We start from the raw sequence: 57,671 nt of genomic DNA, 5'->3' as shown, positions 1-57,671 counted from the left end.
TCGTTTCCCCAGTAAGTTGGATTGAAGCAGTGAGTGCATATGTAGATGAATTGGTTTTGCCCAGAAAAATAGCCCAATGAACTGGCTACCATATTGCTGCAGAAGCCGCATTGGTATTTTTTAGAGGTGATCTGCATCACGTTCATCCAATGCATCATCGAGTCCCTTCTTAGTTTTTTTCATGCTAGCCATGTGACACACCACTGTCCACCGGATAGTTTGCGCTCAAGTTATCATCTTGCGCAAAACCTCCTCTGCAGGATGCATCTCCCCGTTTGCATAAGCACAAAAAAGCAGATTCTTTGCCCCTGCTGGAATGCCCTGTTATCCATTTAAAACAGGTGCTTAGGTGGCTACAGCCCCAAGCATGGGGTGCTAGGGGTCGAGTGTTCGAATCACTCCGTCCCGACCATATTTTTCAGTGACTTAGCCGAACTCCAGCCAGTTCGGCTTTTTTACGCATAGGGACTTTTGCGGGGGATCATCCCAACTTCCTCCTCAAGATCGTCACCGCCCCACGCTTGGATCCAGCCAATGCACTGAAAGCTTCAGGCCATCAAGGTCCTGGATGAGTTGCGTCTGCTGATTCTGAAAATTCTTTTTAAACCCACACAGGTTCATTGAGCATAGGCAGATCTGAAGTACGATCAGCGCATACGCTTCAGCGTAAGCCCCAAATGGCCCAGGGCATAGTGCTCACTATGCAACAGAAGGCCCCCGCCATTCTTCTCGCTGGCCGTGGAACCCAATCCAGATAACTCCTTCAATCTCCTGCTAAAAAAGACTGAAGTATCCGGGCTGATATTCGGATTTTTTGAGAAGGGCCCTCAACTGCCGACACCCAATGTGTGTAGTGCAGGGAGTTGGCGAAGGCCTCCAGGCCGACTGTGTGTCTACTGGTGGAGCATCGCTTCCACTTGAGCGACGCTGATACGCGGAATCACACTCGCCGGAATCTTCGAAATATCGGATAAGTTGTAAACCATGAAGTCATCCCCCATGACCTTTTTGGACATCAACTCGAACGACGGCAGTATGCGGGTGTAATAGTGTTGGTCGAGCCCGCAGGGGGAGTTTGTGGAGTTTTTCGTTTCGTAAAACCTCCCCGACTTTTCGTCCAGGTCGACGCCCACCAGGAAAACCTTGGAGAACCCGACGTGGAATGCCAGCTGGATGGCCAGGTAGGCCACGGTTCGGGCGTCAAAAAAGCCCTGGCTCATGTCCTTGCTGAACCCGATGGACCGTTTCCGAAAGGCGATCAAGGAGTGATCAGTAACCAGCTCTTTTGATCTTCCGAGCGCCACATCGATCCACGACGGTTTTGGAGCCTTGGACAGCGGGTAGAGCTGCCCGGTTGGACGAGCATGGGAGGATTGCGCGTGGTCTTCCCATAGCGCGACCCTTTGGCTGACAGCCATGGCGTAATTGAATAAATCCGGCTGCTGTTTGGAAAAGCTTCTGTCCGTGCAAGCGTAAAAACTCGGCTTGATATCGGTGTTCATAAACATCGAAATGGCGCCATTCATGGTGATCATGGGCACGTGCGCAAACTTTTCGAGGGGGAATGATTTGGCTGACAGGCCGGAAGCGATAATAAAAACCGCGCCTGATTCGACATTCCGACAGGCAGCAAAATCGTGCAGGTGCATCGGGCTTGCGCTTGAACGCCATGGCGCTGACACGGGTGCAAACAAAGCCAGCTTTTTGTCGGCAACAGGCTTGGCCTCGACGAAGGGCATCTGTTTCATCCGATCTATCCGCGTAGTGAAAGGAAAATCCACACATCAGCCGACCAAGGCTTGACAGCAGAGTTCCCTTATAAAAAACAATACATAAACGCGGCTTCGCCAGACGTCCGGTATTTGTGTAGGGCCTTTCCCAGAAGGGGGAAACGCATCAACACGCCGCAACCTTTAAAACGTCTGCCCCATGGAGAACTGAAACACCTGCTTGTCCGCGTTCTCCGGCGTGCGAATCGGGTATGCCAAATTCACACTCAGCGGCCCCAGCGGGCTGTACCACGTCACCCCAACCCCCACCGAACTGGCCATCTGGCCCAGGTCCACGCTGCCGCAGCCTTGGGTGGTACTGAGGTAGCACTTGTCCGAATACACCGTGCCCACGTCCCAGAACAACGAGGTTCGCACGGATTTGTTGTCTTTGATGAACGGCACCGGGAATAAGTACTCCGCGCCGCCTGTTATCAGGATATTGCCGCCCAGCGATTCGGTGTCCCGGTCCGAGTAGTACGCCTGCCCGGCACTGGCGTAGGCACCGGTTGCCGGGGTGTTGCGCGGGCCGAGGGTGCCGCTTTCAAAGCCGCGCACCGTGCCTTCGCCGCCGGCGGTGTAGGTTTCATAGAAGGGCAGCCCGTCCGTGGAGCCGTAGCCGCTGCCGTAGCCGAGCTTGGTGTGAAAGCGCAGTGATGTGTTGTTGCTGACAGGCAGGAACGTCTGCCCCGTGTAGTCGATTTTGTAGAAACTCAGGTCGCTGCCGGGCACCGTCACCATCAGGTTGAGGTTTTGCGAATGCCCGCGAGTCGCCAGCACGCCTTTGTTCAAGGTCGATTCCGACCAGCCGAGGTTGGCCTTGAAGTTGGTGAATTCCTTGCCTTCGCGCTCGATAAAGTCGTAGATCTCGTCGGCGCTGTAGGTGCCCGGTTCGATACTGTCGTGTTGCGCCGTCAGGCCAAAGCTCAAACGCGAGGTTTCATTGATCGGGTAACCGAGGGTGGCGCCCAGGCCAAAACTATTGATGGCGTAATAGGACACCCCGTCATCGTAGTACTTGTTGTAGTCGGTCTTGCTGTAGAACGCGTTGTAACCCAGGCTCACCCCGTCGGTGGTGAAGTAGGGATCGGTGAAACCGATGTTGTACTTGCTCTGGTAGGACGAGCGGGTCAGCCCCAGGCTGGCGTAGTTGCCGGTGCCGAGGAAGTTGTTCTGGGTGATCGAGCCGCCGAGGATCAGCCCCGAACTCTGGGCAAAGCCGACACTGGCGGTAATCGAACCGGACGCCTGTTCTTCCACGGCGTAGTTCACATCCAGTTGGTCGTCGAGGCCGGCCACCGCAGGCGTCTCGACGTTCACCTCTTTGAAGAACCCCAGGCGCTCCAGGCGCACCTTGGACTGGTCGATCAGGTACGTCGATGCCCAGCCACCTTCCATCTGGCGCATTTCCCGCCGCAGCACCTTGTCGTCGGTCTTGGTATTGCCACGGAAGTTGATACGGTTGACGTAGGCCCGCTTACCGGGGTCGACGGAGAACGTGACGTCAACCGTGTGGTCTTCATCGTGGGCCTGCGGCACGCCGTTGACGTTGGCGAACGTGTAGCCTTCGTTGCCCAGGCGACGGGTAATCAGCTCCGAGGTGGTGGTCATCAGTTTGCGTGAGAACACCTGGCCCTTCTGCACCAGCAGCAAGGACTGGACCTGGTCCTGCGGGACTTTCAGCTCACCACTGAGCTTCACCTCGCGTACCGTGTATTTCTGGCCTTCGTGGATGTTCACGGTGATGTAGACGTGCTTTTTGTCCGGGGTCATCGAGACCTGGGTCGAGGTGATATCCATGTTGATATAGCCACGGTCCAGGTAATAGGAGCGCAAGCGTTCAAGGTCGCCCGACAGCTTCTCCCGTGCGTATTTGTCGTCGTTCTTGAAAAACGACAGCCAGTTGCTGGTCTTGAGGGTGAACTGGTCGATCAGGGCGTCGTCGGCGAACACCGTGTTGCCCACCACGTTGATGTGCTGGATCGACGCCACTTCACCTTCGTCGATCTTGATTTTCAAGCCCACGCGGTTACGCGGCTGAGCCACCACCTGCGCGTCGACCGACGCCGAGTACCGGCCCTGGGCAACGTACTGGCGCTGCAACTCGTTGCGTATCCCTTCCAGGGTGGCGCGCTGGAAAATCTCGCCCTCGGCAAGGCCCGATTGCTTCATGCCTTTCATCAGGTCATCGGTGGCAATCGCCTTGTTGCCCTCGAATTCGATACTGGCAACCGAAGGACGCTCGACTACATTGATGATCAACACATCGCCTTCGCGGCTCAGTTGGATGTCCTGGAAGTAACCGGTCTTGAACAGCGCGCGGGTTGAGTCCACCAGGCGCCGGTCATCCGCTTCGTCGCCGACGTTCAGGGGTAATGCCCCGAACACGCTGCCCGCAGAGACCCGTTGCAGGCCGTTGATTCGAATATCCGAGATTTTGAAGCCTTGGGCGAGTGCCAGTGAGGTATTGAGCAGCAGCGCAACCGAGCAGAGCAGGCGCGAAAAATTCATCAAGATCTTTTCCAGAACACATCGACAAGCAGCGCCGGCACGCATGGACAACTCGCCGCGCGGCCGGACTGGTGAACATCCAGCATACGAGCGAGGGGCGTTTGGTGCGGTTAACCGAATGTCAAGTTAGGTAAAGTTTGGTCTGGGATGCCAATGCCGGGTCGATAATGCGCAACCCCCCACTGACGAGCCCGAGATGATCCGCGTACTGTTGGTCGACGACGACCAGGAACTGACTGACATGCTGAGCCAATACCTCGCGCGCGAAGGCTTTGAGGCCACGGCCGTGCACACGGGGGAGGAGGGCGAGGAGGAGGCGCTGTCGGGGCGCTACAGCATTGTGGTGCTGGACGTCATGCTGCCCCAGCGCTCGGGCATCGAGGTACTCCGGCGCATCCGCGTCGTCAGCCAGGTACCCGTAGTGCTGCTCACCGCCCGTGGCGACAACATCGACCGCATCACCGGCCTGGAACTCGGCGCCGATGATTACGTGCCCAAGCCCAGCTCCCCCGGCGAACTGGTCGCGCGCCTGCGCGCCATCATGCGCAGGGTGCAGCCGGTGGGCCAGCCGACCACCGAAGTGATCACGACCGGCGCGCTGGTGTTGTGGCCCGGCAGGCGCCAGGCCCTGTGGAACGGCCTCGAGCTGGGCGTGACCAGCACCGAGTTCAGCCTGCTGGAAGAGCTGGCCCGCAGTGCCGGCCAGGTAGTGAGTAAAAAGGATCTGTCACTCAATGCCCTCGGTTGCCCGCTGACCCGCTACGACCGGCGCATCGACGTGCATATCAGCAGCATCCGGCAAAAACTCGGGCCGCGCCCGGACGCCAAGGCCTGGATCCAGAGCGTGCGCGGCCTCGGCTATTTGTTGATTGCCGAATGACCAAGCCCAGCCTGCTGTTCTGGAAACTGTTCCTGGCCTTCTGGTTGGCGACCACCTTGACCTTCCTGGTGGGCGTCGGCGTGCTTGAACTGGGCCGTTTCCAGCCGAATGACCCGCATGTGGAAGCCATGCTGGCGGCCGAAGACAAGCTGCTGCAAACGTTCGGTGTCGAGGCGGGCGGCCAGCTCCTGGCGGTGTGGGAGCGCCCGGCGGATGAGGCCATCGGCGTCTACAACAGTGCCGGTCAATTGCTGGTAGGTGGGCCCGTGACGCAGCCGGTCTATGAGCGAGCGGTCGTCAGCAAGGAAGGCCTGACGCTGTCGATCAGGTCGACCCACGCGCCCGGTAACCCGCCGGGCCGGCCCTGGCACCAGATTCCGCTGATCATCGGCACGTTGATGAGTGCGCTGTTCAGCGGCTACATGGCCTATTACCTGGCCTGGCCCCTGGCGTACCTGAAGCGCGCCATGAGCGACGCGGCCCAGGGACGCTTCGAAACCCGGGTCAAGCCGGCCATGGGCAAGCGTCGCGACGAGATCGTCGACCTGGCGGAAGACTGCGACCGCATGGCCAACCAGTTGAAGGTGCTGGTGGAGGCCCAGCAACAGCTGCTGCACGACATCTCCCATGAACTGCGCTCCCCGCTGACGCGCATGCAGGCGGCCATCGGCCTGTTGCGCCAGGACGCCGCCCGCCTGGAAATGCTCGAACGCATCGAGCGCGAATCCGAGCGCATGGACACCCTGATCGAGGCGTTGCTGACCCTGGCGCGCCTGCAAGGCCGTCCGGAAAGTATCGAGCGCGAGCCCGTGGATATTGTCGAATTGCTGGCGATGATCGTTGAAGATGCGCAGTTTGAGGCCGGCATCAAAGGCTGTCGCGTGCACCTGCAGGTGTGCCCGCCGTTTATCGCCTGCGTCAGCGGTGAGTTGTTGTATCGCTGCTTCGAGAACGTGATTCGCAATGCCGTGCGCTACACCCGACCGGACACCACCGTGTGCGTGTCGGCGCAGGTCAACCACGATGCGAACCGCCTCACGGTACAGATCACCGACCAAGGGCCGGGCGTCGACAATGACCGGCTGCACAGCATTTTCCAGCCGTTCGAGCGTGGGGTGGGCGATGCCAGCGTGGGGTTTGGCCTGGGGCTGGCCATTGCTGCGAGGGCCGTCCAGATGCACGGCGGCCACATCCTCGCGCGCAACGAGCCAGGCGGTGGGCTGGCAGTGGAGATCACCCTGCACAGCGCGCGATCTTTACACGACATTACACTGGCTTGACCGCCCTGTACGTCGCGCCTGATTAGACTTGTCACCCTTGATTGAGTGGAGGTGGCGATGTTTCAGGTGCATAAAAAGGGCTTTGTGCCCGGCAGGAAAATGGTCGACGGCCTGGTCCCTTACGACTTCTTTTGCGAAGACAGCCCGGCGATCAATCTGTTTGTGTTTACCGGCGCCGCTACGCCGGGCGCCACCGTCGAAGAACAGACCCTATGGGGCTTCACGCGGTTGGAACGTTTCGAGGCGATGAGCCACGCGCTGGTGAGCAACCAGCGGCACGCCGGCTGGTTTCAAAGCGTCAATGTGCTCACCGGACCCAACCAGAACGGCACGCAAAGCGTGAAGTTCCAGCGCGTGCTGAAAATCATCAAGCACGCCAGTCCGGCCCGCAAGGCCGACTACGAGATCCTCACCGACGAAGGCGACACCTATTTCACCCGCCGGGCGGTCGGCGAAAACAGCGCGCAAACCGTCATCTATTCGGTCGAGCCATAACGCCAGCGGTGGGCTGGATTCGCCTCAAGCAAAAAGCATCTCGCCCACGGTCCGCTTGTTACTTCCGCCCACCAATGGGGCGTCTTCTGCGCCATTGGGTAGCAAATTCCCACGCGACTTTTCAACGCCAGCCCCAGCTTTTTCCCTTCTATCCGATCTGAATCAATCACTTGGCTCCTGTCCCAAGCCGTTGGCACGCATCCTGCTTTTTTGTATTCGTGGATAATTGGATACAAAAATTCAAAAGGTGCTGCCGATGCAATTCGCTCCCGCTTACGTTGACCGCCAGCCCCTCACCGCCGAGGAGGAGGCCTACAACTTTCTGCTCGATGCCATTTGCGGCGGCCGCTACCGCAAGGGTGACCGGCTGATCGCCGAAGACATCGCCAGCGAGATCGGCATGAGCCGCATGCCGGTGCGCGAGGCCTTTCGCCGCCTGGACGCCCAGGGCCTGGTGACCCTGCGGCCCAACCGTGGCGCAGTCGTCAGCGGTTTGGATATTGATGAACTGCACGAAGTGTTTGAGATGCGCAGCGCCCTTGAAGGCCTGGCGGTACGCGTTGCCGTCGGGCGGATCGGCGAGCGTCAACTGGCGGCCCTGGAGCGCATGCTCGATGAGATGGACGACTACCGTGACGAAGGCGCCGCGTGGGTCAGTCGGCACCGCGCGTTCCATGAATACCTGTGCAGCCTCAGCGGCCGCCCGCGCCTGATGAAGCAGATTTCGGCGCTGTACTCGCTGGTCGAGGCACCTATGCGCTTGTGGCTGCAGCACGGCGAAAAACCCCTCAGCGCCCGCCAGGAACACGCAGTGATCCTTGATGCGATCCGCGCCGGCGATGCCGCCCGCGCCGAAGCCGTGGTGCGCGAACACATCGAAGGCACCGTGCCGGCACTGATCCAGTTCCTGCAAACCGAACAATAAGAAACACCCGCTGTGTTTTGACTTTAGTCCTGCCCCGTTATTCAACGAACTGGAGTGTCTGGTCATGCATAAATGCCGCGCCTTGCTGGTGGCTGTCTCCTTCGGTCTCTGCGCACAAGGGGCCTTTGCTGCGCCTCAAGTGCCGGATCGTCTGCAAAAAGTCGACAAACTTGTCTATTGCTCGGGGATGGATTCCCCGCCCCTGGTGTCCTTCGACGAAGCCCAGAAACCCCGCGGGCTCACCGTTGACCTGGGCCTGGAAATCGCCAAGCGCCTGGGCGGCAAGCAAGTGCAATGGCGGGTGATTCCGTTCTCTGGGCTGGTGCCGGCGTTGCTCGCCCAGCAGTGCGACATGATCGTCGACCAGTTGTTCGACAAACCCGAGCGGCGCCAGGTGATCGACATCGTCAACTACATGTATTCCAGCCAGTCGGTGGTGGTGCCCAAGGGCAACCCCAAGGGCATCAAGGCGCTGGATGACCTGTCCGCGCACAAGGTCGCGGTGCTCAACGGCTCCACCATCAAGACCCTGCTCGATGCCCACAATGAAAGCCTGGCCAAGGCCGGCAAGCCCCCGATGAAACTGGTGGTCTACAACACCGACACCGATGCCTTCCAGGCCCTGCGTATCAGCCAGGTCGACGCCTACGGCACCACCGTGGAAACCGCCGGTTACTACGCAGCAATGGCCCCGGACCTGTTCCAGGAAGGCGTGCCGGCGTTCAGCCGCATCCTCACCGGCCTGGGCATACGCAAGGACGCCCCGCAACTGACCGCCGCCGTGCAACAGGTGATCAGCGATATGCGCAGCGATGGCAGCTATGTGCAGTTGCTGGACAAATGGCATGTCAGCAGCGACACACTCGACTGAGGCGTACCTGCGATGAATTTCAATTGGGATGTGTTCTGGCAGTACCTGCTGCAGCCCAGCGGGGTCTACCTCACGGGGCTGTGGCTGACGTGCCTGATCAGTGTGCTGGCGATGCTGTTGGGCTGCGCGCTGGGGCTGGCGGCGGCGTTGTTGCGCTTGTCGAAGAACCCGCTGTTGCATCTGCCGGTGCGTTTTTACGTGTGGCTGATGCGCGGCACGCCGCTGCTGGTACAGATCGTGTTTCTGTACACGGCACTGGCGGCGGGCGGGATTTTCCGCTTCGAAGATATTGAACTGTTCGGCCTGATCGTCCCCGGCAATATCCAGGCGGCGATCATTGCCCTGGGCCTCAACGAAGGTGCCTATATGGCCGAGATCATCCGTGCCGGCATCGGCGCGGTGGACAAGGGCCAATATGAAGCCGGGCGCTCCCTGGGCATGGGCTTCGCCAAGTTGATGCGGCGCATCGTGCTGCCCCAGGCGTTCCGGGTGATCGTGCCGCCGCTGGGCAATGAGTTCAACGTGATGCTCAAGAACACCACCCTGGTCAGCGTGATCGGTGTGCAGGAGCTGCTGCTCAGCACCCAGATGATCACCTCGGCGACCTTCCGCGTGTTTGAGCTGTACCTGGTGGTCGCCCTGTATTTCCTGACGCTGACCACCCTCTGGGGCTTTTTCCAGCGCTGGCTCGAAGCCCGTTTCAGCCAGTCCGACCGGCCTTCCGCGCCACCACCGGCAGCCAGCCGCATGTTCGGGCGCAGCACCCTGAAACTGCTGAGGGGACGATAACCATGGCGCACCAAAGTGAAGAGCTGATCATTGAGGCACTGGATATTCAGAAGTCGTTCGGCGAGTTGCAGATCCTCAAGGGTATCTCGCTGCAAGTACGGCGCGGCGAAGTGGTGGTGCTGATCGGCGCCTCGGGCTCGGGCAAGACCACCTTTATCCGCTGCATCAACCTGCTGGAAGACATCCAGGGCGGGCGCATCCGCGTCAACGGCCGCGCCATGGGCTATCGCGAGCGCAGCGACGGCAGCCTGGTGCGCGATTCGGAGCGCAACATCGCCCGCCAGCGCCGCGACATTGGCATGGTGTTCCAGCGCTTCAACCTGTTCCCCCATATGACGGCGCTGGAAAACATCATTGAAGCGCCGATCCAGGTCCTCGGCACACCACGTGCCGAAGCGCTGGAACAGGCCCGTGGCCTGCTGGCGCGGGTCGGCCTGGCGGACAAGGCCAGCCATTACCCGTCGATGCTCTCCGGCGGCCAGCAGCAACGGGTCGCCATCGCCCGCGCCCTGGCGATGAAACCCCAGGCCATGCTGTTCGACGAACCCACCAGCGCCCTCGACCCGGAAACCGTCGGCGAGGTCTTGCAGGTGATGAAGGAGCTGGCCGAGGAGGGCATGACCATGGTGGTGGTCACCCATGAAATGGGCTTTGCCCGGGAAGTGGCGGACCGCGTGGTGGTACTTGATCAGGGCGAACTCATCGAACAAGGGCCGCCGGAACAGATCTTCAGCCACCCCAGCCATCCCCGTACCCGGGCGTTTCTCAGCCGTGTGTTATGACTTTTTTTGAAGAGCCTTTGCCATGTTGAAATTTTCTGCCCACGAGTACCCCTATCCGTCGCAGCGCCAGAGCGTATTTGCCCGTCGTGGCATGGTAGCCGCGTCCCAGCCCCTGGCCGCCCAGGCCGGTATCGAGATCATGCAAAAGGGCGGCAACGCCATCGACGCGGCCATCGCCACGGCGGCCGCGCTCACGGTGGTGGAGCCCACCGGCTGCGGCCTGGGCGGCGATGCGTTTGCCCTGGTGTGGTGCAAGGGCCAGTTGCATGGCCTGAACGGCAATGGCCACGCGCCGGGCGCCTTGAGTGTCGAGGCGGTCAAGGCTGCCGGGCACGATCGGATGCCGCTGTACGGCTGGACCCCGGTGACCGTGCCCGGCTGCCCATCGGCCTGGGCGGAGCTGTCGCAACGCTTCGGCAAGCTGGCGTTTGACGAGCTGCTGCAACCGGCCATCCGCCTGGCCCGCGAGGGTTTCCCGCTGTCACCGGTGGTTGCCCACCAATGGCAGATCTCCTTGAACGAATTCAGCCCGCACCGCGATGAAGTGCTGCAAGCCTGGTTCGACACGTTCCTCATCGATGGGCGCGCACCCCAAGCGGGCGAGATCTTCCGCAACCCGGCCCAGGCGCGCACCCTGGAAGAACTGGCCGCCAGCCGTTGCGAAAGCCTGTATCGCGGTGCCCTGGCCGCACGCCTGGACGCCCACTCACGGGCCACCGGGGGTTACCTGCGCGCCAGTGATCTCAAGGACTACCGCGCACAGTGGGTGGACCCGATCCACATCAATTATCGCGGTGTCGACGTCTGGGAAATCCCGCCGAGCGGCCAGGGCCTGGTGGCGCTGATGGCGCTGAACATCCTCGAAGGCTTCACCTTCGATCACCGCGACAGCCAACAGACCTGGCACCGCCAGCTCGAGGCCATGAAGCTCGCCTACAGCGACGGCCTGCACTACATCACCGACCCGCTGCACATGCGCGTGGCAGTGGCCGACCTGCTCAGCGACGACTACAGCGCGCGCCGTCGCAGCCAGATCGGCGAGCAGGCACAGGCGCCCAAGCCCGGTGACCCGCACGCCAGCGGCACGGTGTACCTGGCCACGGCGGACGCCGAAGGCAATATGGTCTCGTTCATCCAGAGCAACTACCACGGCTTCGGCTCCGGCGTGGTGTTGCCCGACAGCGGCATTGCGTTGCAGAACCGTGGGCAGGAATTCAGCCTCGACCCGGCCCACGCCAACTGCCTGGCAGCAGGCAAGAAGACCTTCCACACCATCATCCCCGGTTTCCTCACCAAGGACGGCCAGGCCCTTGGCCCGTTCGGCGTGATGGGCGGCTACATGCAGCCCCAGGGTCACGTACAGATGGTGATGAACCTGGTGGACTTCGGCCTCAACCCCCAGGCCGCACTGGATGCGCCGCGCTGGCAATGGCTGGGCGACATGAAGGTCGGCATCGAGCAGGGCGCCTCCCGCGACCTGGCCAATGCCCTGGCCCGGCGTGGTCACCAGGTGCAGATCGCCAGCGACCTCACCGACTACGGCCGTGGGCAGATCATCCTGCGCGACCCGGTCAGCGGCGTGCTGTGCGGCGGTACCGAACCGCGTGCGGATTCCCATATCGCGGTATGGTAGCCAAAGCAGGGCATGGCGCCGCCATTGCCCTGCCATTTTGAAAAAAGTTGGTCGAAGCCTGTCCCCTTTTTTCACCTCGCCTGTCATTCCAGGCAAGTGAACAAAATCGAGAGCTTCTTCCAATGCCCGCAGTCCAACCCTTGCGCTTGCGCCCGTTGCTCAAACTGAGCCTGATGCTGAGCCTCAGCGCCAGCCCCTTGTTCGTCCCCGTCAGCTATGCCGAAGACAGCGCCGCGCGCCGCAGCTACCAGGTGCCGGCCGGCAGCCTGAGTGCGGCGTTGACCCGTTTTGCCGGGCTGTCGGGGGTCAACCTGTCGGTGGACCCGGCGCTGGTCAGCGGGCGCAGCAGCAGCGGCTTATCCGGCGAATATGGTGTGGAAGAGGGCTTTGCCCGCTTGCTGCAAGGCTCCGGCCTGCAATTGCAGCCCATGGGGGAGCAGGCCTACATGCTGGTGCCGGTGCCGGAGGGCGGCAGCCTGGAGCTGGCGCCCACGTCGATTCTCGGTACTACCGGCCTGTACGACGGCGACACCTACGCCGGTGGCCAGGTGGCGCGGCGTGGCTCGCAAGGCTTGTTGGGCACCCGTGACTTCATGGAAACGCCGTTCAGCATGACCACCTACACCCAGGACGCGGTGAAAAACCAACAGGCGCGCACCCTCGGCGACCTGATCGCCAGCGACCCGTCGGTACGCGCCACCAACCCGGCCGGTGGGCGTTACGAGCAGTTCACCATTCGCGGTTTCAGCCTGTTCAACAGTGATGTGTCGTACAACGGCCTGTACGGCGTGCTGCCGACCTACACCATCGACATGGAAATGGCCGACCGCGTCGACATCTTCAAAGGCCCCACCCAGTTGATCAACGGCATCTCGCCGCGCGGCAGCGTGGGCGGCGGGATCAACGTGGTGCCCAAGCGCGCCACCGACAAGGACATCACCTCGTTCACCGGCACCTGGGCCTCCGACAGCCAGGCCGGTGGTGCGGTGGACGTGGGCCGGCGTTTCGGCGAAGACAACAAATTCGGCCTGCGCTTCAACGGCGTGAAGCAGTCCGGCGATACCGAATGGGACCACCAGAGCGTCGACCGTGAGATGGCCGTGCTGGGCCTGGATTTTCGTGGCGAGCGCCTGCGCCTTTCCACCGATATCGGCCGCACCGAGCGCGATACCGATGCGCCGCAGGAGCGTGTGCAAGTCGCGGCTGCCGCGCCGGTGCCCAGCGCCAACGATGTGCGCCGCAACTATGCGCAGTCCTGGAGCAAGGCCCGCACCAAGGACACCTTCGGTACGGTGAATGCCGAATATGACCTCAGCGATTCGGTGATGCTCTACGGCGGTGTCGGCGCGCGTAAAAGTAACCATGAGTTCCTGCGCCATGCTGTTTCGGTGACCAATGCGGCCGGTGATTTCACCGTGCAGCCTCGGGACTTCACCCGCGATGAAAACGTCCGCACCGCCACGGCCGGCGTGCGTAACTGGTTCCACACCGGGCCGGTGAGCCATGAGGTCAACCTGGCCGCCAGCTACTTCTATATGGACTTCACCAACGGCGGTGCGCGTTATGCGAACGCATCGAGCAATCTCTACAACCCCGTGCAAACCCCGACGCCGTCGGTGGCCACGCGCCAGGATGCGAAGGTTTATACCGAGAACACGTTCAGTGGCGTGGCCTTGTCCGACACCCTGGGTTTCTTCGATGACCGCCTGTTGCTCACCCTCGGTGCGCGCTGGCAGCGCGTGATCGTGGACGATTGGAGCGACGGCATCAAAGGCAAGACCAACTACGACGAAGAAAAGATCTCGCCTTCGGGTGGCCTGCTGTTCAAAGCCACCGACAAACTGTCGCTGTACGCCAACTACATGGAAGGGTTGAGCCAGGGCAAGATCGCACCGTCCACGTCGCGCAACGAAGACCAGATCTTCCCGCCGTTTATCAGCCGCCAGGTGGAAGTGGGCGCCAAGTACGACGCTGGCGCCTTCGCCGTGACCGCCGCGGTGTTCCGCATCAAGCAACCGGCCTACGAGACCAACGCCACGTCGCGGCTGTTCGGTCCCAATGGCAAACGCCAGAACACCGGTGCGGAGCTGAGCGTGTTCGGCGAACCCCTCAAGGGCGTGCGCCTGCTCGGCGGCGTGATGTACATCGACAGCAAATTGAAGGACACCACCAATGGCGCCTGGGACGGCAACCGCGCGCCGGCCACGCCCAAGTACAACGTCAACCTCGGTGCCGAGTGGGACGTACCGACCCTCGAAGGCCTGACCCTGACCAGCCGGGGCATCCACTCCAGTTCCCAATACCTGGACCAGTCCAACGTCAAGGAAATCGACGCCTGGAACCGTATCGACGTCGGCGCCCGCTACGCCTTCAAGGTCGATGACAAACACATCACCCTGCGGGCGAATGTGGAGAACGTCGCCGACAAGCGCTATTGGAGTTCGGCCGGCGCGTCGGATGACAGCGAGCCGGGGCTGACCTTGTCGACCCCGCGCACCTACCTGCTGTCTGCCACGGTCGACTTTTAGACGCGGATTAAAAATGTGGGAGGGGGCTTGCCCTAATGCCAGTCAGTTAAGCGTACATCGCCTCCTGTAGGAGCGAGCTTGCTCGCGAAAAACGTCAACGATAACGCGTGCTTCCTGAATGAACGCGGCGCCTGTGAGTTTTTCGCGAGCAAGCTCGCTCCTACAAAAAGCCTTAACTGACTGGCATTAGGGCTTGCCCCCTCCCACAAATGAGAATGTTTTTTGATCACGTCGCCCCGATATGGAATAGTACCCGCCGTTTTCCCCAGCCCGTCCAGTTGGGGTGTTTTAACGCCGAGGTACCTCCATGCGATTGCTGCGCTCCATCCCCACCCTTGCCGCCTGCCTGCTGGCGTTCTCTTCCAGCCTGCTGAGCGCTGCCCCCATCGACCTCAATGACGGCCAGCACGCGGTGCATCTGCCCGATGCGCCCAAGCGTGTGGTGGTGTTGGAGTTCTCTTTTCTCGACAGCCTCGCCGCCGTGGACGTCACCCCCGTCGGCGCCGCCGATGATGGCGACGCCAAGCGCGTTCTGCCGCGCGTGCGTCAGGCCATCGGCCAGTGGAAATCCGTGGGCCTGCGCTCGCAACCGAGCATCGAGGAAATCGCGCGGCTCAAGCCGGACCTGATCGTGGCCGACCTCAACCGCCACCAGGCGCTGTACAGCGACTTGGCGAGTATTGCGCCAACCCTGTTGCTGCCGTCGCGCGGTGAGGATTACGAGGGCAGCCTCAAGTCCGCTGAGCTGATCGGCAAGGCCTTGGGCAAAAGCCCGCAGATGGAAGCCCGCATCGCACAAAACCGCGAAAACCTGAAGAAAATCGCCCAGCAGATCCCCGCCGGTGCCAGCGTGTTGTTCGGTGTCGCCCGTGAAGACAGCTTCTCCGTGCACGGCCCGGACTCCTACGCCGGCAGCGTGCTGCAAGCCATCGGCCTGAAAGTGCCGTCGGTGCGCGCCAACGCCGCGCCGACCGAATTCGTTAGCCTCGAACAACTGCTCGCCCTCGATCCGGGTTGGCTGCTGGTCGGCCATTACCGCCGCCCGAGCATCGTCGACAGCTGGAGCAAGCAGCCGCTGTGGCAAGTGTTGGGCGCGGTGCGCAACCAGCAGGTGGCCGAAGTGGACGGTGACAGCTGGGCGCGCAACCGTGGTGTGTTGGCCTCGGAGCAGATCGCCGAGGACGCCCTGGCGATCCTCAAGGGCGGCAAAGCCGTACTGAGCCAATAAGCATGGGCCGTGGTTTGGCCGCAGCCGGCATCGTGGTGCTGGGTGCCGTGTTGTTCTGGCTGTCGTTGTACAGCTGGTCGCCGTTCACTCTCACGGCGGCCGACGCCTGGAATGGGCTGGTGCATCAGGGCAGCGTGGGCGGCAATATGGCCTATATCGTCGCCCAGTTGCGCGTGCCGCGTGCGGTGTGCGCGGCATTGGTGGGCGCCTGCCTGGGCCTGGCCGGGGCGCTGATGCAGGGCATCACCCGCAACCGTCTGGCATCGCCGTCGCTGTTCGGCGTGACGGCAGGCGCGGCGTTGGGGCTCGCGTTGTTTTCCACCGGGTTGGTCGCACCGCCGTTTGCCGGCGCTGCCTTGCTGATGACCTGCCTGGGCGGCGCACTGGCCTGGATCACAGTGTTCAGCCTCGGTGGCGTCTGGTCGCCGGCCACGGCCCAAGGTCGCCTGGTGTTGGCCGGGGTGGCCGTCGCCGCGTTGTGTGCTGCCTTGACCCGGCTCACGGTGATCCTGGTCGAGGCCCAGGCGCAAAGCGTGCTCAATTGGCTGGCCGGTTCCCTGGCCAACGTCGGTGCGGCCCAGGTGCAATTGCTCTGGCCGTGCACCTTGATCGGCGGCCTGTGGGCGCTGTGGTGTGCGCCGCGCTTGAACCTGATCAACCTTGGCGAAGACGCCGCGCGCTCGTTGGGCGTGGGCATTGCCAGCCTGCGTTTGCAGGTGTTCGTCGCCAGCCTGTTGCTGGTGGGGGCGAGTGTCTGCGCGGTCGGGCCCATCGGCTTTGTCGGGTTGATCGCGCCGAATATCCTTCGCCAGTTTCTCGGTAATGACTACCGCTGGCTGATCCCACTCAGTGCCGCCTTGGGCGCAGTGATCGTGCTGGGTGCCGACCTGCTCAGCCGCGCCGTGGCGTTCCCGGTGGAAACCCCGGCCGGGGTGGTCACGGCACTGATTGGTGCACCATTCTTCCTCTTTCTCGCCAGGCGTGCCCTATGACCCAGCCACGATTGCGCCTTTGGCTGCTGCTCGTTTTGTTGCTGCTGGCGACCTTCGTCAGCCTCAGCGCCGGCACCCTGTGGCTCACGCCCGAAACCGTGCTGGAGCGCCTGCTGGCCCATGACGCCCTCGACTTTGAAGTCTGGAACCACCGCCTGCCACGCAGCCTGATCGCGATCCTCGCCGGCTGCGCATTCGGCCTGGCCGGGGCGATTGTGCAGGGCGTGATTCGCAACCCGCTGGCCTCGCCGGAAATCCTCGGTGTCACCCAAGGTGCGGGGCTCGCGCTGACGGTGGCAATCATCAGTTGGCCGCATTTGCCGATTGCCTGGCTGCCCCTGGTGGCGTGCCTGGGCGGCGCCGGTGGCGCCTTGTTGCTGGCGCTGTACAACACCGGCGTGAGTTTTTCCGGCGTGCGTTTTGCGCTGTCCGGGGTGGCGATTGCGGTGACCTTGTCCAGCGTCACCGAGTTTCTGATCCTGTCCCACCCGCTGGACATCAACACCGCCTTGCTCGCGCTCACCGGCAGCCTGTGGAGCCGCAACTGGCACCATGTAGCGCTGGTGCTGCCGTTCCTGGTGTTGATCCCGCTGGGGCTGTGCCTGGCCAAACCGCTGAACCTGATCGCCCTCGGCGATGAGGCGGCCCACAGCCTGGGCACCGCACTGAACCGCACACGCTGGCTGGCGATGGCCTGCGCGGTGCTGCTCACCAGCCTGGGCGTGGGCGTGATCGGGCCGATCGGCTTTATCGGCCTGGTCGCACCGCATATGGCACGGCGCCTGGTCGGTGGGCATCACCAGTACCTGCTGCCGGCGGCGATGCTGATCGGCGCGCTGTTACTGGTGCTGGCCGACACCCTCGGGCGCACGCTGATCGCGCCCAGCGAAATCCCCGCCGGGGTGCTTACGGCGGTGATTGGCGCACCGTATTTTCTTTGGTTGCTGGCACGGTTCAAGGGCTGATGACATGAGTATTCTTCAAGCACGCGCGCTGGATATCGGCTACGGCGCCACACCCATCGTGCAGAGGCTGTCGTTTACGCCGCCGACGGGAAAAGTCACCGCGTTAATCGGCCCCAATGGCTGCGGCAAGTCCACCTTGCTCAAGGCGTTTGCGCGCATCCTCAAGCCCACGCAAGGTGAGCTGAGCCTGGATGGCCAGGCCTACGCCAGCCTGTCCGCCCGCCAACTGGCCCGGCACATTGCATTCCTGCCCCAAGTGCTGCCGGTGCCCGAAGGCGTCAGCGTGCGCCAGTTGGTCGCCTACGGCCGCAGCCCGCACAACTCGTTGTGGGGACGCCTGAGCGGCAATGACCGGGCCCATGTGACCCAAGCCATGCAACGCCTGGAGCTCGACAACCTGGCCGACCGCGCCCTGGCGGACCTGTCCGGCGGCCAGCGTCAACGCGCCTGGCTGGCCATGGTCCTGGCACAGAATGCCCCCGTGGTGCTGCTCGACGAACCCACCACCTACCTCGACATCAGCCACCAGGTCGAACTGCTCGACCTGATGGGCGAACTGGCCGCCGAAGGCAAGACCGTGATCACCGTGCTCCACGACATCAACCAGGCCTGCCGCTACGCCGACCACCTGGCGGTGATGCACGCCGGCAAGCTGGTGGCCGATGGCGCGCCGGCACAGGTGATCAGTGCCGAATTGATGCGCCAGGTGTTTGAGGTGCAGGTGCAGATCATGAGCGAACCGGTGGCCGGCACCCCCATGTGCCTGATCGAAAAAAGCACCCGAGCCCAAGCCTGACTCGGTCAAAAAATGTGGGAGGGGGCTTGCTCCCGATAGCAGTGGGTCAGTCACCTCATGCATTGACTGACCCACCGCCATCGGGAGCAAGCCCCCTCCCACATTAGGATCTCAGTCGGCTTTGGAACTCCACACGGCCTTCTTCACTTCGATGGCCTTGGGCAACAACCTATTCTGGAAAAACAGATCCGCCGTCGCCTGCTGCGCCTCAATAATCTTGTCATCAATCGGCAAAATCGGCGAAGGCGGGCGGTTGTCCATGTAGCGTGCAACCACGTCGGCGGGCAGGCCCATGAACTCGGTCAGTACTTTCAAACTGTCTTCGCGCTGGCTGCGGGTAAGGGCTTCGGCGGCGGTGAGCTCGTCGAGCAGGTCATGGATAAAGGCCCCATTGTCCCGCGCATACTCGCGCCGCGCGCTGTACACCGGTCCAGAGAGGCCCAATCCTTCGCCATTGGCCAGCACATGGCTGGGGCTCTGGCTCAAGGCGAGTGACGAGTAGGGTTCCCAAATCGCCCAGGCATCGACGCTGCCTTGTTCGAACGCCGCTCGCGCATCGGCCGGGGGCAGGTACACCGGTTGGATGTCCTTGTAGCTCAGGCCGGCGTTGTTCAGCGCGCGCAGGATCAGGTTGTGGGAGCTGGAACCCTTCTGGAACGCCACTTTCTTGCCCTTGAGGTCCGCCACCGAATGCAGCGGGCTATCGTTGCGCACCAGGATCGTCTCGGCGCTCGGCTTGGGCGGTTCGGCGCCGATGTAGACCAGGTCGGCCCCGGCGGCTTGGGCGAACAGCGGCGGGATGTCGCCGGTGGAACCCACATCCAGTGCCCCCACGTTCAGCGCTTCAAGCATCTGCGGGCCGGCGGGGAACTCGATCCACTTCACCTCCGTCTTCGGGAAACGCTTTTCCAGCAGGTCATGTTGCTTGGCGAGGACCAGCGCGATGGAGCCTTTTTGGTAGCCGATACGCAAGGTGGCGGGGTCGGCGGCCAGGGTGGTTTGCGTCACCGCCAGCAAGGCCAGGAGCAGTGCTGGAAACTTCATGCTTTACCCTCTGTAAATCGATGGGCCGGGCGCGCCAGGCCGAGGTTTTCGCGCAAGGTGGAACCGCTGTATTCAGTGCGAAACAGGCCGCGCTGCTGCAGCTCGGGTACCACCCATTGCGCGACGTCTTCCAACCCACCCGGCAAGTGCGGCACCAGGATATTGAAGCCATCGGCCGCGCCGTTTTCGAACCAGCGTTGCAGCTCATCGGCAATCTGTGCGGGCGTGCCGATCAGGCTGTAATGCCCACGGCCACCGGCAATTCGCCGACCCAATTGCGCGAGGGTCAGTTGCTCACGATTGGCCAAGTCACTCAGCAGTTGCTGGCGACTGCGTTGTCCGCTGTCGGTCAACGGCAGCGCCGGCAACGGCCCGTCCAGCGGGTAGCCGGACAGGTCGAAATTGCCCAGCATGCGCCCCAGCAACGCGACGCCCACCTCAGGTTCGACGAGATCCTGGAATGCCTCGAATTTGGCCTGGGCCTCGGCCTCGGTCGCCCCGACCACCACAAACACACCGGGCATGATTTTCAGCGAGTCCGGCCCGCGCCCGTACCGGCTCAAGCGGCCCTTGAGGTCGGCATAAAACGCCTGGGCATTGGCCAGCGAGGTCTGTGCGGTAAACACCACCTCGGCGGTCTGCGCGGCCAGCTCACGGCCGGCTTCGGACGAGCCGGCCTGCACGATCACCGGCTGGCCCTGGGGCGAGCGCGCCACATTCAGCGGACCCTTGACTCGGAAGTGTTCGCCCACATGGTCCAGCACATGCAGCTTCGCCGGGTCGTAATAGTTGCCGCTGGCCTTGTCGCGCACAAAGGCATCGTCTTCCCAGCTGTCCCACAGCCCGGTCACCACCTGATGAAACTCCTTGGCGCGGCTATAGCGTTCGCCATGGCCAAGGTGTTCGTCGCGGCCAAAATTCTGCGCTTCGGCGGCGTTGTCCGAGGTCACCAGGTTCCAGCCCGCGCGCCCGCCGGACAGGTGATCCAGCGAAGCGAACTTGCGCGCCACATGGTAGGGCTCGTTGTAGCTGGTGGTCGCCGTGGCGATCAGGCCGATGTTATCGGTCACCGCACTCAGCGCCGAGAGCAGGGTGAGCGGCTCGAAATGGTCCGAGCGCGCCATATGGCTGGCGATCGTGCCGGTGGCGGCGGCGATGCTGTCGGCCACGAACAGCGCATCGAACTTCGCCGCTTCGGCCACCCGCGCCAGGTGTTTGTACTGGGCGAAATCCAGCCCGGCATCCGCCGGCACGTCCGGGTGGCGCCAGGCGGCGACATGGTGCCCGGTGGCCATGAGAAAGGCGCCGAGTTTCAGTTGACGGCTCATGCTAGAAATCCTTGCGCAGTTGCACGCCGAAGTAACGCTCATCGTCACGGGGTACGGCGCGGTAGATGTAGTTGCCGCCGCTGGCCAGCAGCGGTGAGTAGGACTTGTCGGCGAGGTTCTTGGCCAGCAACGCCACGCGCCAGCCATTGCTGTAGTCGGCCAGGGCCACGCTGGCGTTCCAGATGCCGTAGGCGCCTTGCTTGGTGTCGACGTTCTGACTGATGTCGTACTGCACTTCGCTCTGCCAGCTGTAGTCGGTGCCCAGTTCGATGTCCAGGCCGTTATCCAGTGGGATCGTGTAGTCGGCGCGCACGTAGCTTTTCCAGTCCGGGCTGAAGGGCAGTGGCTTGCCGTTCACGTTGCACGTCGCTGCTGCGCCCGCCGGGCAGGCGAACTCATCGATGCGCGCACGGGTGTAGGCCAGGGCGCCGGAGAGCTTGAGTTGCTGGGTGGCCTGCAGGGCGTAATCCAGCTCGACGCCTTCGGTGCTGACGCTGCCGGCGTTGATCAGGCGAGTCACGACCTGGCCGGCGACGGTGTCGAAAAAGTTCGCCTGGTAGTTGTCGTAGTCGCTGTGGAATACCGCCAGGTTGGTGGTCAGGCGGTTGTTCCAGGCGGTGGCCTTGATCCCGGCTTCCCAGGTGTTGGAGGTTTCCGGCTTGAGCGCATCGGTGTCGCGCGGTTGCATATTGAAGAACACGTTGTAGGCCGGGCCCTTGTAGCCGCGCGAGTAGGTCAGGTAGCTGGTGACGCTGTCGCTGATGTCGTACTGCACCCCGAGGCGACCGGACCAGCCGTCTTCGTCCACCGAGCCGGAGCTGGAGGTGGCCGGTTGAATCCCGCTGACCGTGGTGGCCGAGGTGGAGACGCGGCGGTGATCGTATTTCAGCTCATCGTGGGTGTAGCGCAGGCCGGCGATGCCACGAAAGCGCGAGGTGAAATTCAGCGTGGTCTCGCCGAACACCGCGTAGCTGTCGCTGGTGGTGCTGTAGTCGGCGATGCCACGGTCGGTGCGCGTGGTGGTCGTGAGCGTGCGCTGATAGGTTTCCTCGTCCTTGCCGTGCATGTAGAACAGGCCGCCGACGTATTCCAGGAACTCACCCTTGGGCGAGGCCAGGCGCAGTTCCTGGGAGTATTGGTCGAAGGCCAGCTCGCCCTTGTCGGCGGTGCCGGGGAAGGCGGCGGTCACTGTGCCGAGGCGGTCGCCGTCCTGGTACTGGGTGTTGTCCCAGCCGCGCCAGGCGGTGATCGAGGTCAGGGTGTAGTCGCCGAGGTTCCAGTCCAACTGAGCGGACAAGCCTTTGTTGGTGTCTTCGACATGGCTGCGCGTATCGGTGTTGATGTCGCGGTTGTCGCTGGAGGCGCGCACCGGGCTCAAGGCATTGCTGAAGGCCGGGCTCAGGGACTTGCTGACCACGCCATTCGGCGCGTCGTCGTGGGACTGCATGTAGTCGGCGATCAGGGTCAGTTTCACGTCATCGTTGGGGGTGAATTCCAGCTTGCCGCGGATGCCCTTGTGGTTGTAGCCGTTGACCTCCTGGCCGTTGTGCTGATTATCGACGTTACCGTCGTAGCTGCCGAACAGCGTGCTGATCGAGCCTTTGAGCACATCCGGCACCAGGCTGCCGCCGATGCCGAAACGGGTGCGGCTTTCGTTGCCGCTGTAGTACGCCTGGTCGATATAGCCATGGGTCTCGGCGCTGGGCGCCTTGCTGGTGATGTTGAGCACGCCGGCCGAGGCGTTCTTGCCGAACAAGGTGCCTTGCGGGCCGCGCAGCACTTCGATGCGTTCCAGGTCCAGCAGGTCGAGGGTGGCCTGGCCGGGGCGCGCGTAGACCACGCCGTCGATCACCGTGGCCACCGTCGGCTCCACGCCAGGAGAGGTGGAAATAGTGCCCACGCCGCGCACGAACAGCGAGGTGTCCTTGTTCGAGGCGCCGGTGCGGAAGTTCAGCGACGGCACTTGCTGGGCGATGCTGGCCACTCCGTTGCGGTTGTCGCGCTCCAGTTGTTCGCCGTCCAGCACCGATACCGCCACCGGGACTTTTTGCAGTGACTCTTCACGCCGGGTGGCGGTGACCGTCACCGCTTTGAGCGTGGGTTCCTGCTCGTCGGCAGCAAAGGCGCCGGGCACGGGGAGGGCGGTCAGACCGGCGAGAAGGAATAAGTGCGTGTGCCTGTGCATGGTGTGTTCGCTCGAAAAAATGCCCTGAACCGCTGCGGTTCTTACGACCGTCAGCGCCTGTGGAAACTGCCTTGGGCATTCGCTTGAGCGAGTAGCAGACAGCGCGCTTTGTTAGCGCTAACATCGGCATTATTGGTAACTCGGGTTTAGAGCGTCAAAGACTTAAAAATTATTCCTATATTCTTTTTGGTTGTTAGCAGGATGGTCCCGTGAGCGAAGAGAAACCGCGCAAGCGCCGTGGCGCCGGGCGCGTCACCTTGAACACCGTGGCCCGCCAGGCCGGGGTGTCGGCGATCACCGTGTCGCGCTACTTCAACCAGCCGGAGCAGGTCTCGCCCGAGCGCCGCGAGCGCATCGCCGAGGTGGTGGCCGAGCTGGGTTATGTGCCCAACCTGGTAGCCGGCGGGCTGGCGTCGGCGCGGGGGCGGATCGTGGCGATGGTGATCCCTAACATCTCGGGGCCGATCTTTGCCAACACGATCCAGGGCTTCAGCGACACCCTCAGTCGCCATGGGTATCAGCTGTTGCTGGCGTCCAGTTACTTCAGCGCCGAGCAGGAAGAAAGCGCGGTGCGCGCGTTCCTCGGCTGGTCGCCGGCAGCGCTGGTGCTGACCAGTCGCTTCCACAGTCCAGGTACCGAAAAGATGATCGCCGACACCGATATCCCGGTGGTGGAAACCTGGGACTACGTGCCCGAACGCGCGCCGGTGCAGATCGGTTTTTCCCACTACGCAGTCGGCGTCACGGCCGCGCGCTACCTGTATGGCAAGGGCTATCGGCGAATCGCCTTCGTGCAGAACAGCGCCACGGGCGACTTCAGCGCGCTGGAACGGGGTGATGGGTTTGCCGCAACCCTGATCGAACTGGGTGTACAGCCCCGGGTCTTCGTCCCGGACGCCGACAGCGCGCCCTTCGAAGCCGGCAAGCAGGCGATGCAAGCCCTGATGAACCACGCCACCCCACCTGACGCGATCTTCTTCGCCAATGACAACCTCGCCGCCGGTGGTTTGCTGGCGGGGCAGCGTTCCGGGTTAAAGTGCGCGGTGCTTGGATTCGGTGACTACCCGTTTGCCGAAATGTTGTTGCCCAGCCTGAGTACGATCAAACCGCCGGCCTTGGAGATCGGCGTACTGGCGGCAACCCGCGTGCTGGAAAGCCTCGGCGTGTTGCCGGATGCCGTACAGCGTTTGAACCTGTTGGATTGCCGCTTGATCGAACGGGAAAGCGCCTGAGCTTTTTTACCGCCCACTAGGACCTGCCCATGACCGAACCCGCCCCCAAGACCCGCCGCGCCCCCAAAGGTGAAAGACGCCGCGAAGAGCTGCTGGACGCGGCTTTGCAGGTGTTTTCCCTGGAAGGCTACAGTGGCGCCTCGATGGCCCAGGTGGCGGCGATCGTGGGTATTTCGGTGGCCGGGCTGCTGCATCATTTTCCCAGCAAAATCTCGCTGTTGATGGGGGTGTTGCAGCGTCGCGATGAGGTCAATCAACGGATTGCCGATGAGGTACGTGCGGAGAAAACCCTCAATGGCTTACTCGGCAGCCTGCGTGCGATCAATCGTTCGAATGCCACGGCACCGGGCGTGGTGCGCGCGTTTACCATCTTGAATGCCGAAAGCCTGCTGGACACCCATCCGGCCTGGGCCTGGTTCCAGGCGCGCTATGCGGCGATTCACCAGCGCATGCAGGGGCAGTTTGCCGACCTGGTCGCGGCGGGGGAGGTGCGTAGCGATGTGGACATCGCCGGGCTGGTGGAAGAAATCCTGGCCATGATGGATGGCCTGCAGATCCAGTGGCTGCGCTTTCCCGAGCAGGTGGACCTGGTGGCGCGGTTTGACAGCTACATCGCGCGGGTCGAGGCAGCCATCAGAACCTGAGTTGAACACAGTCAACATGTGGGAGGGGGCTACACCCCGATGGCGGTCTCTGGGCCGGCCATGTGCTGGGGTTGGAATGAGTACATATCCGTTGCTGCGGTAACGGCTACTTAGGGTTCCGCTCTTACAGCGGGTCACTTTTGGAAGAGCGCCAAAAGTAACCAAAAACGCTTCGCCCCACCACTCGGCACCTCGCCCAGGCTCGGTGTGCCCGTAATCCGACAGTGATGTGGGGGGCCGCCGCCACGCGCCATCCATGGCGCGGGGCGGCTAAACCGGCATCCCTGCCGGTTTACCCCCCAAATCACTATCGAATTCCGGCCAGCGTGGTTAACGGGGCGCCTGAGATCAAGATCAAGATCAAGGGCGGCTCGCTTCGCATCGTGGTTAGCGTTGGCTGCTACACAGTTGTGTAGATACCCATGCTCATCGGGGTGTAGAACCGTAGACATCGTTTACATCTGAAACCGGGGACATCGTTTACACATTTGAGGCCTGGACGCGGGTCATACCTCGTCCAAGCCTCCCCAAGGGATAATCACACAGGTACAAATCCCAAGCTTCATCTTCAGCTTCTTTGAGCCCTATCCTTTCCCCGGACAGCGCCTCGCTGATAAATACCAACTTGCCGTTCCACTTGATCGATCCGTCCTGCCTGACGCTTCGAACTTTCATTTCTGCCGGATATTCCACATCGGGCAAGCATCCTGGATAAATTCGGGTGGACGGCACATACAAGTCTCCCGGACGTTTCATGCCGAGCGCTTCGTGAGGGCGTACGTAATTAAACTCATGCCTGAAATGCTCCAGCAAAAGCTGCTGCTCGACTAAGTTTTTCCCTAAGGGCAACTCAAGTTTCAAGCTACGGTGCATTCGTTCATGGCGACCATTCTGGGCGGGTCTTCCCGGCATGGTTCGCTCGGGATAAATACCCAGCCGAATCCACCAAACTGCCAGTGTGGATATTCTTGCCAGGCCAGGAGAGGCGAACGGTACCCCGTTGTCCGAACGGATAACTTCCGGCATGCCGTACTCCTGAAAAAGCCTCTCAAAGGCCTGTTTTACAGGCTGGGTCATGATCTTGGGATGGGCCCTGCACGCTAAAATCAGCCGCGACGCATGGTCTGTGACGGTCAAAGGGAAGCACATCTGAGCATTAAGCATCTTGAACTGCCCTTTGTAGTCAGCACACCACGTCTTGTTAGGTTCGTCGGCCTTTCGCATTTGTGCGTGGGAAATGCTGTGTCGGCGTTTGAAGCGCCGCTTTTTGACGAGCCCAAGTCGGTCAAGCCATTGACCGGCCGTACTTGGAGAGGGCCAGGTGACGGAGGGATCTTCCAGCCGTAATAGCTCGAGAAGCTTTTTCGGCCCCCATTTATCGTGAGCCTCCTTCATCGCGACTACACGGGCCAAAATCTCGTCGTCGGTTTTATTTGGGCTGTTGTGAGGTCGCCGGGACAGTTCGGATAAAGACCTCAAATCGCCGTCGTGCCGGGCAATCCACTTATCGACGGTAGGTCGGCTAACGTCAAAGCGGCGTGCCAACTGGCTTTTGGTGAAGTTGCCAGAAAGCCAATCAGCTACCAGCTTGATTCTTTGATTCATGGGGGACTCTTGGTTCCAGGGCATGATCAGTTACCTCCTGATCATGCGTATTAGCCTGTAAACCATGTCCCCGGTTAGAAATGTAAACGATGTCCCCGGTTTGTACCGGGGCAAGCCCCCTCCCACAGGGATCAGTTGCCGGTAGCACTGCCCTGGCTGCTGTCATCGCTCATGTCATAGCCATCACCGTCGCTGGTGCCGCTGTCGCCTTCGTTTTGATGCAGCACACCGCCGGTCTTCACCGTCGATTCACGCAGCGTCGAGTTGAGCGCCGAGCGTGGCAGCGGGTTGCTGGTGGTGGTCGACAGTTCCTGGCGGAACGGGTTGACCAGCTTGGCGTTCAGGCGAATATCCTGGGACGACGCGCCCACCGACAGGTTGAAACTGTCGGCATCCACCACCCATTGCTTGCTCGCTACGTCGTAGTAGGCCAGCGAGCGATCGTTGAGCTCGATGGTCACGCGCTTGCTCTCGCCCGGCTTGAGGAACACCTTCTTGTAGCCCTTGAGTTCCTTGATCGCGCGTTCGACTTTCGGGTTGTTCTGGCCCACGTACAACTCGGCCACTTCGGCGCCCGCGACCTTGCCGGTGTTGGCCAGGTCGAACGACACCTTGATCGGCGCACCGGCCACCGCCACCCCAGGAGTCACGCTGATGTTGCTGTAGCCGAAGGTGGTGTACGACAAGCCATAGCCGAACGGGTAGAGCGGCTTGATGCCCTTTTTCTCGTAGCCGCGATAGCCCAGGAACAGGTCGTCCTTGTAGCTCATCTCGGCCAGGGTTTCCTGGTTGTCGAACGTGGGGAAGGTCGCGTAGATCGGGTTGTCTTCGATGTTGCGCTCGATGCTGATCGGCAGCTTGGCCGACGGGTTGACCTTGCCCAGCAGGATCTCCGCCAAGGCCTGGCCGCCGTTCTGCCCAGGGTAGAACGCATGCAGCGCGGCCGGTACCTGATCGATCCAGTCGCTCATCTTCAGGCCGGTACCGCCGTGCAGGGTGACCACGGTATTCGGGTTGACCTTGGCGATGCTCTGGATCAGCAGGTTCTGGTACTCGGGCAGGTCGAAGCTGTGGTCGAAGCCTTCGCCTTCGTACTCATTGCTGTTACCGGCCGCGACCAGTACCGCGTCGTACTTGGCCAGGTCCTGCGGTGCCACCAGCGACGCCCAGCTCATCTGCACACCGACGAGGCCGCCCATGGTCGACAGGTAGCCGTTGCGGCGTGAATATTCCAGCTTGATGTCGACCGGTTTGCCGGCTTCCAAGTTGACCTTGGCAAACACCGGGATGGTCGGCGGAATGCTGTTGTTCGGCAGCGGCTTGCCGTCGCCGTTGTCGAGGACTTTCTTGCCGTTGACGTAGAGGCGCACGGCGCCGTCGGCACGCACCTTGAACACCTGCTCGCCGCTGACCGTCGGGGTGATCTGGCCGCTGTAGCGAATCGAGGTGGCGGCGGTATCGCCGTTCACCGGCAGGCTGTCGGTGGACCAGTCCAGGTCGACATGGGTGTCGGTGCGGCTGGCGGCCGGGTCACCGGACCAGTTGGTGTTGCTGAAGAACTCGGTCTTCAAGCCTTTGACACTGTTGCCATTGCCGTCGGCATGGGTCCAGGTCGAGGTGGCCGGGTCCAGGGACAGCCCGTCGATAAACTCGACCTTGGCGCCTGGCGCCAGTTGCTGCAAGCCGCTCAGCTCACTGATGTAGTTGGCGGCCATGACGTTGGCGCTGCCGAAACCGGTAGGCGGCGCGTACTTGGCCAGGGTGCCGACCACGGCGATGCGCTTGACCTTCCTGGCGTCCAGCGGCAGCAGGCTGTTCTGGTTTTTCAGCAGCACGATGCCTTCGCGGGCGGCGTTCAGGGCCACGCGGTTGCTGGTGGCGCTGTTCATGTTGTGGCTGGTCAGCGGCGCCTTGCTGTCGAACTTGTACAGGTAGATCTGCTTGAGGATGCGGCGCACCTTGTCATCGATGGTCGCGCTGCTCAGCTCGCCGCTGTCCAGGTACGGCTTGAGGATGGTGCTGTTCATCTGGTAGCCCATCATGTCCAGGTCGGTACCCGCCTGGGCCGCCGGCAAACCGTCGACCACCGCGTTGTAGTCGCTCTGCACGAAGCCCGGGTAGCCCCATTCGGTCTTGAGGATGTCACGCATCAGGTGCTTGTTCTGGCACGCGAACTCGCCGTTCACCTTCTGGAACGCACACATCATCATCGCGACCTTGCTGTTCTTCGAGGCGGACTCGAACGGCGGCAGGGTCATCTCGCGCAGCACGCGTTCGCTGATGATTTCATTGAGGTGGAAGCGGTTGCTTTCCTGGTCATTGGCGGCGAAATGCTTGGCATTGGCCCACACGCCACGGGACTGAATGCCGTTGATCACGGCCGGCGCCAGGCTGGCGCCGAGGAACGGGTCTTCACCGGACAGGTACTCGAACGCCCGGCCGCTGTACGGCATGCGGTACAGATTCACACCAGGGCCGGTGACGAACTGATAGCCGCCGCTGGCGGTGTCATAGCCCAGGGCACGGCCCAGGTCGATGGCGCGACGCGGGTTCCAGCTGGCGGCCAGGTTCGGCCCCGACGGGTAGACCACGCCCTGGGCGTTGCCTTCGCTGGTGTAGCGCACGCCCACACCGCCATCGGCGCCGTGGATCTGCGGGATACCGTACTGGGTCAGTGGCTTGACGTCCCAGCCGCCGGTGCCGCCGATGTAGGCGAGTTTTTCTTCCAGGGTCATCTTTGCCAGGGTCTTGTCCGCGGCTTTTTCCGCGCGGCTTACCCGACCTTCATCCAGGGCAGGACTGGTGGCCGCATGCACCTGGGACACGGCCAGTGCCAGCAGGGCGAAAGCCGACTGTGCACCGATCATTTTGCGTTTATTCATGGGTCTCTCCGACAACAGTTCAGTAAACAGGGCGCGCCGAGAAGTGCGTGTTGCACTGCACCTCGTCACTTTTTTCTGGGCAATAGTTGCCCGTGATCGCAATTTTTAACCGATGGCTAATTGCAACTATTTGGCGAATTTCGCAGTTTTATAAGTGTAATAATTGTATTGGTTATTGTTGGGGATAGTGTCTAAGCGATATCACGAGATGGCATTTTGAACCGCAAAAACCGCATAATTAAGGCAATTCTTGCGGTTATAAGTCAAACGAAAGCTAATTTTTGCGTGAAATAAGAAATATTTTCTTACCTTTCGGAACTAAGGCTAAACCTACCAGTCGATTGGTTTAAGAAAATTTATCGAGTCGTGGCTAACTAGTGGCATAGCTCGGTAGTTTCAAAGTGCCATGTTTACACAAGCTGTCATACACAACGCTTTGGTGTAGGGTCTTGATCGAGTTCAAGGCGCCACTTGGGCTATCTGCTGTTTTTGATCTGGAGAAAGTTGATGAAGATTTCCCTGTTGGGTGCCGGTGTTGTATTGGGCGTTGCGCTAAGTGGCGCGGCGATGGCGGCGGAGTCCACGGACGCCGATGCGAAATCCGGCGCCGCCGATTCCACGGTGTTGACCCAGGCCCACGATGCCAAGGCCGTCAAAAAACAGAAGGCTGAAACCACCAAGGGTGGGCGGCCGCTGAGCCAATCTGCTACCTCTAAAACAGCGCCAACCAAGTAAGCCTGACCCCCTGTAGGAGCGAGCTAGCTCGCGAAAGTATTCCAAGCGCATCGCGGCGTCGGATGTACCTTTTTCGCGAGCAAGCTCGCTCCTACAGGGGGCTCATATAGCCCCTCAGATTTTTACCCATGCCCAGCCCCTCAACGCCCATCGATGCCTGCCAACTGCACATCCCGCACACCGAACAGGTCTGCGCGTGGCTGATGCAGCACGCCGGGTTGAAAACCGTTGACCTGGAGCGTGCCCGGCGCCTCTCTCAGGAGGGCGGCGACACCGAGTTGCTCGGCCTGCTCACGCGCCTGGGGCTGGTTTCCGAAGTGGAACTGGCCCGTGCCTGGGCCGACCTGCTCGGCGCACCGCTGCTGTTGGCCGATGCCGCGCCGCCGCTGTTGGACCCATTGCCGGTATTGACCGAGCGTTTCATGCGCCACTACCAGGTGGTGCCCGTGGGCTGGAGCCAGGGCGGCCTGCGGGTGCTGGCGGCCAACCCGTCGCTGGTCTACCCGTTCCAGGCCATGGCCTATGCCTGTGGCGTGCCGGTGTGGCTGGCCGTGGGGCCGCGCAACGAAGTCGAAACCCTGATCGAGCGCTACTACGGCCAGGGTCGTTCGGCGATGGGCACCCTGATCGAAAACCTCGACGAGCAGGGCGGTGCCCTGGAAGACATCGAGCACCTCAAGGACATGGCCTCCGAAGCGCCGGTGATTCGCCTGGTCAACCTGATCCTGCAGCGCGCGGTGGAACATCGCGCCTCGGACATTCATATCGAACCCTTCGAAAACCAGCTCAAGGTGCGCTACCGCATCGATGGCGTGCTGCACGACGCCGAGGCGCCGCCGTCCAGCTCTTCGGCAGCGGTCATTTCGCGGGTGAAGATCATGGCGCGCCTGGACATTGCCGAGCGGCGCCTGCCTCAGGACGGGCGCATCATGCTGCGCATCCAGGGCAAGGAGCTGGACTTGCGGGTGTCCACGGTGCCCACCAGTTTTGGCGAGTCGGTGGTCATGCGGTTGCTCGACCGCCAGACCGTGCAGTTCGATTTCCAGAGCCTGGGCTTTGATGGCCAGCGCCTGGAAACCTTCCTCGAAGTGCTCGAGCGGCCCCACGGCATCCTGCTCGTCACCGGGCCCACCGGCTCGGGCAAGACCACCACGCTGTACACCGCGCTGTCGCGGCTCAATACCGCCGAGCGCAAGATCATCACCGTCGAAGACCCGGTGGAATACCAGCTTGAGGGCATCAACCAGATCCAGGTGAAACCGGCCATCGGCCTGGACTTCGCCGGTGCGCTGCGCTCCATCGTGCGCCAGGATCCGGACGTGATCATGATCGGTGAAATCCGCGACCTGGAAACCTGCCGTATCGCCATCCAGTCGTCCCTCACCGGCCACCTGGTGCTCTCGACCCTGCACACCAACAGCGCGGCGGCGAGTATCACGCGCTTGCTGGACATGGGTGTCGAAAGCTACCTGATTGCCTCGACCGTCAACGGCATCCTTGCCCAGCGCCTGGTGCGGCGCCTGGACCCGGCCACCCGCGAAGCCTTCGAAGCACCGGCGGAATTGATCGCCGAACACGGCCTCGACCGGTTTACCGAGCAGCGCCCGATCATGCTTTATCGCCCCCACGCCGATGCGCCGGGCGGTGGCTACCACGGCCGCAGTGCGATCACCGAACTGCTGGTGATGAACGACGAACTGCGCAGCCTGTTGATGCGCCAGGCCGACGCCGCCACCCTCGAACAGGCCGCCCGCCGTGGCGGCCTGCGCACCTTGCATGAAGAAGGCCTGCGCCAGGCCGTGGCCGGTGTCACCTCACTTGAAGAAGTGCTGCGCGTCACCCGGGGAGAGGGCGCATGAGCCTGTTCAAATACCGCGCCCTCGACAGCCAGGGCCAGGCGCAGAACGGCACCCTCGAAGCCAAGGACCAGGATGCCGCCGTCGCCGCGCTGCACAAGCGCGGTTTGCTGCTGTTGCAGATCGAGGTGGCGGGCGCCCAGGGCTTGCGCAAGGCCTTTGGCCGGGGCCAGTTGAACGGCGCGGCGCTGGTCAGTTTCACTCAACAATTGGCCACGCTATTGGGCGCCGGCCAGCCGCTGGAACGCTCCCTGGGCATCCTGCTCAAGCAGCCCGGCCAGCCCCAGACCCGCGCGCTGATCGAGCGCATCCGCGAACAGGTCAAGGCCGGCCAGCCGTTATCCAAGGCGCTGGAGGCGGAGGGCAGCCAGTTTTCGCCGCTGTACCTGAGCATGGTCCGCGCCGGCGAGGCGGGCGGCGCCCTCGAAGACACCCTGCGCCAGCTCAGCGATTACCTGGAGCGCAGCCAGTTACTCCGGGGCGAAGTGATCAACGCGCTGATCTACCCGGCGTTTCTGGTGGTCGGCGTGCTCGGTTCGCTGGCGTTGCTGCTGGCCTATGTGGTGCCGCAGTTCGTGCCGATCTTCAAGGACCTGGGCGTGCCGATTCCGCTGATCACCGAGGTGATCCTGGGCCTCGGCCAATTCCTCGGGGCCTACGGCCTGGCGGTGCTGGCCGGGTTGATTGTCGGCGCATGGGCTCTGGCTGCGCGCCTGCGCGATCCCCAGCGCCGCGAACGCTATGACCGCCGCGTGCTGGGCATCCGCATCATCGGCCCGTTGCTGCAACGGGTCGAAGCCGCCCGTTTGGCCCGCACCCTCGGCACCCTGCTGAGCAACGGTGTGGCGCTGCTGCAAGCGCTGGTGATTGCCCGCCAGGTCTGCACCAACCGCGCCCTGCAAGCCCAGGTCGCCCAGGCCGCCGAGTCGGTCAAGGGCGGTGGCACCCTGGCCAGCGCCTTCGGCAGCGAGCCGCTGCTGCCCGACCTGGCGTTGCAAATGATTGAAGTCGGCGAACAGGCCGGCGAACTCGACAGCATGCTGCTCAAAGTCGCCGAGGTGTTCGACGTCGAGGCCAAACGCGGCATCGACCGCCTGCTCGCCGCGCTGGTGCCGTCCCTGACCGTGGTCATGGCGGTGTTGGTGGCGGTGATCATGCTGGCGATCATGCTGCCGCTGATGAGCCTGACCAGCAATATATGAACCCTTAAGGAAACACGCTGATGCGCCATACCCGATTCAAGCCCGCCCGCCGCCAGGGCGGTTTTACCTTGCTGGAAATGCTCGCCGTGATCGTGCTGCTGGGCATTGTCGCGACCATCGTGGTACGCCAGGTCGGCGGCAATGTGGACAAGGGCAAATACGGCGCGGGCAAGGCCCAGTTGGCCAGCCTGAGCATGAAGATCGAAAGCTACGGCCTGGACGTCGGCTCGCCGCCCAAGAGCCTGCAGCAACTGGTCGACAAGCCGGGCAACAGCGCCGGTTGGGCCGGCCCGTATGCCAAGCCGTCGGACCTCAAGGACCCGTTCGGCCATGCCTTCGGCTATCGCTTCCCCGGTGAGCACGGTGCGTTCGACCTGATTTTCTACGGTCAGGACGGCCAGCCCGGCGGCGAAGGCTACAGCGCCGACCTGGGCAACTGGGAATAACCCACGACCATGGCCAACGCCCAACGCGGCTTTACCCTGCTGGAGATGCTGGTGGTGATCGTCTTGATCAGCATCGCGGCCGGGTTGGTAGGGTTTGGCCTGCAACAAGGCCTGCGCGCCGCCAAAGAGCGCCAGGCCGTCGGGCAGGTGGTCGAGGCGTTGCGCAGCACGCGGGCGCGGGCGATTGTCAGTGGCACCACCGAAAGCACCGTGTTCGATTTGCGCAACCTCAGCGTGCAGGCGCCGGGCCGTCCGAAAAAGTATTGGCCGGCCGGGCTGCAAGTGACCCTGCACACCGCCGAGCAAGCCGGCGCGGCGGTGGATTTCTACCCCGATGGCAGCTCCACCGGCGGCCACGTGTTGCTGGCCAACGGCAGTCGGCGTTGGCGCATCGACATCGGCTGGCTGACCGGCAGCGTCGAATCCAAGGCCCTGCCATGAAGCGCCAGGCGGGTTTCACCCTGCTGGAAATGCTCGCCGCGCTGACGCTGATGGCGATCTGTAGCACGGTGCTGCTGGTTGCCTTCGGCCAGAGCGCGCGCTCGTTGTTGCAGGTGGCCCACAGCGACCGCTTGACCCATGCCGCCATGAGCGTGATGGATCAGGAAGGCACCGGGCCGTTGGCCAGTGGCACACGCCAGGGCGAGTTGGACGGCATCGCCTGGCAACTGCGCATCGCCCAGCAACCCAGCCGCGTCGGCCAGGCCCATCTGTTTCGCCTGGACCTCACCGTCAGCGAAGGCCCGCGCCAGGCCAGTTTCAGCACCTTGAAACTGCGTGCTGCCGGCGTCGGGGCCGGCTTGTGAAGGCGCGTCAGCAGGGCTTTACCTTGCTTGAGATCATGATCGTACTGAGCCTGCTTGGGGTGTTGCTGACCCTGGTCGGCGGTGCATTGCTGGGCGCCAATCGTGCCGTGCTCAAGGCCCAGCGCTACACGGTCAGCCTGGATGAAATGCGTGCCGCGCAGCAGTTTTTGCGCACCGCCATCAGCGAGGCGTTGCCGCTGGATGTGACCGAGGACGACAGCCAGACCGATGGCTTTTTCGCCGGTGGGGCCCAGCGTATGCAGTTTGTCGCGACCTTGCCGGGTGTGCTCGGCGGCGGTATCCAGCGCTTCACCTTGCAGTTGGTGGGCCCTGAATCGCAGCGCGACTTGCAGGTGGCGTTCGCGCGGTTTGAGTCTGAGGCACAGGTGAGTGTTCCGGCGGCGCGCAGTGAGCCGCAGGTGTTGTTGAAGGGTATCGAGGACCTGCAATTCAGCTATCGCGGCGTGTCGCCCAAGGGCCAGGCCACTGGCTGGATCAGTGAGTGGCCGTGGACCAAACGCCTGCCTTATGCAGTACGGATTGACGCACGGGTGAACGGGCCGGTGCCTTGGGTGACCCAGGTGGTTGCCTTGCGCCTGAACCTGTCCGGCGGGGCGCCCGAATGATCCGGCATCAACGCGGTGTGGCCCTGCTGCTGGTGCTGTGGGTGCTGGCCTTGCTCAGCCTGTTGCTCGGCGGTTTGGCCGGCTGGGTGCAACTGGAAACACGCCAGGCCGCCTGGCACCGCCAGCATACCCAGGCGGTGCTGGCGGCCGAGGCCGGGGTGGCGCTGGCGATGCAGGCCGTGGCGGACCCGTTGCAGCGCAAGCAGTGGATTGCCGACGGGCGTGAAATCCCGCTGGTGTTCGACGATGCGCAGCTGCGCGTCAGCCTGCACAGCGAGCGCGGCAAGTTGTATTTGAACAGCGCCGAGGTGGGTGATTTTGCCCGCCTGGCCCTGGCCTGCGGTGCGACCCAGGCCCAGGCCAACCAACTCGCCAGGGCCCTGGAAGTGCGGCGCAACCAGGGCCTGGCGCCGTTTCGGGTGGTGGAAGAGGTGCGCCAACTGCCCGGCATGACTCAGGCGTTGTACAGCGAACTGGTGCCCGAGATCAGCCTGTGGAGCGGCCTGGACCGGCCCGATCCGGCATTCGCCAGTGCCTTGATGCGCCGCGCACTGAACCTGCCGCATCAGAATGCGGTGGGTGCCGATCCCGGCGACGTGCTGGTGGTCAGCAGCCGCGCCCAACGCCCCGGCGGTTACCACGCCCAGGTGCAGGCCACCGTGTTATTGAGCCCCGCGCAAGGCAGCGCACAACCTTATCGAGTCTTACGTTGGCAAGAATGAACGAACAGTTAACCGCACGGCTTCAGGCGCTGGCGCAGCCCATCACCCAGCGCTGGCGCGGCAGCCTGCTGCAACTGGGCTGGCGCCTGTGGCTCAAGGAGCTGCGTGGCTGCCTGCCGGCATGGTTGTCGTTTGCCGAGATCCCCGAGCATGTCTACGCCTGGCCGCTGACCGCGCCGATCGAAAAGCTGCCTGGCGAAGCGCGTCAGGTGCTGCTGCTGCCGCCTGAAACGGTGTTGGTGCAAACCCTGCAATTGCCCCCGGCGGCGGCGCGTAACCTGACGACGGTGGTCGGCTATGAACTGGACCGCTTCACGCCGTTCGACGCCGCCCAGTTGTACTTTGTCGCGCGCCAGGAGCGCCGCACCCCCACGCACCTGCACGTCACGCTGGTGGCGATCCTGCGTGAGCGCCTCGACCAGATCCTCAATGACTGCGCGGCCCTCGGCTTGCAGCCCCATGCCGTGGATGTCGCCGAGAGCGCAGGCAAACCCATGGGCATCGACTTGCTGCCGGCGCCGTTGCGTCCCCGTCAGCGCCCCCATGGCAAGGGCCTGCAACGCAGCCTGCCGTGGTTGTGCGGGGCCTTGCTGATTGCGGCGATGCTGCTGTGGCTCAACGACCGCCAGCGCGTGCTCGATGCCATGCAACACAGCGTGCGCGAGCAGAAAGCCCAGGTCGCCGAGATCCAGGCCCTGCGCCAGCAATTGCTCAATACCCGTGGCGCCGCCCAGTACCTGATTCGCCGCAAGGCCGCCCAACCGCCGTTGGCGGCGCTGCTCAACGAGCTGACCGCGTGCCTGCCCTCGGACACCTGGCTCGACCAGTTGGAAGTCAACAACGGTGCCGACGTGTCCTTCTCCGGGCAGAGCGCCAAGGCCAGTGCCCTGATCACCCGGATCAAGGGCTGCCACAGCCTGGAAAACGCCCAGTTCGAAGGGGTGATCCAACCCGATGCGCAAACCGGCAAGGATCAATTTTCCTTGCGCGCCCACCTGCACCAGGAGGCCGCTGATGCGCCGACCACTGACACCCCGTGAACGCCGTGGCGCGGCCCTGATCGCCCTGGCCCTGGTGCTCGGCGCCGGTTACTGGCTGTTGATAGACAGCTGGTTCGCCGGCCCCTTGCGCAGCATGGGCGAGCAGGCCGAGCAACTGCGTGAACAGCAGCAACGCTACGCCGGCGTGTTGCGCCAGGGCGACAGCCTGCGCCAACAGTTGGAACAGGCGCGGCAGGACCCGGCCAGCAGCACCAGCCTGTTGCCCGGAGACGACCCGAGTGCGGTGGCGGCGGACCTGATGCAACGCATCGCCGATCTGATCAACAGCCGCGCCGGCCTTGGTGGCGGTTGCAGCCTGACCCAGCGCATGCCCATCACCCCGGAGCAGGACGACGCCGAGCCCTATCGCCAGGTCAAGGTCAGCCTGACCCTCAACTGCGCCATCGAACCCTTGACCGCGATCCTGCATGAGCTGGAGTACCAGCGGCCGTTTCTGTTTGTCGATGAGATGAGCATTCGCCGCCCACCGAACGCACCGGCCAGTGGCGGCGCCGGGCAGCTGGTGGTGCACCTGTTGGTGCGCGGTTACCTGCAACCGGCCGCCGCCCGGCAGGTGCAACGATGATCCATGCATTGCGTCCCCTGGAATGGCTGTTGCTCGGCGTGGCCGGGCTGTTGGGCCTGCTGATGGTCGGCATCCTCAGCAGCATCGGCGATGCGCCGCAGTGGCTGCCGGCACCGGACCCCGATGCGCGCGCCACTACCGCCGCCAAGGTGCTGGTGGCGCCGAGCGCGACCCTCGACAGCCTGGCCGGCACCTGGCAAGCGCCGCTGTTCAGCCCCGACCGCAGCCCCGACCGTGCGGTGGGCCAGGCCGCCGTTTCCAGCCTGTCGAGCCTGGTACTGACCGGTATCGTCCTCGACGGCGACCTGCGCGTGGCGCTGCTCAAGCGTGCCGATGGCCCGCCGCTCAAAGTCCAGCAGGGCCAGACCCTGCCCAATGGCTGGCGCCTGGAACAGCTGACGCCCCGCGATGCCCGCTTTGTACTCGACGGCCGCACGCAATCCCTGAGCCTGCGGGCCCTGCGTTTGCCGCCGCCGTCCACCACACCCCCGATTACCCTTCCTCACGAGTCCACCCCTTGATCGATACCTTCCCTGGCGCCTTGCGCACCACCGTGTTGTGCCTGGCCACCGCCGTTTCCCTCGGTGGCTGCGGCACCTTCCCCGAGCATCTCGACCCGGACGAGGCCCTGCTGCATGAGGCGATGCAGGGCACCGGTTCGCAACGCCCACCCGTGGACCCGGCCAGCGAACAGGCGCCGGTCGACAGCGGCCAACCCCAGGCGAAGACACCGCCCCAGCGCCAGTTGATACGCGGCAACCAGCAGTTCGTGCGCCAACCGGCAGCGGTCTCGGCCGCCAAGGAGGAGGGCAGCGGCGACATCGTGTTCAACTTCGCCGACCAGCCGATCGAAGCGGTGATCAACAGCGTGATGGGCGACCTGCTGCACGAGAACTACAGCATCGCCCAGGGCGTGAAGGGCAATGTCAGCTTTTCCACGTCCAAGCCGGTGAACAAACAGCAGGCCTTGTCGATTCTGGAGACCCTGTTGTCGTGGACCGACAACGCCATGATCAAACAGGGCAACCGCTATGTGATCCTGCCGGCCAACCAGGCGGTGGCGGGCAAGCTGGTGCCGGAGATGCGCGTGTCGCAGCCCTCCAGCGGTTTGTCGGCACGCCTGTTTCCGTTGCGTTATATCTCGGCCACCGAGATGCAGAAACTGCTCAAGCCGTTCGCCCGCGAGAATGCGTTCCTACTGGTGGACCCGGCGCGCAATGTGCTGAGCCTGGCCGGCACCCCCGAAGAACTGGCCAATTACCAGGACACCATCGACACCTTCGACGTGGACTGGCTCAAGGGCATGTCGGTGGGCGTGTTCGGCCTGCAACGGGCGTCGGTGGCCGAGCTGATGCCCGAACTGCAAAAAATGTTCGGCCCCGACAGCGGCATGCCCCTGGCGGGCATGGTGCGCTTCTTGCCCATCGAGCGGACCAACTCGGTGGTGGCGATCTCGTCGCAGCCGCAGTACCTCAGTGAAGTCGGCGACTGGATCCACACCATCGACGAAGGCGGCGGCAACGAGCCGCAGATGTATGTCTACGACGTGCGCAACATGAAGGCCACCGACCTCGCCAAGTACCTGCGCCAGATCTACGGCACGGGCGCGATCAAGGACGACACCCCGGCCAAGGTCGCACCCGGTTTGCGCACCGCGACCTTGTCCTCGCCGGGCACCAACAGCACCTCCGGCAGCACGCCCGGTGGCCTGAGCAACAACCTAAATGGCAACCCACCCGCCGCAGAGGATGAGGAGCAGGCGCCCGACGCCGAGCAGGACACCGCCGAGCAGGGCGAGAGCGAAGACGCCCCGGCCAAAAGCCTCGACGCCGGCACCCGCATCACCGCGCAAAAAAGCAGTAACCAACTGCTGGTCCGCACCCGCCCGGTGCAGTGGAAAGAAATCGAATCGGCGATCAAACGCCTCGACAACCCACCGCTGCAAGTGCAGATCGAAACGCGCATCCTCGAGGTCAAGCTCACCGGCGAACTGGACCTGGGCGTGCAGTGGTACCTTGGCCGCCTGGCGGGCAATTCCACCAGCACCACCGTGGCCAACACCGCCGGCAGCCAGGGCGCGTTGGGCGGCGGCGGGGCAGGGTTGGGCGCGACGGATTCGTTGTTCTACTCCTTCGTCAGCTCCAACCTGCAAGTGGCCCTGCACGCCCTCGAAACCAACGGCCGCACCCAGGTGCTGTCGGCGCCGTCGCTGGTGGTGATGAACAACCAACCGGCGCAGATCCAGGTGGGCGACAACATCCCGATCAGCCAGACCACGGTCAACACCGGCACCTCCGACACCACCTTGAGCAGCGTTGAATACGTGCAGACCGGGGTGATCCTCGACGTCGTGCCACGCATCAATCCGGGTGGTTTGGTGTACATGGACATTCAGCAGCAGGTCAGCGATGCCCAGGACCCGCAGGCGTCCAGCAACGACACCCAGGCCAACCCACGTATCTCCACGCGCTCGGTATCCACCCAGGTCGCGGTGCAGAGTGGGCAGACAGTGCTACTGGGCGGGTTGATCAAGCAGGACAACGCGGAGAGTGTCAGTGCGGTGCCTTACCTTGGGAAAATTCCGGGGTTGCGCTGGTTGTTTGGCAATACCAGCAAGTCCAAGGACCGCACGGAATTGATTGTGCTGATTACCCCGAGGGTGATTACCAGCAGCAGCCAGGCGCGGCAGGTGACGGATGACTATCGCCAGCAGATGCAGTTGTTGAAGCCGGCTAACTGAACGTACACCGGGAAAAACTGTGGGAGGGGGCAAGCCCTAATGCCAGTCAGCTAAGGCTTTTTGTAGGAGCGAGCTTGCTCGCGAAAAACTCACAGGCGCCACGTTCATTCAGGAGGCACGCGGTATCGTTGTCGTTTTTCGCGAGCAAGCTCGCTCCTACAGGAGGCGATGTACGCGAGCCCCCTCCCACAGTTTGATATCCCGATATCAGATAGATCTGGGCCCGAGCTAAAGGCCAATCTCAAAAGACATTATTTATATGAATAAAAAAACTAAAAAATAATAAAATTAGAGAATATTAGCTTATATCAAAACAGCATTATATTTTCAAAACCCATTCCGTTATGTTTGATCGCAACAGCCTACCCCTGACCTCGGATGGTACCCAGCGTAATCAAGATTCTGCGCGCCATAACCGGGTGATCATCCCCGCAGCAGAATCGTTGGAAGGGAGTTCAACGTATGTTGCCAATTCAAACCCAGCGCCACACCTAGTCCCCAATCGCCGCAACCCCACTGAAAAAAATCGAGCACCGCGCCCGCCCGCGTGACTGCCCGACTTCGCGATTTGGAATGTCTGGAGTGGCTATGAAGCAAGTCTTACAACCGACCGCCATCCTGGCGCTGGCAATCCTGGCCAACACCGCCCAGGCCCAGGACGACAGCACCCTGTCCACCGTGGTGGTCACCGGTAACCGTGGCGCCGAACAACGCACGGTCACCAGCAGCCCGGTGCCGATCGATGTGGTCAGCGCCAAGCAATTGCAAAGCACCGGCAAGCCCGGTTTGATGGAGGCGTTGAGCGCGGTGATCCCGTCGCTGACCCTGCCGGAAAAAACCGGTTGGGACGCCAGCGGCATCGCCCGTGCGCCGAACCTGCGCGGCATGAGTGCCGCCGAGGTGCTGGTGCTGGTCAATGGCAAGCGCCGCCACACCGCGGCCACCCTGAACATCAACGGCATCAACACCGGCGCCGCGCCGGCAGACCTGGATTTGATCCCCATCAGCGCCATCGACCACGTCGAAGTCCTGCGCGACGGGGCCGCCGCCCAGTACGGCTCCGATGCCATCGCCGGGGTCATCAACGTGATCCTCAAGGCCGACACCAGCGGCACGTCGGTGACGAATGTCGGCCAGGGTTACGACGGCAAGAAACAGACCGTGCAGCAAAGCCTCAACAAGGGCTTCGAGATCGGCAACGGCGGCATCGTGCAGTTGGCCCTGGACGCGCGCAGTCAGAACGACGACAACAAGGCCAGCGCCAACGGCTACACCTATGCCCAGGCCTTTGAGCAGGCCGGCCGCTCCACCTATGGCGGCTACGGCACACCGAAGACCAACCTGCTGACCCTGGGCTACAACGCCGAATTGCCGATCGACGACAGCTTCAGCCTGTATTCCTTCACCACCTATTCGCGGCGTAAGGCTGAGCAGGGCCAGAACTTCCGCCTGCCGACCATCACCAACACCATTACCACCGGGCCTAACGGTTACCCCGGCGGCTACACGCCGACCTGGTATATCGACGAGGACGACTTCCAGGCCGCATTCGGCGGTAAAGGCACCGTCGGCGAGTGGGACTGGGACCTGTCCACCACCTACGGACGCAACGCGGCGGAGCAGGGCACCACCCATAACCAGAACCCCTCCCTGGGCGAGGCCACGCCGAACAGCTTCACCTCCGGCACCTGGATTTCCACCGAACTGACCACCAACCTCGATTTCAAGCGCGGCTTCGATATCGGCCTGCAAAAGCCGCTGGACCTGAGCTACGGTTTCGAACATCGCCGCGACACCTACGAGGTGCAGGCCGGTGACTATGAGTCCTACGCCAACGGCGGCTACTGCGTGGCACCGGGTAACTGTGCGTCGTCCGGGGCCCAGGTCACCAACGGCATCTCGCCGGATGAAGAAAGCAGCGCCTCGCGCAACAGCCTCGCCAGTTACGTCGACGTAAGCTTCAACCCGGTGCCGGACTGGTACGTGGGCACCGCGTTTCGCTACGAGCATTACAACCAGGGCGTGGGCGCTACCCGCAGCGGCAAGCTGACCACCCGCTACGACTTCACCCCGCAATTCGCCGTGCGCGCCACCGTGAGCAATGGCTTCCGTGCGCCGTCCCTGGCCAACAGCCTGTTCAGTGCGCGGTCCACCACCTATGGCGTGGTCGACGGCGTGTACCAGTCGATCAACTACGGCGTGCTGCCGGTAGGTTCGGCCGCTGCCCAGGCCTTGGGGGCGCAGGAACTGAAACCCGAGCGTTCCACCAACTTCAGCCTGGGTTTCACCCTCACCCCCACCGATCGCCTGAGCTTCACCGCCGACGCCTACGTGATCAACCTGCGCGACCGCATCACCCTCACGGGCACCTTGCTCGGCCCGGAAATCACCCAGGTGCTGCAAGGCAATGGCATCACCTCCACCTCCGGCGGCCAGTACTTCATCAACGGCGCCGACACCCGCACCAAAGGCCTGGACCTGGTCGGCAACTACAGCCAGGACCTCGGCCCCTATGGCGCGCTGAAATGGACCGCCGCGTTCAACTGGAACCAGACCAGAATCCTCAACTACAAGGAATCCACCACGATCCTGGGCACGGCCTATGACCTGATGGACCGCGAGGCACGCAACCTGATCACCGGCGTGCAGCCCAGCACCAAGCTGATCCTCGGTGGCGACTGGAGCATCGAGCGCTTCAACCTCAACCTGGCCCTGACCCGCTACGGCTCTTACAAAGAGGTCAACGTCTCCGCCGACCGCAGCCTCGACCGGGTCTACAGCGCCAAGTGGATCACCGACCTCGACCTTGGCTACACCCTCACCAAAGACCTCAACGTGGCCATCGGCGCCAAGAACCTGTTCGACGTCTACCCGAAAAAACAAGGTGTACCGAGCAGCACCATGGTCAGCAGCTACGGCACCTATTCGCCCTACGGTTTTACCGGCGGGTACTACTACACCCGCTTGACCTATGCCTTCTAGGCCGAGGAATACACCATGCCCATCGTTGCCAAATCCTATGACCTGATTGACTCGCCCGGCGCGCTGCGCCAGGCGCGAGTGTCCACACCGATCAAAGCCCTGCAGGTGGTGCCCGCGCGGCACCCCTGGCGCTGGGCCGGGTCGATCTTTGCCGCGCTGGTGCTGCTCGCCATCGGGCATTCCCTGGCCACCAACCCGCGCTGGGAGTGGGGCGTGTTCGGCCAGTGGTTCTTCTCGCCGTCGGTGCTGCGTGGCCTCGGCCAGACCCTGTTGCTGACGCTGCTGAGCACGGTGTTCAGCGCCATCCTCGGCACTGCGCTGGCGTTGGCGCGGCTGTCGGGCTCGCCGCTGCTGGCGGCCCTGGCCTGGGGCTACATCTGGTTTTTCCGCTCGATGCCGGCGCTGCTGGTGCTGATCATCCTCTACAACTTCGCCTACCTGTACGACCACATTGTCCTCGGTGTGCCGTTTACCGACCTGGTGTTCGCCGAGTGGTCGACGGTGGACGTGCTCAGCCAATTCACCGTGGCCGTACTGGGCCTGAGCCTGATGCAGGCGGCGTACGCGGCGGAGATCATTCGCGGCGGCCTGATCGGTGTGGATGCCGGCCAGCATGAAGCGGCGGCAGCCCTGGGCCTGCCGGCCTCGCGGCGCATCTTCCGGATCATCCTGCCCCAGGCGCTGCGCTCGATCCTGCCGTCGGGGTTCAATGAAATCATTGGCCTGGTCAAGGGCACCTCCATCGTCTACGTGTTGGCCTTGCCGGAGCTGTTCTACACCGTGCAGGTCATCTACAACCGCACCCAGGCGGTGATCCCGCTGCTGATCGTCGCCACCGTCTGGTACCTGATCATCACCACCGTGCTCACCAGCGCCCAGTACTACGTCGAGCGTCATTTCGCCCGGGGTACGGCCAGGGTGCTGCCGCCCACGCCATTGCAACGCGTGCGCCGCTGGCTGAAGGAGAACACCCATGAGTGAAGCCCGTGCCGGCCGTATCCAGATCCAGGGCGTGGGCAAGCGCTTTGGCAATCAACAGGTGTTGAAAGACATCGACCTGACCATCGATCCGGGCAAGGTCACGGTGATTCTCGGGCCGTCCGGCTCGGGCAAGTCCACCTTGCTGCGCACCATCAACCACCTGGAAAAGATCGACAGCGGGCACATCACCATCGACGGTGAATACGTCGGCTATCGACGCAAGGGCGACCTGCTTTACGAGCTCAAGGAACGCGAGATTCTCAAGCGCCGTATCGACGTCGGTTTTGTGTTCCAGAACTTCAACCTGTTCCCGCACCTCACCGCCTGGGAAAACGTCGCCGAGGCGCCGCTGGCGCACAAGCGCTGGAGCAAGGCCGACGCCCAGGCCAAGGCCACCGCACTGTTGGCCAAGGTTGGCCTGGCGGACAAGGTCGATGCCTACCCACGCCAGCTTTCCGGCGGCCAGCAACAGCGCGTGGCGATTGCCCGCGCACTGGCGCTGGACCCCAAGGTGCTGCTGTTCGATGAACCCACCTCGGCCCTCGACCCGGAACTGGTGGGCGAAGTACTCGACGTGATCAAGGGCCTGACCCAGCTGGGCGTGACCCTGGTGATCGTCACCCACGAAATCGGTTTTGCCCGCGAAGTGGCCGACCACGTGGTGTTTCTCTGCGACGGCGAGTTGATCGAAGAGGGCCCGCCCGAACAGATTTTCCGCCAACCCCGACATCCCCGCACCGTAGCCTTTCTCGGCAAGGTGCTTTAGTTCAAGGAGTGACTGCCCATGTTCATCAACACCACCCGCGTGGCCCTGCTGGCGCTGGCCGTCAGCACCGCGCAAAGCGCATTCGCCGTGCAACAGGTCGACCTCAGCCCCGACCGCCCACGCATCCATGTGCCGCGTAACGAAGCGGCGATTGCGCAGATCCCGCCGGGCTTCAAGTTCGCCCAGCCGGGCAAGTTCACCGTGGCTGTGTCCGGCGTGGCCGGGCCGCCGCTGGCGCTGCTGGCCAGCGACGACAAGACCACCATCGGCAGCGAAGCCGACACCGCGCAACTGGTGGCCGACAGCCTCGGCCTGCAACTCAATGTGGTGCAGACCAGCTGGGAAGACTGGCCCCTGGGCGTCAGCTCGGGCAAATACGACGCGGTGATCAGCAACGTCACCGTGACCGAGGCGCGCAAGAAGCGCTTTGACTTCGCCACCTATCGCCAGGATGTGCTCGGCTTCTACGTCAAGACCACCAGCAAGATCAGCGAGATCAAGCAGGCAGCCGATATTGCCGGGCTGAAGATCATCGTCGGCTCCGGCACCAACCAGGAAAAAGTCCTGCTGGCCTGGAACGAGGCCAACGAAAAGGCCGGTCTCAAGCCCGCGCTGTTGCAGTACTTCGACGACCAGGCCGCCGCGCAGCTGGCGGTGCAGTCGGGGCGCAGCGATGCGCTGTTCGGGCCCAACTCGGTGTATGCCTATTCGGCGGCAATCACCGGCGGCATCAAGCGCGTCGGCACGGTGAACGGTGGCTGGCCATTGCAGGCGGACATTGCCGTGACCACCCGCAAGGACAACGGCCTCGTCAAGCCGATCCACACCGCCCTGGAAGGCGCGATTGCCGGCGGCCAGTACGAGCAGGTGCTGCAACGCTGGGGCCTGGATGTGGAGCGCGTCGACAAGTCGCTGATCAACCCACCGGGCCTGCCGGATTAAGGAGCAATCGACATGGGACTGACACGACGTGAAGCGTTGTCGAGCATCGCTGCGGTAGGCGGCGAAAAAGCCGTCAAGGATGCACTCGCGGTACTCGGCCTCGGGCCGTCATCGCACCGCCGACCGCAACCGTTGAAACTCAAGGACGGCCTGGGGCAGGGCACCCGCGTGCTGGTGCTGGGCGCCGGGATTGCCGGGCTGGTCACCGCCCTGGAACTGACCCGCGCCGGGTTCAGCGTGCAGGTGCTGGAAGCCCGTGAGCGGGTCGGCGGTCGCACCTGGACGATACGTCATGGCGACCGCGTGGACTACCAGGATGGCCGTACGCAGACCGCCGCGTTCGAGCCGGGGCATTACTTCAACGCCGGGCCGGCACGGATTCCCAGCCAGCACCGCACGATCCTCGATTATTGCAGTGAGCTGGGCGTGCCGCTGGAAGTGCTGGTCAACAGCAGCCATGGCGCCCAGGTGCGGCCGGATGTGAACCAGCCGGCCTTCACCGTCGGCCAGGCGATCAACGATGCGCGCGGGCATTTGTCCGGGTTGCTGGCCAAAGCGGTGCAGCGTGATGCCCTCGACGATGTGCTGAGCGCCGAGGAACGCACGCGCTTGCTGGGGTTTTTGCACGTGTATGGCGACCTGTCCCAGGAGCTGGCCTTTGAGGGCACGCTCCGTTCAGGACACCTGGAGTCCCCGGCACATCCCGGCGCTTTGCCCGCCAGCCGCAGCCCGTTGGCGCTGGATCAACTGCTGCACCCCGAACTGTGGGGCGCCTTGCTGCACTCCGAGTTTCCGGAGTTTTCGGCGACCATGTTCCAACCGGTGGGCGGCATGGACCGCATCACCGACGCCTTCTACCGGCGCGTCAGCGATCACGTGCAACTGGGCGCCCAGGTGCGCCAGATCCGTCAGTTGGAAGACGGCGTGGCCGTGACCTACCACGACCAACGCAGCGGTCGCGAGCAGGTGGTACGCGCCGACTATCTGGTCTCGACCTTGCCGCTGCCGTTGCTGGCAAAACTCGACACCGACTTCAGCGACCCGATCAAGGCCGCCTTGCTCAGCACCCGCAGCGACCAGGCCACCAAAGTGGCGTGGCAATCCCCGCGTTTCTGGGAAACCGACTACCGCACCTACGGCGGCCTGTCGTGGATCGAACACCCGGCGCGCCTGCTCTGGTACCCGAGCAACGACCTCAACACTCGCGAGGGCCTGCTGGTGGCCGGTTACGTGACCGGGGAGGGCGCCGATGCGTTCGGCGCGCGACCGTTCGACCAGCAGTACGCCACTTCCAAGGAAGCGGTGGAACTGCTGCATCCGGGCTACTCCAGGCACCTGCGTCACCCGCTGGCGGTGTCCTGGGAACAGATCCCCTTCAGCGAAGGCCCGTGGCTGCAACGCGAACACTTCCCGGCCGATGCCAGCGCCTTGCTCGAAGAAGGCCACGGCCGCGTGTACTTCGCCGGCGACGGCCTGGTGCAAAGCGGCGTGGGCATCTGGCAGGAATCGGCGGCCAACTCGGCGCGGCATGTGGTCGCGCAACTGGCTGAACGCGTGACCCGACACACACACCTCGCGGCAGTGGCCGCCTCCTAAGGAACACACCCATGAGCGACAGCATTCAACGTACCAGCGTCGGCGACTTTCCGATCTCGCAGACCGTCACCGTGCCGGCCTCCGCCAGCCTGGTCTTCGTCAGCGGGACCTTGCCGGACCTGGTTGATCCAACGGTTCCCGGGGTGTTTGGCAACACCGAAGTGCAGACAGTTTCGGTGTTCAACAAGCTGCGCCAGATCCTGCGCCAGCAAGACCTGGACCTGGGCGATATCGTGCAGTTACGGGTATTCCTGGTCGGCGCCGAGGAAACGGGCGGCAAGCTGGATTTCGCTGGGTTGCAGCGTGGGTATACGCAGTTCTTCGGCACCCCCGAGCAGCCGAACAAGCCGGCACGCACCGCGTTGCAGGTCGTGGCGTTGCCATTGCCCGGTGCACTGGTGGAAATCGAAGCCATCGCCGCCAGGACGGCGTGATAATCCCTCGCAAGTAACCCCCCTCACAACCGCTTCCGGGCTTCGGCGTGACTGCGCCGAACGCCCCGGCGGGCGCTTGCCACACCGCGTTTCCAGCCTTCCTGAACCCCCCTCCCGCAAAAAGATAAATCTTGTATTTAAACGCCTGCGACGTATTATCCAAGCAATGTCTTGTGTATATACCTGAGGCTGGATTTCCCTTTCGGCAAATACGGAGGTTTGAATGACTGTGGAGGCAGGGTTACTGGGTCACTCGTTGTCGGTGTTCCTGGGCGTACAGGCCGTCGGCCTGAGCCTGTGGCTGAGCATTGCGGTGCTTAACAACTGGCAAGCGTTTCGCAGCTCGGTAGGCGCGGTAGGCGCGACCATGGCCATGGAGCCGTTGCGCCAGAGTCCTGCCATCGACATTCCCTTGCTGGTGCGGGCCGTGCGTTCACCCCGTCTGCACCAACTGGCCCTGCTGGTGGTGCTGGCCCTGCAAGTGGTCGCCGCGCTCGCGGCCTGGACCGGCAGCTATCAGTTGATCCTCGGCGACGGCCTGCTGTCGGCACGGCCCTGGCTCAACCTGGCCCTGAGTGCGTTTTCGGCGTTTGTCTTCGCGATGCTGCTGGGGGGCTTGTGGTTCGGCTACTGGATTCGCCAGGAGGGGTTGCAACTGACGCACCTGGTGCTGACGATCTGGGCGGTACTGGCCTTCTTCCTGTTCAACCACAGCTGGCTGTGAACCGCGTGTAATGCACTCATCGTGATAAGGACGTCCATGAACAAGAAGAAGATAACCAGCCTGGTGTTGATTCCGGTGGCGGTCATCGCAGTGGTGATGATGTCGCGCGCGCCGTCCCAGGCCCAATCCGCCGATGCCCCCGCCAGCGCGTTGACCAAGGTGGCCCTGGGGGCGGTGCAAGTGCGCCCGGCCAATGTGTATTTCGCCGGCGTCGGTGAGCTGGAAGCGGCCTCCCAGGTGCAGGTTTCCGCCGAGGTCGGCGGGCGGGTCACGTTGATCAACTTTGAGTCGGGCCGCCAGGTCAAGGCTGGCGAAGTGCTGGTCAAGCTTAACGATGCCCCGGAACAGGCCGAGCAGTTGCGGCTGCAGGCCCAGGTGCGCAATGCCGAGATCATCCGCAAGCGCGTGACCGGGCTGGTCAGGGAAAACGCTGCGACCCAGGAACAGCTCGACAACGCCCGGGCCGCCCATGACATGGCCCTGGGCGAGTTGAAAAAAGTCCAGGCACTGATTGCCCAGAAGACCATCCGCGCGCCCTTCGCCGGAGTGCTCGGCATTCGCCAGGTCAACGAAGGGCAGTACCTCAATGTCGGCGACCGCATCGTCAGCCTGGTCAACACCCAGGTGCTCTATGTCAATTTTTCCCTGGATGAGCAGCTCAGTCGCCGCCTGGTCGTCGGGCAAACCGTGGGCGTGCTGATCGACGCCTACCCTGACCGGGTGTTCAAGGCGCGGATCAGTGCCGTCGACCCGATGATCGGCCGCTCACGCACGGTGCAGGTGCAGGCCACGCTGGAGAGCCCGGACGCCCCCCTCAAGCCGGGCATGTACGCCAGCGTCAAAGTGGCCGATACCGAGGTGGCCGATGTGCTCACCGTGCCGGAAACGGCGGTGGCCTACACCGCCTATGGCGATACCGTTTTCCTTGCCCGCCCGGACCAGGGCGCCACGCTGGTGGTCAAGCGGGTGGCGGTGAAAATCGGCCAGCGCCAGGACGGTTGGGTCCAGATCCAGGAAGGCTTGCACGAGGGTGACCAGGTGGTGACCTCCGGGCAACTCAAGCTCAGTGACGGCATGGCGGTGCAGGCGACCGATGACACCCTGGCCCTGCCTGCGTCCAAACCGCCTGTGACGGGCATCTGATTCTTCGCCCAGAGAACGCTCATGACTTTCACCGATATTTTCGTTCGGCGGCCGGTGCTCGCGCTTGTCGTCAGTATTCTGATCCTGCTGCTGGGGATCATGTCCTTGTTGCAGCTGCCGATCCGCCAGTACCCGATGCTGGAAAGCTCCACCATCACCGTGACCACCGAATACCCCGGCGCTTCGTCAGACCTGATGCAGGGCTTCGTCACGCAACCGATTGCCCAGGCGGTGTCGTCGGTGGAAGGTGTGGATTACCTGTCGAGCTCGTCGGTGCAGGGGCGCAGCGTGGTCACGGTGCGCATGGAGCTCAACCGGGACTCGACCCAGGCCCTCACGGAAGTCATGGCCAAGGTCAACCAGGTGCGTTTCCGGCTGCCGGAGCAGGCCTATGACCCGGTGATCGAACGCTCGTCCGGCGAGTCGACGGCGGTGGCCTATATCGGGTTCTCCAGCCCGACCCTGTCGACCCCGGCCTTGACCGATTACCTGGCACGGGTGGTGGAGCCGGTGATGAGCACCATCGAGGGCGTGGCCAAGGTCCAGGTGTTCGGCGGGCAAACCCTGGCGATGCGCCTGTGGATCGACCCCGCACGGCTGGCCGCGCGCGGCCTGACCGCCGCCGATGTGGCCGACGCGGTGCGCCGCAACAACTACCAGGCAGCGCCGGGCAAGGTCAAAGGCCTGTTCGTGGTCGCCAACCTGCGGGTCAATACCGACCTGACCAACGTCAATGAATTTCGCGATTTGGTGCTGCGCAACGATGGCAACGGCCTGGTGCGCCTGAAGGATGTCGGCACCGTGGAGCTGGGCGCGGCGTCCAGCGAAACCAGTGCCACCATGGACGGCGTTTCGGCCGTGCACCTGGGGTTGTTCCCGACGCCCGGCGGCAACCCGCTGGTGATTGTCGACGGTATCAAGAAACTCCTGCCGGACGTGCGCAAGACCCTGCCGCCGGACGTCAAGGCCGAGCTGGCGTTTGAAACCGCGCGCTTTATCCAGACCTCCATCGACGAGGTGATGAAGACCCTGCTCGAGGCCTTGCTGATCGTGGTGATCGTCATCTACCTGTGCCTGGGGTCGTTGCGCACGGTACTGATTCCGGTGGTGACCATCCCCTTGTCGATGCTGGGGGCCGCGGCGCTGATGCTGGCGTTCGGTTTCAGCCTCAACCTGTTGACGCTGTTGGCGATGGTGCTGGCTGTGGGTCTGGTGGTGGACGATGCGATTGTGGTGGTGGAGAACGTGCACCGGCATATCGAGGAAGGCAAGACCCCGGTGGCGGCCGCCCTGGTCGGGGCGCGGGAAGTGGCGGGCCCGGTGATCGCCATGACCATTACCCTGGCGGCGGTGTATGCGCCCATCGGCATGATGGGCGGCCTCACGGGGGCGTTGTTTCGTGAATTCGCCCTGACCCTGGCCGGCGCGGTGATCGTGTCCGGCGTGGTGGCGCTGACGTTGTCGCCGGTCATGAGCTCGTTCCTGCTGCAGTCCAAGCAATCGGAAGGGCGCATGGCACACCTGGCCAACCGTTTCTTCGACGGCCTGGCCCTGCGTTATGCCAAGGTGCTGGACCTGTCGCTGCGGCATCGCTGGCTCAGCGGGCTGTTTGCCTTGCTGGTGATGATCAGCCTGCCGTGGCTGTACCAGTTGCCGCAGCGGGAGCTGGCGCCCACCGAGGACCAGGCCGGGCTGCTCACCGCCATCAAGGCGCCGCAACATGCCAATTTGGAGTACGTCGAGCGCTTTTCCGCCAAGCTGAATGAGGTCTACGGGCGCCTGCCGGAAACCGTCAGCACCTGGATCATCAATGGCAGCGACGGCATCGCCTCGAGCATTGGCGGCATCAACCTGACGTTGTGGGGCGAGCGCGAGCGCACCGCCGCGCAGATCCAGGTCGACCTGCAAGCGGCTACCAACGACGTGGAAGGCACCAGCATCTTTGCCTTCCAGTTGCCTGCCTTGCCGGGCTCCACCGGTGGCCTGCCGGTGCAACTGGTGCTGCGCAGCTCCCAGGATTACCGCGTGCTGTACGAGACCATGGAGCAGATCAAGCAGAAGGCCCGCGACAGTGGGTTGTTCGCCGTGGTCGACAGTGACCTGGACTACAACAACCCGGTGGTACAGGTGCGAGTGGACCGGGCCAAGGCCAACAGCCTGGGGATCCGCATGCAGGACATCGGCGAATCGCTGGCGGTGCTGGTGGGGGAAAACTACCTCAACCGCTTTGGCCTGGAGGGCCGCTCCTATGATGTGATTGCCCAGAGCCCGGGCAGTGAGCGACTGACGCCCGAAGCCCTGACCCGCCAGTATGTGCGCACGGAAGACGGCACACTGATTCCGCTGTCGACGGTGATCCAGGTGTCCGAGCACGTCGAACCCAACAAGCTGACCCAGTTCAACCAGCAGAACGCCGCGACCTTCCAGGGGGTGCCGGCTGCCGGGGTCACCCTGGGCGACGCCGTGGCGTTCCTGGAAGGCGTCACCGCCGAGTTGCCCGTGGGGTTCAGCTACGACTGGCAATCCGATGCGCGGCAGTACACCCAGGAAGGCAATGCGCTGCTGCTGGCGTTCCTGGCGGCGGTGATCGTGATCTACCTGGTACTCGCGGCGCAGTACGAAAGCCTGATGGACCCGCTGATCATCCTGATCACCGTGCCGCTGTCCATCAGCGGCGCGCTGATTCCCCTGGCGCTGGGCTACGCCACGATCAATATCTACACCCAGATCGGCCTGGTGACCCTGATCGGGCTGATCAGCAAGCACGGCATCCTGATGGTCGAGTTCGCCAACGCCCTGCAGGCCCAGGAACACCTCGACCGTTCCGAGGCGATACGCAAGGCCGCGCAGATTCGCTTGCGGCCGATCCTGATGACGACGGCGGCCATGGTGGTCGGCCTGGTGCCGCTGCTGTTCGCCTCGGGGGCCGGGGCCAACAGCCGCTATGGCCTGGGGGTGGTAATTGTATCGGGCATGCTGATCGGTACCTGCTTCACCCTGTTCGTGCTGCCGACGGTCTACACCCTGCTGGCCCGCAAGCATTCAGTGGCGGCCGCGACCCCGAGGGCCCAGTCCCTGGCGCAAACCCTGAGGAGTGAACCATGAAGCCCGGCAAAACTGTCACCACCGTGCTGGCGCTGATTCTGCTCAACGGCTGCATGGTCGGGCCGCATTACGAAAAGCCCATAACCCCGCCGATCAGCCTGGTCACTGCACAAAAGGCCTTGTTCGCCCAACAGGCGCCGGTGCAGGCCCAGTGGTGGTCGTTTTTTGACGACGCCGAGCTCGATCGCCTGATCGACACGGCGCTGGCGCATAACCATGACATTCGCCAGGCCCAGGCCAACCTGTTGGCCTCCCGTGCGGTGTTTGATGACCGCCGGCTCGACCAGTATCCCGGCGTCACCGCCCGTACCGCCTATGGCCGCAGTCTGGAGCAGCAGTTGCCGTTCGACGGTGGGCCTCCCGAGCGGATGCTGTCGCAGACCTATCGCGCCGGCTTTGATGTGCAGTGGGAGATCGACGTGTTCGGGCGTTTGCAACGTCTGACGGCATCGGCCCTGGCACGCTCGCAGGCGGCGCAGGCGGACCTGGCGCTGATGCAGTTGAGCATCGCTGCCGACGTGGCGCGTTATTACTACGAGCAGCAGGGCTTGAGCCGCAGCCTGGAGGTGGCCAAGGCCCAGGTCAGTGCCTGGCGCGAAACGCTCACGCTGACCAGCGCTCAGGTGCGCGCCGGCAGCGGCCAATTCGAGGATCAGCAAAACGCCCATGCCAACCTGCTGCTCAGTGAGGCGGCGATTCCACCGTTGCTGACGCGGATCCAGGAAACCGGTTATCGCCTGGACGTATTGACCGGCCAACCCCCGCGTCAACAGCAGGCGTTGGCCAAGGCGCATTTCCTCGCGCCCCTGGCCCGGCAACTGCCCTTGGGCGATGTCGACCAGTTGATCCGCAATCGTCCGGATGTGGTCAGCGCCGAACGCCTGCTGGCCGCCAGCACCGAAGACGTCGGCGCGGCCACGGCGGACTTGTACCCACGCCTGAACCTGGGCGGTTTCATTGGCTTCTTCGCCCTGCGCGGCGGCGACCTGGGCAGCGCATCCCGCGCGTATGAGCTGGCGCCGTCGGTGGACTGGCCGGCGTTTCGCCTGGGCAACGTGCGTGCGCGCCTGCGCGGTTCCCAGGCCCAGGCCGAAGGTGCCCTGGCGCGCTATCAACAGTCGCTGCTCAAGGCCCAGGAAGATGTGGAAAATGCGCTGATGCGCCTGGCGCAGGACCAGACCCGCCTGGGCGCGTTGCTGGCGTCCGCCACCCATGCCGAGCAGGCGATCGACATCGCCAGCAAACGCTACCGCAGCGGTTCGGGCACCTACATGGCGGTGCTGGAAAACCAGCGCGCGTTTTTCCTGATCAAGAAGGACGTGGCCGATGCCGAGACGGCGTCCTACCTCAACGCCATCGCGTTATACAAGGCGCTGGGCTGGGGCAGTGGCGGTGCGCAGCAGGCTCAATCAGCGGACAAGCCATTGGCCAGCAACTGAGCCTTGAGATCGGGCCGGTAGTTGCGTGCATACGTGCGGCCCACGGTGCTTGACCAGGATTGGCCGTCCGCACGGCCAATGATCTGCCAATGGCGCATCAGGTGCTGGTCATAGGCACTGATCGCCGGTGCCAGCGCGGCACGGTTGTAGCGCTCGTCGTGACGGAAGGCTTCGATGCCCATGCGCGGTTTCTGTGCCGCCGGCTCGTGCACATGACCCAGGGCCAGTCCGCACAGGGCGAAGGTCTGCTCGGGCAGCCCGAGCAGCTCGATCATCGCTTCAGCGTTGGCACGAATGCCACCCACCGGCACCACGCCCAACCCCAATGAGCGTGCGGCGATCATCAGGGTGCTGAGGATAATGCCGCCGTCGGTGCTGGCGGCGATCAGCCCTTCCAAGTGCCGCTGGATCTGCTGTTGCTGGCCATTGAGCGCGGCACCGACGGCGGTCTTGTGAAAGTCCACCACCAGGGTGATAAACACCGGTGCCGACGCGATCCAGGGCTGGCCGCCAGCTATTGCCGCAATGCGTTGGCGGGTGTTTGCGTCGCGCACGACCACCACGGAAATATGCTGGGCATTGAAGGACGTCGGCGCCAGGTGACCGGCCCGCAAGATGGCATCCAGGTGTTCGTCGCTGACGGGCGTGGATTGGAAGCTGCGCTCGCTGCGGTGGTTGGCGAGCAAGTCGATAGTCGGTGTCATGGCCTTATTCCTTTAGGGCGGTTGGTGTGGGGCGGTCAGGTGCGCGGTTGAATGTTATAGACGCAACGTCGGTCGCCGGAGATCAGGTGTTCGCAGCGTTCGACAAGGGTGTCGTCACCCATGGCTGCACGAAATATCTGCAGCTCCGAGCGGCAGAAACCCTGGCATTTGCGCGCGGCAGCGCAGATCGGGCAATGGTTTTCGATCAGCAGCCAACCTTCACCCGCGGGTTCCATGTGCGCCATATAGCCGGCGAGTTCGCGGATGCGCACCAGGATGGCGACTTTTTCTTCCAGGGACGAGGCTTGCGAACACGCCTGGACGTATTCCTGGCGATTGGTCGCTTCCATGCTGGTGATGATTTTCTCGATGCCGTCACTGCCGAAAACCCCCTCGATGGATTCGATCAGGTGCAGGGTCAGCACGCTGTGGGAATCGGGGAATTTGTTGTGTGCGGTGTCCGTCAGCGCCCACTTCAACGACGGCCGGCCGGCCCCGGAAGTGGGTGCCGAAACGCCGACGATCAACTCCGATGCCTGCAATTTCTGGATTTGTTGCCGGGTCGCCTCAAACGTGAGTTCCAGCAGCGAAGCCAGTTCGGTGGTTTTCAACGGGCCACGGGTCTTGAGCAAAAACAGGATGCGTTCGGCGGTGGATGACTGGGTATCGTCGGCAGGTTTGGAGGTCATAAATCGCGTGTAACCATGGGGAGTGAGGGCATCACTGGAGTTCGTCGACCTTTGGCGCCATCCATTGCGTAAGGGGTATTGGACATGAGCATAGTCATTTTTGCTGCTCAGGAAAATAATAAATAAAAGGAATTAATAAGTAATTATAAAGAGCAAATAATTATAAAAGGTTTACCTTGCTTTTGTAGGACTTAGGACTAGGATCGTAGCTAGCTTTTTTGGAAGCTGCTCCTGAACATTCATTTGCACACGACTCCGGACCGTTAGAAAACACGCTACGTCTCAAACACTGATTGCTTGCCGACGTCAGCGAAGACAAAAACATTCAAGGAAGAGAATCTGTATGAATGCGCAAAAGCCGACGACCATCTATGAGCACGCTGATGAAGTAACTGCTCTGTCCAGCGTGGTCGACCTGGTGAAACTCTCCGACCAGTATCGACAATCCGCCATCCTTCACTTCGCTGTAGCGCAGCACCTCTTCGATCAAACCACCCGCCCGGCTACCGCCGACGCAATCAGCCAGCAATTGGGCTGGGTGCCCAACAAGGCGAAGATCTTTCTCAATGGCCTGGTTGCCCTGGGTCTGTTGAAAAAGTCCGCCGACACCTATACCAACCAGCCACTGGCCGAGCGTTTCCTGGTCAGCCGCAGCGCCGAGTTCATCGGCCCGATCATTGCCCACCAGCGCTTGCAGTGGCAGAACTGGCCACGCCTGGGGGAGATCCTGAGCAGCGCCGAGTCCATGGATTTCCAGCAGGAGAACCGCTTCAAGCACGACATCGCCGCACGTGATGCCTTCAACGATGCGATGGTGCGCTTCAGTCAACCCATGGTCGATGTGCTCAAGGAATTGCCGGTGTTCGATACCGCCAGCAAGGTCATCGACCTGGCCGGTGGACACGGCACCTATATCGCCGAAATCGCTCGGCGGCACCCTCAGGTCCAGGGCGAAATCTGGGACCTGGCCGCCACGCGCCAGTCCGCCGAAAGCACCACCGAGAAGTACCAGTTGGCGGGGCGCCTGACGTTCAAGGAACGTAACCTGCTGGACCTGGCCCGTTACGAAGGTGAAAGCGCCGACGTGATCATGGTCAATGACTGCCTGCACTACTTCACCCGCGAAGAAACCAGCACGCTGATCCGCTCGGCTGCCCAGTTGGTCAACGACGGCGGTTCGTTGCTGGTGCTGAGCATGACCCTGGAAGACGATGAAATTCACCCGGCGCTGTCGGCGGATTTCTCCCTGCACATGATGGTCAACACGGTGCACGGCGAACTGCATCCCACCCGTTGGATTGCCGAACAGATGGTTGCCCAGGGCTTTGAGGTGGTGCAGGAACCTATCGGGCGCTACAGCCTGTTGATCGGTCGCCGTACCGAGGGGAGGGTTGCCTGATGCTGCGCTTTATTACCTTGTACAGCTCCGACACGGCCGCACGTCTGAACGGCTTTCTCGAGCCGTTGAACACCTGCGCGAAAGCCGCCGGTTTTGAACTGTGCGCGGCCGTTGAGGGCGCGCAGTTACCCCAGGCCGACGGGTTTATCCTGCTGGTGTCGGCGGCAGACAGCCTCGACACCCTCACTACCCGGCTCGCGGCATTGGCCGATGGTTACCACAACAAGGCCGTCAGCATCGTGCGCCTTGCCGAAGGCAGCGCCGGGCAACCTGCCGGCGATCCGCTTAACGCGGCATTGCTGCAACGCACGGCCTGTTTCATTTACCCCCATGGCCTGGCGATCACTGACGCGGGCGTATCCCCGGACACGGTGAAAAACTGGTTGGCCGGTTTCTCCAAATTCGCCGCCGCGATCAAAATGTGGCGGTCCCTGGAAGGTGTATCCATCGAGGCTGCCGCGTTGGAGTCCCAGCGCCCGCAACTGACCCATATCAACATCCTCACCCGCGACCTGGAAGCCTCCCAGGCGTTCTATCGCGACATCTTCGGCGCCCACTATTGCTACAACCTGGGGCCGCGCAAAGTAGTGATGGAGTTGAATGGTTTCGACTTCTTCATCGAACACAATCCCGACTTTGTCTAC

The 57,671-nt window shown here is 62.9% G+C and carries 49 protein-coding genes (2 of these 49 running past the window's edge); 39 read left to right on the top strand and 10 right to left on the bottom strand.

Features of this window, described 5'->3' with window-relative positions:
- From BLW22_RS19345 to bamA, 3 genes are all read right to left on the bottom strand, one after another.
- Window positions 1-158, bottom strand: the start of a protein-coding gene (locus BLW22_RS19345; RefSeq protein ID WP_074847302.1) for a DUF4145 domain-containing protein. It extends 400 nt beyond the left edge of the window; the window shows 158 of its 558 coding nt (coding positions 1-158); the start codon lies at window positions 156-158; its stop codon lies off the left edge, out of view.
- A 735-nt stretch (window positions 159-893) separates the two neighbouring features.
- On the bottom strand, window positions 894-1,748 hold the full coding sequence (locus tag BLW22_RS19340; protein WP_083381379.1) for a lipopolysaccharide biosynthesis protein: 855 nt from the start codon (window positions 1,746-1,748) through the stop codon (window positions 894-896).
- 165 nt (window positions 1,749-1,913) lie between these two features.
- Window positions 1,914-4,280 carry an outer membrane protein assembly factor BamA gene (gene bamA, locus BLW22_RS19335; protein WP_065927272.1) on the bottom strand — a complete coding sequence of 789 codons (2,367 nt, stop codon included), beginning with the start codon at window positions 4,278-4,280 and terminating at the stop codon, window positions 1,914-1,916.
- 196 nt (window positions 4,281-4,476) lie between these two features.
- On the opposite strand from bamA, the gene BLW22_RS19330 reads away from it, so the two are divergent.
- The 13 genes from BLW22_RS19330 (at window position 4,477) to fecE (ending at window position 18,444) form a co-directional block, all read left to right on the top strand.
- Window positions 4,477-5,160, top strand: coding sequence for a response regulator transcription factor (locus BLW22_RS19330; protein ID WP_065927273.1), 684 nt, complete (start codon window positions 4,477-4,479; stop codon window positions 5,158-5,160).
- Window positions 5,157-6,440 carry a HAMP domain-containing sensor histidine kinase gene (locus tag BLW22_RS19325; RefSeq protein WP_074847301.1) on the top strand — a complete coding sequence of 428 codons (1,284 nt, stop codon included), beginning with the start codon at window positions 5,157-5,159 and terminating at the stop codon, window positions 6,438-6,440. Before BLW22_RS19330 ends, BLW22_RS19325 begins: the two co-directional genes overlap by 4 nt.
- A gap of 57 nt (window positions 6,441-6,497) precedes the next feature.
- On the top strand, window positions 6,498-6,935 hold the full coding sequence (locus tag BLW22_RS19320; RefSeq protein WP_065927275.1) for a hypothetical protein: 438 nt from the start codon (window positions 6,498-6,500) through the stop codon (window positions 6,933-6,935).
- Between the two features lie 256 nt (window positions 6,936-7,191).
- Window positions 7,192-7,860 (top strand): GntR family transcriptional regulator, encoded by a 669-nt coding sequence (locus BLW22_RS19315; RefSeq protein ID WP_065927276.1) that lies wholly within the window; start codon window positions 7,192-7,194, stop codon window positions 7,858-7,860.
- A 64-nt stretch (window positions 7,861-7,924) separates the two neighbouring features.
- Complete coding sequence (locus BLW22_RS19310) at window positions 7,925-8,731, top strand: ABC transporter substrate-binding protein (RefSeq protein ID WP_074847300.1); 807 nt, start codon at window positions 7,925-7,927, stop codon at window positions 8,729-8,731.
- 12 nt (window positions 8,732-8,743) lie between these two features.
- Entirely contained in the window at window positions 8,744-9,520 is a 777-nt protein-coding gene (locus BLW22_RS19305; protein ID WP_027607402.1) for an amino acid ABC transporter permease, read from the top strand.
- 2 nt (window positions 9,521-9,522) lie between these two features.
- A complete protein-coding gene (locus tag BLW22_RS19300; protein WP_053129053.1) occupies window positions 9,523-10,302 on the top strand; it encodes an amino acid ABC transporter ATP-binding protein in 780 nt (259 codons plus the stop codon).
- Window positions 10,303-10,324: 22 nt separating this feature from the next.
- Window positions 10,325-11,935 carry a gamma-glutamyltransferase family protein gene (locus BLW22_RS19295; protein ID WP_065948024.1) on the top strand — a complete coding sequence of 537 codons (1,611 nt, stop codon included), beginning with the start codon at window positions 10,325-10,327 and terminating at the stop codon, window positions 11,933-11,935.
- A gap of 122 nt (window positions 11,936-12,057) precedes the next feature.
- Window positions 12,058-14,463 carry a TonB-dependent receptor gene (locus BLW22_RS19290; RefSeq protein WP_074847299.1) on the top strand — a complete coding sequence of 802 codons (2,406 nt, stop codon included), beginning with the start codon at window positions 12,058-12,060 and terminating at the stop codon, window positions 14,461-14,463.
- Window positions 14,464-14,770: 307 nt separating this feature from the next.
- A complete protein-coding gene (locus tag BLW22_RS19285; protein WP_065948026.1) occupies window positions 14,771-15,691 on the top strand; it encodes a Fe(3+) dicitrate ABC transporter substrate-binding protein in 921 nt (306 codons plus the stop codon).
- Window positions 15,692-15,693: 2 nt separating this feature from the next.
- Window positions 15,694-16,683, top strand: a complete 990-nt coding sequence (gene fecC, locus BLW22_RS19280; RefSeq protein ID WP_074847298.1) for an iron-dicitrate ABC transporter permease FecC — start codon at window positions 15,694-15,696, stop codon at window positions 16,681-16,683.
- Window positions 16,680-17,648 (top strand): iron chelate uptake ABC transporter family permease subunit, encoded by a 969-nt coding sequence (locus BLW22_RS19275; protein WP_065948028.1) that lies wholly within the window; start codon window positions 16,680-16,682, stop codon window positions 17,646-17,648. The genes fecC and BLW22_RS19275 overlap by 4 nt, the downstream gene beginning before the upstream one ends.
- A gap of 4 nt (window positions 17,649-17,652) precedes the next feature.
- Window positions 17,653-18,444: a Fe(3+) dicitrate ABC transporter ATP-binding protein FecE gene (gene fecE / locus BLW22_RS19270; RefSeq protein ID WP_074847297.1), complete on the top strand. Its 792-nt coding sequence runs from the start codon at window positions 17,653-17,655 to the stop codon at window positions 18,442-18,444.
- 111 nt (window positions 18,445-18,555) lie between these two features.
- Here the strand turns inward: fecE and BLW22_RS19265 are convergent, their stop codons facing one another.
- From BLW22_RS19265 to BLW22_RS19255, 3 genes are read right to left on the bottom strand one after another with little or no spacing between them, the layout of a single operon-like run.
- Entirely contained in the window at window positions 18,556-19,488 is a 933-nt protein-coding gene (locus BLW22_RS19265; protein ID WP_074847296.1) for a sulfonate ABC transporter substrate-binding protein, read from the bottom strand.
- Complete coding sequence (locus tag BLW22_RS19260) at window positions 19,485-20,825, bottom strand: LLM class flavin-dependent oxidoreductase (protein ID WP_074848207.1); 1,341 nt, start codon at window positions 20,823-20,825, stop codon at window positions 19,485-19,487. The genes BLW22_RS19265 and BLW22_RS19260 overlap by 4 nt, the downstream gene beginning before the upstream one ends.
- Window positions 20,818-23,001, bottom strand: coding sequence for a TonB-dependent receptor (locus BLW22_RS19255; RefSeq protein ID WP_074847295.1), 2,184 nt, complete (start codon window positions 22,999-23,001; stop codon window positions 20,818-20,820). The genes BLW22_RS19260 and BLW22_RS19255 overlap by 8 nt, the downstream gene beginning before the upstream one ends.
- Window positions 23,002-23,210: 209 nt before the next feature.
- Here BLW22_RS19255 and BLW22_RS19250 point away from each other — a divergent pair, with 209 nt between their 5' ends.
- Together BLW22_RS19250 and BLW22_RS19245 are read left to right on the top strand one after the other, a co-directional pair.
- Window positions 23,211-24,233: a LacI family DNA-binding transcriptional regulator gene (locus tag BLW22_RS19250; protein ID WP_074847294.1), complete on the top strand. Its 1,023-nt coding sequence runs from the start codon at window positions 23,211-23,213 to the stop codon at window positions 24,231-24,233.
- 29 nt (window positions 24,234-24,262) lie between these two features.
- Entirely contained in the window at window positions 24,263-24,877 is a 615-nt protein-coding gene (locus BLW22_RS19245) for a TetR/AcrR family transcriptional regulator (protein ID WP_074847293.1), read from the top strand.
- A 480-nt stretch (window positions 24,878-25,357) separates the two neighbouring features.
- Here the strand turns inward: BLW22_RS19245 and BLW22_RS19240 are convergent, their stop codons facing one another.
- Both BLW22_RS19240 and BLW22_RS19235 read right to left on the bottom strand, forming a co-directional pair.
- Entirely contained in the window at window positions 25,358-26,506 is a 1,149-nt protein-coding gene (locus BLW22_RS19240; protein WP_065924691.1) for an integrase core domain-containing protein, read from the bottom strand.
- A gap of 107 nt (window positions 26,507-26,613) precedes the next feature.
- Window positions 26,614-29,364 (bottom strand): beta-glucosidase, encoded by a 2,751-nt coding sequence (locus tag BLW22_RS19235; RefSeq protein ID WP_065948033.1) that lies wholly within the window; start codon window positions 29,362-29,364, stop codon window positions 26,614-26,616.
- 507 nt (window positions 29,365-29,871) lie between these two features.
- Between BLW22_RS19235 and BLW22_RS19230 the strand changes: the two genes are divergently transcribed.
- The 22 genes from BLW22_RS19230 to BLW22_RS19125 all read left to right on the top strand — a co-directional run bounded on the left by BLW22_RS19230 (window position 29,872) and on the right by BLW22_RS19125 (window position 54,235).
- Entirely contained in the window at window positions 29,872-30,099 is a 228-nt protein-coding gene (locus BLW22_RS19230) for a hypothetical protein (protein WP_065927288.1), read from the top strand.
- 128 nt (window positions 30,100-30,227) lie between these two features.
- Entirely contained in the window at window positions 30,228-31,958 is a 1,731-nt protein-coding gene (gspE, locus tag BLW22_RS19225) for a type II secretion system ATPase GspE (protein WP_065927289.1), read from the top strand.
- A complete protein-coding gene (gspF, locus tag BLW22_RS19220) occupies window positions 31,955-33,157 on the top strand; it encodes a type II secretion system inner membrane protein GspF (RefSeq protein WP_027607414.1) in 1,203 nt (400 codons plus the stop codon). Before gspE ends, gspF begins: the two co-directional genes overlap by 4 nt.
- Before the next feature lie 20 nt (window positions 33,158-33,177).
- Window positions 33,178-33,603, top strand: a complete 426-nt coding sequence (gspG, locus tag BLW22_RS19215; RefSeq protein ID WP_027607415.1) for a type II secretion system major pseudopilin GspG — start codon at window positions 33,178-33,180, stop codon at window positions 33,601-33,603.
- Window positions 33,604-33,612: 9 nt separating this feature from the next.
- Window positions 33,613-34,044, top strand: a complete 432-nt coding sequence (locus tag BLW22_RS19210; RefSeq protein WP_027607416.1) for a type II secretion system protein — start codon at window positions 33,613-33,615, stop codon at window positions 34,042-34,044.
- Window positions 34,041-34,409 (top strand): type II secretion system protein, encoded by a 369-nt coding sequence (locus BLW22_RS19205; protein WP_074847292.1) that lies wholly within the window; start codon window positions 34,041-34,043, stop codon window positions 34,407-34,409. The genes BLW22_RS19210 and BLW22_RS19205 overlap by 4 nt, the downstream gene beginning before the upstream one ends.
- Window positions 34,406-35,035: a prepilin-type N-terminal cleavage/methylation domain-containing protein gene (locus BLW22_RS19200; protein WP_074847291.1), complete on the top strand. Its 630-nt coding sequence runs from the start codon at window positions 34,406-34,408 to the stop codon at window positions 35,033-35,035. Before BLW22_RS19205 ends, BLW22_RS19200 begins: the two co-directional genes overlap by 4 nt.
- The gene (locus BLW22_RS19195) at window positions 35,032-35,757 is read left to right on the top strand and encodes a general secretion pathway protein GspK (protein WP_065927292.1); all 726 of its coding nucleotides are present in this window, start codon (window positions 35,032-35,034) and stop codon (window positions 35,755-35,757) included. The genes BLW22_RS19200 and BLW22_RS19195 overlap by 4 nt, the downstream gene beginning before the upstream one ends.
- Window positions 35,754-36,797 (top strand): type II secretion system protein GspL, encoded by a 1,044-nt coding sequence (locus BLW22_RS19190; RefSeq protein WP_074847290.1) that lies wholly within the window; start codon window positions 35,754-35,756, stop codon window positions 36,795-36,797. Before BLW22_RS19195 ends, BLW22_RS19190 begins: the two co-directional genes overlap by 4 nt.
- Window positions 36,772-37,383, top strand: a complete 612-nt coding sequence (gene gspM, locus BLW22_RS19185) for a type II secretion system protein GspM (RefSeq protein ID WP_024076406.1) — start codon at window positions 36,772-36,774, stop codon at window positions 37,381-37,383. The genes BLW22_RS19190 and gspM overlap by 26 nt, the downstream gene beginning before the upstream one ends.
- Window positions 37,380-37,904 (top strand): DNA utilization family protein, encoded by a 525-nt coding sequence (locus BLW22_RS19180; protein WP_074847289.1) that lies wholly within the window; start codon window positions 37,380-37,382, stop codon window positions 37,902-37,904. The genes gspM and BLW22_RS19180 overlap by 4 nt, the downstream gene beginning before the upstream one ends.
- Window positions 37,901-40,123: a type II secretion system secretin GspD gene (gene gspD / locus BLW22_RS19175; protein WP_074847288.1), complete on the top strand. Its 2,223-nt coding sequence runs from the start codon at window positions 37,901-37,903 to the stop codon at window positions 40,121-40,123. Before BLW22_RS19180 ends, gspD begins: the two co-directional genes overlap by 4 nt.
- A 588-nt stretch (window positions 40,124-40,711) precedes the next feature.
- Window positions 40,712-43,105 (top strand): TonB-dependent receptor plug domain-containing protein, encoded by a 2,394-nt coding sequence (locus BLW22_RS19170; RefSeq protein ID WP_074847287.1) that lies wholly within the window; start codon window positions 40,712-40,714, stop codon window positions 43,103-43,105.
- Between the two features lie 15 nt (window positions 43,106-43,120).
- Complete coding sequence (locus BLW22_RS19165) at window positions 43,121-44,086, top strand: amino acid ABC transporter permease (RefSeq protein WP_074847286.1); 966 nt, start codon at window positions 43,121-43,123, stop codon at window positions 44,084-44,086.
- On the top strand, window positions 44,079-44,852 hold the full coding sequence (locus BLW22_RS19160) for an amino acid ABC transporter ATP-binding protein (protein ID WP_065927298.1): 774 nt from the start codon (window positions 44,079-44,081) through the stop codon (window positions 44,850-44,852). The genes BLW22_RS19165 and BLW22_RS19160 overlap by 8 nt, the downstream gene beginning before the upstream one ends.
- An 18-nt stretch (window positions 44,853-44,870) precedes the next feature.
- A complete protein-coding gene (locus BLW22_RS19155) occupies window positions 44,871-45,794 on the top strand; it encodes an ABC transporter substrate-binding protein (protein WP_074847285.1) in 924 nt (307 codons plus the stop codon).
- A gap of 12 nt (window positions 45,795-45,806) precedes the next feature.
- Window positions 45,807-47,390, top strand: coding sequence for a flavin monoamine oxidase family protein (locus tag BLW22_RS19150; protein ID WP_074847284.1), 1,584 nt, complete (start codon window positions 45,807-45,809; stop codon window positions 47,388-47,390).
- A gap of 11 nt (window positions 47,391-47,401) precedes the next feature.
- Entirely contained in the window at window positions 47,402-47,824 is a 423-nt protein-coding gene (locus BLW22_RS19145) for a RidA family protein (RefSeq protein ID WP_074847283.1), read from the top strand.
- 223 nt (window positions 47,825-48,047) lie between these two features.
- The gene (locus BLW22_RS19140) at window positions 48,048-48,548 is read left to right on the top strand and encodes a DUF2165 family protein (protein ID WP_065927301.1); all 501 of its coding nucleotides are present in this window, start codon (window positions 48,048-48,050) and stop codon (window positions 48,546-48,548) included.
- Window positions 48,549-48,584: 36 nt separating this feature from the next.
- Window positions 48,585-49,691: an efflux RND transporter periplasmic adaptor subunit gene (locus tag BLW22_RS19135; protein WP_065948042.1), complete on the top strand. Its 1,107-nt coding sequence runs from the start codon at window positions 48,585-48,587 to the stop codon at window positions 49,689-49,691.
- 21 nt (window positions 49,692-49,712) lie between these two features.
- The gene (locus tag BLW22_RS19130) at window positions 49,713-52,796 is read left to right on the top strand and encodes a MexW/MexI family multidrug efflux RND transporter permease subunit (RefSeq protein ID WP_065927303.1); all 3,084 of its coding nucleotides are present in this window, start codon (window positions 49,713-49,715) and stop codon (window positions 52,794-52,796) included.
- On the top strand, window positions 52,793-54,235 hold the full coding sequence (locus BLW22_RS19125) for an efflux transporter outer membrane subunit (protein ID WP_074847282.1): 1,443 nt from the start codon (window positions 52,793-52,795) through the stop codon (window positions 54,233-54,235). Before BLW22_RS19130 ends, BLW22_RS19125 begins: the two co-directional genes overlap by 4 nt.
- Here the strand turns inward: BLW22_RS19125 and BLW22_RS19120 are convergent.
- Entirely contained in the window at window positions 54,202-54,939 is a 738-nt protein-coding gene (locus BLW22_RS19120) for a nitroreductase family protein (RefSeq protein WP_074847281.1), read from the bottom strand. The genes BLW22_RS19125 and BLW22_RS19120 overlap by 34 nt on opposite strands.
- A gap of 35 nt (window positions 54,940-54,974) precedes the next feature.
- Window positions 54,975-55,628 (bottom strand): helix-turn-helix transcriptional regulator, encoded by a 654-nt coding sequence (locus BLW22_RS19115; protein WP_065927306.1) that lies wholly within the window; start codon window positions 55,626-55,628, stop codon window positions 54,975-54,977.
- Window positions 55,629-55,971: 343 nt separating this feature from the next.
- Between BLW22_RS19115 and BLW22_RS19110 the strand changes: the two genes are divergently transcribed.
- Entirely contained in the window at window positions 55,972-57,027 is a 1,056-nt protein-coding gene (locus BLW22_RS19110) for a class I SAM-dependent methyltransferase (protein ID WP_074847280.1), read from the top strand.
- Window positions 57,027-57,671: the 5' portion of a VOC family protein gene (locus tag BLW22_RS19105; protein ID WP_065927308.1), read on the top strand. It continues 249 nt past the right edge of the window; the window shows 645 of its 894 coding nt (coding positions 1-645); it begins with the start codon at window positions 57,027-57,029; the stop codon falls past the right edge of the window. Before BLW22_RS19110 ends, BLW22_RS19105 begins: the two co-directional genes overlap by 1 nt.

Source organism: Pseudomonas marginalis, from assembly GCF_900105325.1.
Taxonomy (GTDB): Bacteria; Pseudomonadota; Gammaproteobacteria; order Pseudomonadales; family Pseudomonadaceae; genus Aquipseudomonas; species Aquipseudomonas marginalis.
Note: the sequence above shows the minus strand (reverse complement) of the source record. Positions and strands in the feature narration are given on the sequence as shown.

Excerpts from the sequence above, each read along its gene's own strand:
- BLW22_RS19340 (WP_083381379.1), bottom strand. The coding sequence starts at position 1,748 with ATGAAACAGATGCCCTTCGTCGAGGCCAAGCCTGTTGCCGACAAAAAG.
- bamA (WP_065927272.1), bottom strand. The coding sequence starts at position 4,280 with ATGAATTTTTCGCGCCTGCTCTGCTCGGTTGCGCTGCTGCTCAATACC.
- BLW22_RS19330 (WP_065927273.1), top strand. The coding sequence starts at position 4,477 with ATGATCCGCGTACTGTTGGTCGACGACGACCAGGAACTGACTGACATG.
- BLW22_RS19325 (WP_074847301.1), top strand. The coding sequence starts at position 5,157 with ATGACCAAGCCCAGCCTGCTGTTCTGGAAACTGTTCCTGGCCTTCTGG.
- BLW22_RS19320 (WP_065927275.1), top strand. The coding sequence starts at position 6,498 with ATGTTTCAGGTGCATAAAAAGGGCTTTGTGCCCGGCAGGAAAATGGTC.
- BLW22_RS19315 (WP_065927276.1), top strand. The coding sequence starts at position 7,192 with ATGCAATTCGCTCCCGCTTACGTTGACCGCCAGCCCCTCACCGCCGAG.
- BLW22_RS19310 (WP_074847300.1), top strand. The coding sequence starts at position 7,925 with ATGCATAAATGCCGCGCCTTGCTGGTGGCTGTCTCCTTCGGTCTCTGC.
- BLW22_RS19305 (WP_027607402.1), top strand. The coding sequence starts at position 8,744 with ATGAATTTCAATTGGGATGTGTTCTGGCAGTACCTGCTGCAGCCCAGC.
- BLW22_RS19300 (WP_053129053.1), top strand. The coding sequence starts at position 9,523 with ATGGCGCACCAAAGTGAAGAGCTGATCATTGAGGCACTGGATATTCAG.
- BLW22_RS19295 (WP_065948024.1), top strand. The coding sequence starts at position 10,325 with ATGTTGAAATTTTCTGCCCACGAGTACCCCTATCCGTCGCAGCGCCAG.
- BLW22_RS19290 (WP_074847299.1), top strand. The coding sequence starts at position 12,058 with ATGCCCGCAGTCCAACCCTTGCGCTTGCGCCCGTTGCTCAAACTGAGC.
- BLW22_RS19285 (WP_065948026.1), top strand. The coding sequence starts at position 14,771 with ATGCGATTGCTGCGCTCCATCCCCACCCTTGCCGCCTGCCTGCTGGCG.
- fecC (WP_074847298.1), top strand. The coding sequence starts at position 15,694 with ATGGGCCGTGGTTTGGCCGCAGCCGGCATCGTGGTGCTGGGTGCCGTG.
- BLW22_RS19275 (WP_065948028.1), top strand. The coding sequence starts at position 16,680 with ATGACCCAGCCACGATTGCGCCTTTGGCTGCTGCTCGTTTTGTTGCTG.
- fecE (WP_074847297.1), top strand. The coding sequence starts at position 17,653 with ATGAGTATTCTTCAAGCACGCGCGCTGGATATCGGCTACGGCGCCACA.
- BLW22_RS19265 (WP_074847296.1), bottom strand. The coding sequence starts at position 19,488 with ATGAAGTTTCCAGCACTGCTCCTGGCCTTGCTGGCGGTGACGCAAACC.
- BLW22_RS19255 (WP_074847295.1), bottom strand. The coding sequence starts at position 23,001 with ATGCACAGGCACACGCACTTATTCCTTCTCGCCGGTCTGACCGCCCTC.
- BLW22_RS19245 (WP_074847293.1), top strand. The coding sequence starts at position 24,263 with ATGACCGAACCCGCCCCCAAGACCCGCCGCGCCCCCAAAGGTGAAAGA.
- BLW22_RS19240 (WP_065924691.1), bottom strand. The coding sequence starts at position 26,506 with ATGCCCTGGAACCAAGAGTCCCCCATGAATCAAAGAATCAAGCTGGTA.
- BLW22_RS19235 (WP_065948033.1), bottom strand. The coding sequence starts at position 29,364 with ATGAATAAACGCAAAATGATCGGTGCACAGTCGGCTTTCGCCCTGCTG.
- BLW22_RS19230 (WP_065927288.1), top strand. The coding sequence starts at position 29,872 with ATGAAGATTTCCCTGTTGGGTGCCGGTGTTGTATTGGGCGTTGCGCTA.
- gspE (WP_065927289.1), top strand. The coding sequence starts at position 30,228 with ATGCCCAGCCCCTCAACGCCCATCGATGCCTGCCAACTGCACATCCCG.
- gspF (WP_027607414.1), top strand. The coding sequence starts at position 31,955 with ATGAGCCTGTTCAAATACCGCGCCCTCGACAGCCAGGGCCAGGCGCAG.
- gspG (WP_027607415.1), top strand. The coding sequence starts at position 33,178 with ATGCGCCATACCCGATTCAAGCCCGCCCGCCGCCAGGGCGGTTTTACC.
- BLW22_RS19210 (WP_027607416.1), top strand. The coding sequence starts at position 33,613 with ATGGCCAACGCCCAACGCGGCTTTACCCTGCTGGAGATGCTGGTGGTG.
- BLW22_RS19205 (WP_074847292.1), top strand. The coding sequence starts at position 34,041 with ATGAAGCGCCAGGCGGGTTTCACCCTGCTGGAAATGCTCGCCGCGCTG.
- BLW22_RS19195 (WP_065927292.1), top strand. The coding sequence starts at position 35,032 with ATGATCCGGCATCAACGCGGTGTGGCCCTGCTGCTGGTGCTGTGGGTG.
- BLW22_RS19190 (WP_074847290.1), top strand. The coding sequence starts at position 35,754 with ATGAACGAACAGTTAACCGCACGGCTTCAGGCGCTGGCGCAGCCCATC.
- gspM (WP_024076406.1), top strand. The coding sequence starts at position 36,772 with ATGCGCCGACCACTGACACCCCGTGAACGCCGTGGCGCGGCCCTGATC.
- BLW22_RS19180 (WP_074847289.1), top strand. The coding sequence starts at position 37,380 with ATGATCCATGCATTGCGTCCCCTGGAATGGCTGTTGCTCGGCGTGGCC.
- BLW22_RS19170 (WP_074847287.1), top strand. The coding sequence starts at position 40,712 with ATGAAGCAAGTCTTACAACCGACCGCCATCCTGGCGCTGGCAATCCTG.
- BLW22_RS19165 (WP_074847286.1), top strand. The coding sequence starts at position 43,121 with ATGCCCATCGTTGCCAAATCCTATGACCTGATTGACTCGCCCGGCGCG.
- BLW22_RS19160 (WP_065927298.1), top strand. The coding sequence starts at position 44,079 with ATGAGTGAAGCCCGTGCCGGCCGTATCCAGATCCAGGGCGTGGGCAAG.
- BLW22_RS19155 (WP_074847285.1), top strand. The coding sequence starts at position 44,871 with ATGTTCATCAACACCACCCGCGTGGCCCTGCTGGCGCTGGCCGTCAGC.
- BLW22_RS19150 (WP_074847284.1), top strand. The coding sequence starts at position 45,807 with ATGGGACTGACACGACGTGAAGCGTTGTCGAGCATCGCTGCGGTAGGC.
- BLW22_RS19145 (WP_074847283.1), top strand. The coding sequence starts at position 47,402 with ATGAGCGACAGCATTCAACGTACCAGCGTCGGCGACTTTCCGATCTCG.
- BLW22_RS19140 (WP_065927301.1), top strand. The coding sequence starts at position 48,048 with ATGACTGTGGAGGCAGGGTTACTGGGTCACTCGTTGTCGGTGTTCCTG.
- BLW22_RS19135 (WP_065948042.1), top strand. The coding sequence starts at position 48,585 with ATGAACAAGAAGAAGATAACCAGCCTGGTGTTGATTCCGGTGGCGGTC.
- BLW22_RS19130 (WP_065927303.1), top strand. The coding sequence starts at position 49,713 with ATGACTTTCACCGATATTTTCGTTCGGCGGCCGGTGCTCGCGCTTGTC.
- BLW22_RS19125 (WP_074847282.1), top strand. The coding sequence starts at position 52,793 with ATGAAGCCCGGCAAAACTGTCACCACCGTGCTGGCGCTGATTCTGCTC.
- BLW22_RS19120 (WP_074847281.1), bottom strand. The coding sequence starts at position 54,939 with ATGACACCGACTATCGACTTGCTCGCCAACCACCGCAGCGAGCGCAGC.
- BLW22_RS19115 (WP_065927306.1), bottom strand. The coding sequence starts at position 55,628 with ATGACCTCCAAACCTGCCGACGATACCCAGTCATCCACCGCCGAACGC.
- BLW22_RS19110 (WP_074847280.1), top strand. The coding sequence starts at position 55,972 with ATGAATGCGCAAAAGCCGACGACCATCTATGAGCACGCTGATGAAGTA.